The organism is Polaromonas sp., assembly GCF_035638815.1.
Classification (GTDB): domain Bacteria; phylum Pseudomonadota; class Gammaproteobacteria; order Burkholderiales; family Burkholderiaceae_C; genus Polaromonas.
Window position 1 is genome coordinate 173,015 of record NZ_DASQZG010000019.1, and the last position, 56,112, is coordinate 229,126.

The 56,112-nt window shown below is 59.3% G+C and carries 57 protein-coding genes and 3 tRNA genes (2 of these 60 only partly in view); 23 read left to right on the forward strand and 37 right to left on the reverse strand.

Going from position 1 to position 56,112, the window contains the following annotated elements; genetic code table 11:
• Positions 1-1,068: the 3' portion of a DUF6538 domain-containing protein gene (locus VE934_RS13495; protein WP_324888329.1), read on the forward strand. 297 nt of this gene lie to the left of the window's left edge; 1,068 of the gene's 1,365 nt are visible here — the last part of the coding sequence; its start codon lies beyond the left edge, outside the window; it ends in the stop codon at positions 1,066-1,068.
• A gap of 1,452 nt (positions 1,069-2,520) precedes the next feature.
• On the opposite strand, the gene VE934_RS13500 is transcribed toward VE934_RS13495, so the two are convergent.
• From VE934_RS13500 to VE934_RS13515, 4 genes are all read right to left on the reverse strand, one after another.
• The gene (locus VE934_RS13500) at positions 2,521-2,904 is read right to left on the reverse strand and encodes a hypothetical protein (protein WP_324888331.1); all 384 of its coding nucleotides are present in this window, start codon (positions 2,902-2,904) and stop codon (positions 2,521-2,523) included.
• 154 nt (positions 2,905-3,058) lie between these two features.
• The gene (locus VE934_RS13505; RefSeq protein WP_324888333.1) at positions 3,059-5,479 is read right to left on the reverse strand and encodes a hypothetical protein; all 2,421 of its coding nucleotides are present in this window, start codon (positions 5,477-5,479) and stop codon (positions 3,059-3,061) included.
• Positions 5,476-5,838 carry a BRO-N domain-containing protein gene (locus VE934_RS13510; protein WP_324888336.1) on the reverse strand — a complete coding sequence of 121 codons (363 nt, stop codon included), beginning with the start codon at positions 5,836-5,838 and terminating at the stop codon, positions 5,476-5,478. The genes VE934_RS13505 and VE934_RS13510 overlap by 4 nt, the downstream gene beginning before the upstream one ends.
• Positions 5,825-6,118: a hypothetical protein gene (locus tag VE934_RS13515; RefSeq protein WP_324888338.1), complete on the reverse strand. Its 294-nt coding sequence runs from the start codon at positions 6,116-6,118 to the stop codon at positions 5,825-5,827. The genes VE934_RS13510 and VE934_RS13515 overlap by 14 nt, the downstream gene beginning before the upstream one ends.
• A 497-nt stretch (positions 6,119-6,615) precedes the next feature.
• Between VE934_RS13515 and VE934_RS13520 the strand changes: the two genes are divergently transcribed.
• Complete coding sequence (locus VE934_RS13520) at positions 6,616-7,236, forward strand: recombinase family protein (protein ID WP_324888340.1); 621 nt, start codon at positions 6,616-6,618, stop codon at positions 7,234-7,236.
• 588 nt (positions 7,237-7,824) lie between these two features.
• Here VE934_RS13520 and VE934_RS13525 read toward each other — a convergent pair.
• The 6 genes from VE934_RS13525 to VE934_RS13550 form a co-directional block, all read right to left on the reverse strand.
• The gene (locus VE934_RS13525) at positions 7,825-8,013 is read right to left on the reverse strand and encodes a hypothetical protein (RefSeq protein WP_324888342.1); all 189 of its coding nucleotides are present in this window, start codon (positions 8,011-8,013) and stop codon (positions 7,825-7,827) included.
• Between the two features lie 285 nt (positions 8,014-8,298).
• Positions 8,299-8,374 (reverse strand) — tRNA-His (locus VE934_RS13530).
• Positions 8,375-8,408: 34 nt separating this feature from the next.
• Complete coding sequence (locus VE934_RS13535) at positions 8,409-10,346, reverse strand: SurA N-terminal domain-containing protein (RefSeq protein ID WP_324888344.1); 1,938 nt, start codon at positions 10,344-10,346, stop codon at positions 8,409-8,411.
• Positions 10,347-10,438: 92 nt separating this feature from the next.
• Positions 10,439-10,514 (reverse strand) — tRNA-Val (locus tag VE934_RS13540).
• Positions 10,515-10,541: 27 nt separating this feature from the next.
• Entirely contained in the window at positions 10,542-10,814 is a 273-nt protein-coding gene (locus VE934_RS13545; protein WP_007874140.1) for an HU family DNA-binding protein, read from the reverse strand.
• A 259-nt stretch (positions 10,815-11,073) separates the two neighbouring features.
• Entirely contained in the window at positions 11,074-12,180 is a 1,107-nt protein-coding gene (locus tag VE934_RS13550) for a tartrate dehydrogenase (RefSeq protein WP_324888350.1), read from the reverse strand.
• A 137-nt stretch (positions 12,181-12,317) separates the two neighbouring features.
• Between VE934_RS13550 and VE934_RS13555 the strand changes: the two genes are divergently transcribed.
• Positions 12,318-13,295: a LysR family transcriptional regulator gene (locus VE934_RS13555; RefSeq protein ID WP_324888352.1), complete on the forward strand. Its 978-nt coding sequence runs from the start codon at positions 12,318-12,320 to the stop codon at positions 13,293-13,295.
• Here the strand turns inward: VE934_RS13555 and VE934_RS13560 are convergent.
• The 3 genes from VE934_RS13560 to uvrC are packed head-to-tail and all read right to left on the reverse strand — an operon-like array spanning position 13,240 to position 16,646.
• Positions 13,240-14,151, reverse strand: a complete 912-nt coding sequence (locus tag VE934_RS13560) for a DMT family transporter (protein ID WP_324888354.1) — start codon at positions 14,149-14,151, stop codon at positions 13,240-13,242. The genes VE934_RS13555 and VE934_RS13560 overlap by 56 nt on opposite strands.
• Positions 14,148-14,717, reverse strand: a complete 570-nt coding sequence (pgsA, locus tag VE934_RS13565; protein WP_324888356.1) for a CDP-diacylglycerol--glycerol-3-phosphate 3-phosphatidyltransferase — start codon at positions 14,715-14,717, stop codon at positions 14,148-14,150. The genes VE934_RS13560 and pgsA overlap by 4 nt, the downstream gene beginning before the upstream one ends.
• A gap of 30 nt (positions 14,718-14,747) precedes the next feature.
• Positions 14,748-16,646 (reverse strand): excinuclease ABC subunit UvrC, encoded by a 1,899-nt coding sequence (uvrC, locus tag VE934_RS13570; RefSeq protein ID WP_324888358.1) that lies wholly within the window; start codon positions 16,644-16,646, stop codon positions 14,748-14,750.
• Between the two features lie 37 nt (positions 16,647-16,683).
• Between uvrC and earP the strand changes: the two genes are divergently transcribed.
• From earP to VE934_RS13590, 4 genes are all read left to right on the forward strand, one after another.
• A complete protein-coding gene (earP, locus tag VE934_RS13575; protein ID WP_324888360.1) occupies positions 16,684-17,817 on the forward strand; it encodes an elongation factor P maturation arginine rhamnosyltransferase EarP in 1,134 nt (377 codons plus the stop codon).
• A gap of 185 nt (positions 17,818-18,002) precedes the next feature.
• Positions 18,003-18,557, forward strand: a complete 555-nt coding sequence (gene efp, locus VE934_RS13580) for an elongation factor P (protein WP_324888362.1) — start codon at positions 18,003-18,005, stop codon at positions 18,555-18,557.
• 90 nt (positions 18,558-18,647) lie between these two features.
• On the forward strand, positions 18,648-19,526 hold the full coding sequence (locus tag VE934_RS13585; RefSeq protein WP_324888364.1) for an AEC family transporter: 879 nt from the start codon (positions 18,648-18,650) through the stop codon (positions 19,524-19,526).
• A gap of 18 nt (positions 19,527-19,544) precedes the next feature.
• Positions 19,545-20,408 carry a TIGR00730 family Rossman fold protein gene (locus VE934_RS13590; RefSeq protein WP_324888366.1) on the forward strand — a complete coding sequence of 288 codons (864 nt, stop codon included), beginning with the start codon at positions 19,545-19,547 and terminating at the stop codon, positions 20,406-20,408.
• Here the strand turns inward: VE934_RS13590 and VE934_RS13595 are convergent.
• The 13 genes from VE934_RS13595 to VE934_RS13655 form a co-directional block, all read right to left on the reverse strand.
• A complete protein-coding gene (locus VE934_RS13595; protein ID WP_324888368.1) occupies positions 20,386-21,573 on the reverse strand; it encodes an MFS transporter in 1,188 nt (395 codons plus the stop codon). The two genes, VE934_RS13590 and VE934_RS13595, sit on opposite strands and share 23 nt — an antisense overlap.
• Positions 21,570-22,922, reverse strand: coding sequence for a DNA recombination protein RmuC (rmuC, locus tag VE934_RS13600; RefSeq protein ID WP_324888370.1), 1,353 nt, complete (start codon positions 22,920-22,922; stop codon positions 21,570-21,572). Before rmuC ends, VE934_RS13595 begins: the two co-directional genes overlap by 4 nt.
• A gap of 9 nt (positions 22,923-22,931) precedes the next feature.
• Positions 22,932-23,918, reverse strand: coding sequence for a D-glycerate dehydrogenase (locus VE934_RS13605; protein ID WP_324888372.1), 987 nt, complete (start codon positions 23,916-23,918; stop codon positions 22,932-22,934).
• A 21-nt stretch (positions 23,919-23,939) separates the two neighbouring features.
• Entirely contained in the window at positions 23,940-25,349 is a 1,410-nt protein-coding gene (locus VE934_RS13610) for a sodium:proton antiporter (protein ID WP_324888374.1), read from the reverse strand.
• 60 nt (positions 25,350-25,409) lie between these two features.
• A complete protein-coding gene (gene pncB / locus VE934_RS13615) occupies positions 25,410-26,597 on the reverse strand; it encodes a nicotinate phosphoribosyltransferase (RefSeq protein ID WP_324888376.1) in 1,188 nt (395 codons plus the stop codon).
• A gap of 37 nt (positions 26,598-26,634) precedes the next feature.
• The gene (locus tag VE934_RS13620; RefSeq protein ID WP_324888560.1) at positions 26,635-26,982 is read right to left on the reverse strand and encodes an FKBP-type peptidyl-prolyl cis-trans isomerase; all 348 of its coding nucleotides are present in this window, start codon (positions 26,980-26,982) and stop codon (positions 26,635-26,637) included.
• 71 nt (positions 26,983-27,053) lie between these two features.
• Positions 27,054-27,710: a nitroreductase gene (locus tag VE934_RS13625; RefSeq protein ID WP_324888562.1), complete on the reverse strand. Its 657-nt coding sequence runs from the start codon at positions 27,708-27,710 to the stop codon at positions 27,054-27,056.
• A 41-nt stretch (positions 27,711-27,751) separates the two neighbouring features.
• On the reverse strand, positions 27,752-28,207 hold the full coding sequence (locus VE934_RS13630; protein ID WP_324888377.1) for a thioesterase family protein: 456 nt from the start codon (positions 28,205-28,207) through the stop codon (positions 27,752-27,754).
• Positions 28,170-29,126 (reverse strand): NAD(P)H-binding protein, encoded by a 957-nt coding sequence (locus tag VE934_RS13635; RefSeq protein WP_324888379.1) that lies wholly within the window; start codon positions 29,124-29,126, stop codon positions 28,170-28,172. The genes VE934_RS13630 and VE934_RS13635 overlap by 38 nt, the downstream gene beginning before the upstream one ends.
• Positions 29,127-29,293: 167 nt before the next feature.
• Positions 29,294-29,530 (reverse strand): hypothetical protein, encoded by a 237-nt coding sequence (locus VE934_RS13640; protein WP_324888381.1) that lies wholly within the window; start codon positions 29,528-29,530, stop codon positions 29,294-29,296.
• Positions 29,531-29,627: 97 nt separating this feature from the next.
• Positions 29,628-30,365: an acetoacetyl-CoA reductase gene (gene phbB / locus VE934_RS13645; protein WP_324888383.1), complete on the reverse strand. Its 738-nt coding sequence runs from the start codon at positions 30,363-30,365 to the stop codon at positions 29,628-29,630.
• Between the two features lie 135 nt (positions 30,366-30,500).
• A complete protein-coding gene (locus VE934_RS13650; RefSeq protein WP_324888385.1) occupies positions 30,501-31,679 on the reverse strand; it encodes an acetyl-CoA C-acetyltransferase in 1,179 nt (392 codons plus the stop codon).
• A gap of 124 nt (positions 31,680-31,803) precedes the next feature.
• Positions 31,804-33,537, reverse strand: a complete 1,734-nt coding sequence (locus tag VE934_RS13655) for a class I poly(R)-hydroxyalkanoic acid synthase (RefSeq protein ID WP_324888387.1) — start codon at positions 33,535-33,537, stop codon at positions 31,804-31,806.
• A 135-nt stretch (positions 33,538-33,672) separates the two neighbouring features.
• Here VE934_RS13655 and VE934_RS13660 point away from each other — a divergent pair, with 135 nt between their 5' ends.
• Positions 33,673-33,990, forward strand: coding sequence for a hypothetical protein (locus VE934_RS13660; RefSeq protein ID WP_324888389.1), 318 nt, complete (start codon positions 33,673-33,675; stop codon positions 33,988-33,990).
• Here the strand turns inward: VE934_RS13660 and pgeF are convergent.
• A complete protein-coding gene (gene pgeF / locus VE934_RS13665; protein WP_324888391.1) occupies positions 33,898-34,755 on the reverse strand; it encodes a peptidoglycan editing factor PgeF in 858 nt (285 codons plus the stop codon). The two genes, VE934_RS13660 and pgeF, sit on opposite strands and share 93 nt — an antisense overlap.
• Positions 34,703-35,341 carry a maleylacetoacetate isomerase gene (gene maiA / locus VE934_RS13670; RefSeq protein ID WP_324888393.1) on the reverse strand — a complete coding sequence of 213 codons (639 nt, stop codon included), beginning with the start codon at positions 35,339-35,341 and terminating at the stop codon, positions 34,703-34,705. Before maiA ends, pgeF begins: the two co-directional genes overlap by 53 nt.
• 168 nt (positions 35,342-35,509) lie before the next feature.
• On the opposite strand from maiA, the gene VE934_RS13675 reads away from it, so the two are divergent.
• Positions 35,510-36,547 (forward strand): NADP-dependent oxidoreductase, encoded by a 1,038-nt coding sequence (locus VE934_RS13675; protein ID WP_324888396.1) that lies wholly within the window; start codon positions 35,510-35,512, stop codon positions 36,545-36,547.
• A 30-nt stretch (positions 36,548-36,577) separates the two neighbouring features.
• Here VE934_RS13675 and VE934_RS13680 read toward each other — a convergent pair whose 3' ends face one another.
• The 4 genes from VE934_RS13680 to VE934_RS13695 form a co-directional block, all read right to left on the reverse strand.
• Positions 36,578-37,069: a DUF1566 domain-containing protein gene (locus VE934_RS13680; protein WP_324888397.1), complete on the reverse strand. Its 492-nt coding sequence runs from the start codon at positions 37,067-37,069 to the stop codon at positions 36,578-36,580.
• Between the two features lie 108 nt (positions 37,070-37,177).
• Positions 37,178-37,483, reverse strand: coding sequence for an AzlD family protein (locus tag VE934_RS13685; protein ID WP_324888399.1), 306 nt, complete (start codon positions 37,481-37,483; stop codon positions 37,178-37,180).
• Positions 37,473-38,159 carry an AzlC family ABC transporter permease gene (locus VE934_RS13690; protein ID WP_324888401.1) on the reverse strand — a complete coding sequence of 229 codons (687 nt, stop codon included), beginning with the start codon at positions 38,157-38,159 and terminating at the stop codon, positions 37,473-37,475. Before VE934_RS13690 ends, VE934_RS13685 begins: the two co-directional genes overlap by 11 nt.
• 2 nt (positions 38,160-38,161) lie before the next feature.
• The gene (locus VE934_RS13695) at positions 38,162-38,884 is read right to left on the reverse strand and encodes a GntR family transcriptional regulator (protein WP_324888403.1); all 723 of its coding nucleotides are present in this window, start codon (positions 38,882-38,884) and stop codon (positions 38,162-38,164) included.
• Positions 38,885-38,941: 57 nt separating this feature from the next.
• On the opposite strand from VE934_RS13695, the gene VE934_RS13700 reads away from it, so the two are divergent.
• The 4 genes from VE934_RS13700 to VE934_RS13715 are packed head-to-tail and all read left to right on the forward strand — an operon-like array spanning position 38,942 to position 42,516.
• Entirely contained in the window at positions 38,942-40,372 is a 1,431-nt protein-coding gene (locus VE934_RS13700) for a Rieske 2Fe-2S domain-containing protein (RefSeq protein ID WP_324888405.1), read from the forward strand.
• Positions 40,369-41,853, forward strand: a complete 1,485-nt coding sequence (locus tag VE934_RS13705; protein ID WP_324888407.1) for a glutamine synthetase family protein — start codon at positions 40,369-40,371, stop codon at positions 41,851-41,853. The genes VE934_RS13700 and VE934_RS13705 overlap by 4 nt, the downstream gene beginning before the upstream one ends.
• Before the next feature lie 12 nt (positions 41,854-41,865).
• Positions 41,866-42,189 carry a 2Fe-2S iron-sulfur cluster-binding protein gene (locus tag VE934_RS13710; protein WP_324888409.1) on the forward strand — a complete coding sequence of 108 codons (324 nt, stop codon included), beginning with the start codon at positions 41,866-41,868 and terminating at the stop codon, positions 42,187-42,189.
• Between the two features lie 24 nt (positions 42,190-42,213).
• The gene (locus VE934_RS13715) at positions 42,214-42,516 is read left to right on the forward strand and encodes an antibiotic biosynthesis monooxygenase (RefSeq protein ID WP_324888411.1); all 303 of its coding nucleotides are present in this window, start codon (positions 42,214-42,216) and stop codon (positions 42,514-42,516) included.
• A 3-nt stretch (positions 42,517-42,519) separates the two neighbouring features.
• Here VE934_RS13715 and VE934_RS13720 read toward each other — a convergent pair whose 3' ends face one another.
• The gene (locus tag VE934_RS13720) at positions 42,520-42,960 is read right to left on the reverse strand and encodes a MarR family winged helix-turn-helix transcriptional regulator (RefSeq protein WP_324888413.1); all 441 of its coding nucleotides are present in this window, start codon (positions 42,958-42,960) and stop codon (positions 42,520-42,522) included.
• 136 nt (positions 42,961-43,096) lie between these two features.
• Between VE934_RS13720 and VE934_RS13725 the strand changes: the two genes are divergently transcribed.
• From VE934_RS13725 to VE934_RS13770, 10 genes are all read left to right on the forward strand, one after another.
• Positions 43,097-43,408, forward strand: a complete 312-nt coding sequence (locus VE934_RS13725; protein WP_324888415.1) for a hypothetical protein — start codon at positions 43,097-43,099, stop codon at positions 43,406-43,408.
• The gene (locus VE934_RS13730; RefSeq protein ID WP_414693848.1) at positions 43,408-44,427 is read left to right on the forward strand and encodes a Bug family tripartite tricarboxylate transporter substrate binding protein; all 1,020 of its coding nucleotides are present in this window, start codon (positions 43,408-43,410) and stop codon (positions 44,425-44,427) included. The genes VE934_RS13725 and VE934_RS13730 overlap by 1 nt, the downstream gene beginning before the upstream one ends.
• Before the next feature lie 38 nt (positions 44,428-44,465).
• Positions 44,466-45,830: an FAD-dependent oxidoreductase gene (locus VE934_RS13735; RefSeq protein WP_324888418.1), complete on the forward strand. Its 1,365-nt coding sequence runs from the start codon at positions 44,466-44,468 to the stop codon at positions 45,828-45,830.
• Positions 45,808-46,914 carry a gentisate 1,2-dioxygenase gene (gene gtdA / locus VE934_RS13740; RefSeq protein WP_414693849.1) on the forward strand — a complete coding sequence of 369 codons (1,107 nt, stop codon included), beginning with the start codon at positions 45,808-45,810 and terminating at the stop codon, positions 46,912-46,914. Before VE934_RS13735 ends, gtdA begins: the two co-directional genes overlap by 23 nt.
• Positions 46,911-47,606 carry a fumarylacetoacetate hydrolase family protein gene (locus tag VE934_RS13745; protein WP_324888422.1) on the forward strand — a complete coding sequence of 232 codons (696 nt, stop codon included), beginning with the start codon at positions 46,911-46,913 and terminating at the stop codon, positions 47,604-47,606. The genes gtdA and VE934_RS13745 overlap by 4 nt, the downstream gene beginning before the upstream one ends.
• A 190-nt stretch (positions 47,607-47,796) precedes the next feature.
• On the forward strand, positions 47,797-48,285 hold the full coding sequence (locus VE934_RS13750; protein ID WP_324888424.1) for a TRAP transporter small permease: 489 nt from the start codon (positions 47,797-47,799) through the stop codon (positions 48,283-48,285).
• Positions 48,282-49,601: a TRAP transporter large permease gene (locus VE934_RS13755; protein ID WP_324888426.1), complete on the forward strand. Its 1,320-nt coding sequence runs from the start codon at positions 48,282-48,284 to the stop codon at positions 49,599-49,601. Before VE934_RS13750 ends, VE934_RS13755 begins: the two co-directional genes overlap by 4 nt.
• 71 nt (positions 49,602-49,672) lie before the next feature.
• Positions 49,673-50,725, forward strand: a complete 1,053-nt coding sequence (locus tag VE934_RS13760) for a TRAP transporter substrate-binding protein (RefSeq protein WP_324888428.1) — start codon at positions 49,673-49,675, stop codon at positions 50,723-50,725.
• A 235-nt stretch (positions 50,726-50,960) separates the two neighbouring features.
• Positions 50,961-51,506, forward strand: a complete 546-nt coding sequence (locus VE934_RS13765) for an NUDIX hydrolase (protein ID WP_324888430.1) — start codon at positions 50,961-50,963, stop codon at positions 51,504-51,506.
• A 130-nt stretch (positions 51,507-51,636) separates the two neighbouring features.
• Entirely contained in the window at positions 51,637-52,617 is a 981-nt protein-coding gene (locus tag VE934_RS13770) for a recombination-associated protein RdgC (RefSeq protein ID WP_324888432.1), read from the forward strand.
• Between the two features lie 60 nt (positions 52,618-52,677).
• Here the strand turns inward: VE934_RS13770 and VE934_RS13775 are convergent.
• The 4 genes from VE934_RS13775 to pheT all read right to left on the reverse strand — a co-directional run.
• A tRNA-Pro gene (locus tag VE934_RS13775) sits at positions 52,678-52,754 on the reverse strand.
• Between the two features lie 36 nt (positions 52,755-52,790).
• A complete protein-coding gene (locus VE934_RS13780) occupies positions 52,791-53,270 on the reverse strand; it encodes a MerR family transcriptional regulator (RefSeq protein ID WP_324888434.1) in 480 nt (159 codons plus the stop codon).
• Between the two features lie 196 nt (positions 53,271-53,466).
• Complete coding sequence (locus VE934_RS13785; RefSeq protein ID WP_324888436.1) at positions 53,467-53,793, reverse strand: integration host factor subunit alpha; 327 nt, start codon at positions 53,791-53,793, stop codon at positions 53,467-53,469.
• A gap of 54 nt (positions 53,794-53,847) precedes the next feature.
• Positions 53,848-56,112, reverse strand: the 3' portion of a protein-coding gene (gene pheT / locus VE934_RS13790; RefSeq protein ID WP_324888438.1) for a phenylalanine--tRNA ligase subunit beta. The gene runs 162 nt beyond the window's last position; the window shows 2,265 of its 2,427 coding nt (coding positions 163-2,427); the start codon falls outside the window, past its right edge; the stop codon is at positions 53,848-53,850.

Consider the following 56,112-nt stretch of genomic DNA (forward strand, 5'->3'; position numbering starts at 1 on the left):
GATGAAAATCTTCACGGAACGATTCAGGACCTTGTGATTGATAAGGCGGAACAACTTGAACGGCTTTACGGCACGGACAAGGCCAAACGCTGGTACAAGGCCGCAACCGCCACCACTGACACGCTCCGCGAACTCATGGAGAAATGGTTGGAGGTGAGCGACTACAAAGCCTCCACAAAATCAGGACATCGAAAAGCCCTTTCTGAGGTTCTGGAATTCATGGGGAACGACCACGCTACGCCCTCCGATGTCACCCGCAAAGTTGCCCTCTCGTACATTGATACGACGCTGACACAGCGAGGGCTGGCGCATACGACACTCAGGGACAAGCTGGTCTCCCTGGGGGGCTTCTGGGCGTGGATGGCTTCGCGTGAGGCCGTGCCCCCCGGTGTCAACCCTTGGACGGGCCACAAGCTCAGCAAACAGCAGAACAAGGGCACACGCCCGCCCAAGCGTTCTTACACAGACGATGAGCTATTAAAACTGCTTGCTGGCAATGACAAGGTTAAGGGCTGGCCTACCTACTCCTACCTACCGGACTTGATGATCCTGGGGCTTTTCACAGGTGCCCGTGAGGAGGAGCTTTGTAGCCTCACAGCACAGGCTGTAGAGGTGACCCGTGGGGTCTGTGTTCTCGACATCACGGACTCAAAGACCAAGGCTGGCATCCGCCCCGTGGGGGTCACACACGCGGCCCCCCGTGCCGTACTCAAGCGGCGTCTAAAGGGTCTTTCGGGTACGGACAGGTTGTTCCCTGAGTTGTCCCCTGGGGGTCTGGATGAAAAGTTCTCCGCCTCCGCAGTGAAAGCCTATGGCCGCTATCGTCGCGCCTGTGGTGTACCAGATGGGACCGACTTTCACTCATACCGCCGCAATGTCATTACAGTTCTTGAAGCGGCGGGGGTGGGTCAGGTGCCGATCCATAGATTCGTAGGGCACAAGGTCGGGACACTTGCGGGGGACACATACTCGCAAGGTGGCAGCAGGGCGAACGCCATTGAAACAGCCAGAAAGGTACGCCATGGCGCAAAGGTGGAAGCTGCGGCCCTACTTCTTGCGAACCGCTGAGTTATGGCCGTGCCTAACCCACCGTTACTGCCTGCTTGCGGGGGAATACTTAGACTCCTCGACCCCCCTTGAATACGCTTCACGCGGATGCTGTAATTCAATTCATCAGAGTCTCAACGGAACAATAGATGAAAAAAGAAGAGTCACATCCCATCCGAAACAGCGTTATTGCTGCCCTAATTGCTGCTGCGGTTCTTGCAGTCTTGACAGAGATAGCGCCCATCATCAAAAACGTCCCGTTGTGGTTCTGGGACAAAACGCTATGGGGCCTGGGCTTCTTCGTTGATGGCTACAAAACGCCCGGGTGGCTGCTATTGATCCTGGGCCTATGCTTCATTGCGGTTTGTGGGAGATTTCTGACCCTTTTTCTGGGTCGGGGGGATTCTTCACAGCCCTACATAACGGACATGGTTAACGGGGCGGTTTGGCGCTGGCACTGGATAGGCGGAGAGATAAGCGGCCTCTGGTGCTACTGCCCCGCGTGTGATGCAGAACTTGTATATGACGATAGTTCGTGCAACTGGACATCCTCCCATTTGGGCGAGACCCGGAAAACTGACTTCGTATGTGAACACTGCCGTAAGTCCGTCATCGCAAGTGTGGAAGGCGGAGACAAGGACTACGCTATCAAGTTCGTAAAAAGGGAACTGAGGCGTCGTATGCGAGTTCAACAAGCCAAAGCGGCTAGCGCCCCACCAGCCGTGCTGTAAATGTCGGAGACCCGCCCAATACAGATGCCCGCAGGGAGGAGACCACAGAGTATTCCCCCTCATTGGTCATCCTCCCCCGTGAACCTTTTCCCACACATCACGGACCTACGGCGGCACCTCCCGGTTAACCGTAGGGTTCATCGTTATGGCTCCCCTTATAGTGGGTTGATAAGGAATCAGTGTGTGAAGTCTTCCGACTCAAGCCCGCCACAGATGTTCGGGTAGTCTGACTCTCCCTCAACCGCCCGATAGGTCACCTCCAGTTCCGCTGCCGGGTCCCCTGAGGGCACATAGCGGCTATTTGGCTGGTACACAAAGACCGTACCACTGTGACCGTGCCCCTGGTACCGGGTCTCCCTGTGGAGCATTCCTGCCGCCTCAAGCTGCGCCTGAAGGGTCCTGAGGGTTTGGCGTGGGCCGAAGGCTCCTTTTCTCTGTGAGATTGTGGCCTCCCGCTGTTCACGTTCTGCCCTTGCCATGCGGCCCATGACCCCGCTTAAGGTGGTCAGGTAGTGGCCGCTCAGGCGTCGTGCCTTCAGAGTGTCGATTGCGTATGCAGTGAGGAGGAGCGCCTTAACGGGGCTGAGTGGGACGGGTGTGCCGGAGCCCCATGGGCGGGGCGACTCAAAAGGATAGAGCGTGTCAAGCCGCGTGAAGAATTCCGCCTCAATCGCGGGCGTCCAGTGCGGGTCTGGTGTCGGTGCGTATTCGTGGGGGGCTGAAGAATGATTAGGTCTGGGTGTCATCCGCCCGCCCGCAACTGGGGGAGGCCGGTCTTAATGAACCACTCGTAAAGAGCAACCGCCTTCTCATCGCTCACGCTGAGCATGTAGCGGAGTCCCGCCTCGTTTGTGGCTTGGATCATGGCCCCGCCACCGCCAGCAGGAGTTGCAGCGTTAGGGACCCATGCGAGAACCGGCAGGATGTCCTGCGGGTCCTGGATACGTCTCCTCAGGAGCCATGTCTTCCGCTTTTCAAGAGCCCGGAAGATGTCCGCAAGGACCACCCACGGGGTGCCGTCAGGAGTGACGTGTGCGCGGATTTCATAACCCTGATAACGCAGGCTGATAGAGGCCTTTGGGCGGGCCGCGTAGCGTTCACGCCATCCCTGCCTTGGCTCAGTCATTGGGGTGCTTGGTGAGCCCTTAGCGAGCTCCGCAGGGGCGCTCGGGGAAGTTACTTTGTCTAGTGTCATTTGGAAAAGAAAAAGGAGGCAGTTAGCCCCCTTCCTTTTGGTTAAGTTGATAAAGAATGAACTGGCAGGGCTGACTACAGCGCCATCAATTAGCCCGATTCAGGGACGATGGGAACGCCCCGGCCTGTGGTGTAGCGGCCTTGGTTTGACGTGTGCTCATCTCCCCCACGAAGGCCTCCTTCTGTGGGTCATGAGGTGCCCCAAGGGTTGCGCCCTGTTGTGCCTTGCGGGAGACCTCCGCCCCCTTCGCGGCCCCTTCGATCAAGTCGATGTGTGCTTGGGTCGAATACCACTGTTGAATCTGGCCCTTGTGCCAAGCCATGATCCCGCCGCCTGCATCGGTGAGAGGAACACCAGCGACAAAGGCCCGGTAAATACGCGACCGTTCGTCATACTCCAGCCGCACGGCCTCCCCGGGGAACTTCAGGTCCTTCGCCCGTGCCTTCGGGACGGCATCTATGAACCGCTCAAGCCATTCGCCCTGTGTCCTGCTGGCATTGGGTGAAGCGGGCAGCTCAGAGCGCAGGTAGAGCGTTCCGTTGACCTGGGTGGAGACCTCCGGCCTGCGGATGTAGTCAACCGCAACCCTGAGGGCCTCCGTGGCGTCCCCCACTTGCCCGCTGTGGGCCAGGAGGGTGGCGTAACGCTTCACCAGCCCATGCACCTGGGAGGTGTTGGGTGTCGTGCCGCGCATTGCCGTGTTGGCCTTGGTGGGTTTGAGCCATGCCGCAGCGTCCTCCATGCCTGGGACCTCACCCAATACGCCGCTTGCGAAGGCGCGGGCATACGTTCTGGGGTTGTTGTTCACCACGAAGTCAGAAACGTGGTCCCGCGTGTTCGCTAGCCAGTCCAGCCAGGGGGTGTCTGTCAGCTTCCCGACCTCCGAGGCCACTTGCTTGGCTATCTTGTCCCCAGAGCCCCCGCTGATAGCCCCTGAGGCCACGTTAGAAGCAATGCTTGCGGCATCCGCAGGAGCCCTGCCCAGGTGCGTCAGGAAAGCAATATCCGAGAACCGCTTGTACGCCGTGTCACCGGCTACCTGCTTGGCATAGTCCGGGTTGGTGCCGTCAAGCTGCTTGAACAGTTCAATGGCTTTCGTTCCGGCCTCATTCAGTTCCCCGGTGGGCTTCCCTTTGGAATCCACGCCGATGCTGCTGAGGTTAAACAGTCCAGCCTTCATCTGGTTCTCCCAATCGGGATTCGCCAGGCCGTTCATGGCCCAGGCGGATACCTGCTGGTCGAAGGGCATCCCCTGGGTACGGCGGGTGAGGGAATCCTCCGCGTACTTCTTGACGTTGAAGTCCTTAGTGTCCCCTGAGGTGGTCAGTACGGTGGGGTTAGCGGTTCCCTGTACGGTCCAGAGGGTGCCGTTGGTCATCGCTGCGTCCACACGCTTCATGGCCTCATGCTCAGACGCCAGCACAGCACCCTGAATCTGCGCCTTCTGGAGTTCCTTGTACTGCTGTGCCTGTGCGGCCATGTTCGCCCGTGTGATGGAGTGAATCATGGAAGCACTGGTGTACTTCTTGTTCGCATCAGACTGAGCCCATGCCATGAACTTGTCCACGTTCAAGGTGCCACTGTCGGACTGCTGCATGAAGGGGAGAACCTCCTCATCAATACGCTGTCGCTGGCCTTGGTCAAACTGAGACCCCGCCTGTGCCGTCAGGGTTGCCGCTTTGGTTTCCCCGAGGAAGCTCCGCACGGTGCCCACAGCGGGTAGTTCGGTGTCCAGAAGGGATGCCAGAAGGCCCGTCTTCCCAGAGGCGGCAGCACGGGTAATGACCTCAGTGAGGGCAGCTTTCCCGCCAGCATCGGGCATGACCTTGGTGCGCCGCAGGACATCGTAGTGGGCTAGGAGGGCACCAGCGGCTTCCTGAGGGGTTCCCTTGAAGTCACCTGAGGTCACCTCAAGGAGCTTGTTGCTGAGGCTGTCCGAGGCCTCGTTGACAGCCCGCTCCACGATGGCCTTGTCATTGACCTTCGCCACGTTGGCCATCAGGTTTGTGCGCAGGTTGGCATAACCCTTGTCGAAGCCCGCACTGGCGTACTGGCTCTGGCCGGACAGGACCGTGTTGCGGTTCTCCGTGAGGTAGTTGTCGATTTCCGTGGGGTCCTTGAACTTCAGTTCGCCCGTGGTCACCTTGGTCATCACGTCCCGCTCGATAGCCGCCTGGGAGTTCTGCCCCCAGATGTGCTGCACGGTGGCAGCGAACACAGGGGACTCCGAGGCCAGCATGTCGCCAGCCTTGATGCGCTTCCCGAGTTCATCCACGGTCATCGAGTTGGCGTACTTGGAGGCACGCTCCTTGTCCTGCGCTTCGTGCATGGCGCGGTTGTTCTCGTTGACCATCTCAGCACCCGCGAAGACATTGGCCAGGCCGCGCCACTTGTCCTCAGCGAGGGGTGGAGGTGCCGCTTGGGTGACCGTGGTGGTGGCGATAGGGCGGGCCTGGGTTTGCAGGCGTTCGTTCCCGAAGTTGTCGCTGATCTGGAGGCGGGTCATTGCGTGGCCCCCTTCCGTGAAGAACGGGCCAGGGTGCGCAGCGTCGGGGAGATGTGACTCAAAAGCCGCCCCTTCAGAGCCTTCGCGCCAGGCTTGCGGCTGGTGATGGTGAGGTCATACACCCCCTGTTCACTTACCGTGATGGTGTGTTTGTGCAGGCCGTAGGGGTTGCCGGTGCCCGTCGATGCTTTGTCGTGATCCTCAAGGCGGGTCAGCGCCTGTTGTGTGCCGCTGATGTCCAGCAATGCAAAGACATCCCGAGCGATGAACCAGAAGGTGCCCGCTTGGTCGCTGTAGCACCGCAGGGGGGCCGTGCCGGTCTCAGTAAAGACACAGCAGACGGTGTTAGATGGCAGCATGGGAGGCCCCTTCAGGAGTCGGCTTGGTCACCACAAGATGGCCCAGGGCCAGTGCGGTGCAGAGTTCGCTGACTTGCATGCCCTGGAACACCGCGACCATGCCGAGGTTGTAGTGGTCCTGAAGGATGCGGGTAAGGGCTTCGCTGTTGGTGACGATGTGGTCACCCCCGGCGAGGTCCGCCTGATGCTGATAAATACGCTGATTGCCCTTGAGATGGTCAAAGGCAATGACGGGGAGTGTGTAGGCCCGAATGACGCGGGCGTTCTTAATTTGACTCATACAGTCTCGATTGGTTAATGGTGGGGTGTTGAGAACTGGCGGCTGAGGTGCTGCCAGAAGGGGCCGATTGATGGCCGTGGGGGGCTGTTTGGTGTGCCCCATTGGGTGCCTGAGGGACAGGCTGGATGTCCTACTAGGGGGCTTCCCTAATGTCGGACTATTATTCGGACGCTCCCCTAGTGAAGGGGGTAATGCCGCAGGACTTCCCTAATGTGGGCCTTATATCCGCTGAAGGTTGCGACCTTCCTAATGTGTGACTTTTACCCCGGCCTTTGGGTGCTTTCCTAGTGTGCAGGTTTAACCCATGCCAGAGGTTGACCTTGGGGGCTTCCTAATGTGGGGGGTATATGGACGACGCCCTCCAGACCATACCGAAACCCCCTCAGAAAAACCGCCTGTTTGCCCCTCTGACAGCATCGTCCAAATCAACTATACGGAAAACAGTTGCTTTCCGTATGGATTACACGCATCATCGGGGCATTCAACAAAGGAAGCCCATGACCAAGCCCGCCCGCCCCCTTCGTGCCGCCCTCTATGCCCGCGTGTCCACCGACAAGCAAAGCACGGAGAACCAATTGCGTGAGCTACGCCAGGCCGCTGAGCGCCTAGGATGGGAAGTGGTCTCTGAGTTTGTGGACAAGGGGATCAGTGGAGCGAAGGGACGCAAGGACCGGCCACAGTTGGATGCGCTGCTAAAGGGCGTGGCCCGCAAGGACTTCGACGTGGTGGCGTCCTGGTCGGTTGACCGCTTGGGACGCTCCTTGATTGACCTGGTGAACATGCTGCAAGAGTTGCACTCCACAGGTGTTGACCTCTACTTGCACCAGCAGGGCATCAACACCACCACGCCAGCGGGTAAGGCCCTGTTCGGGATGATGGGCGTGTTTGCTGAGTTTGAGAGGGGCATGATTCAGGAACGGGTCAAGGCAGGCATGGCACGGGCGAAAGCCCACCCAAAGAAAGGTAAGTTACCCATTGGCCGTCCTAGCGTCGGAGAGGCAGTCGAAGAACGCATTCGGGGGCTACGTGCAGAGGGTCTCGGGATGCTGAAGATTGCCAAGCAGTTGGAGTGCGGCGTATCGACGGTGCAGCGGGTGCTAGCGAGTCCGGTACTATGACCCTACGGCGTCCCGTGGTGGCGCTGAGGGGGTCCCGCTATGCGCATTGAAGGCTTTGACACAGCAGCAGCACTGGAGGCCGCTACGTGCCCCCGCTGTCACGCCGTGGGACTGGTGGAGATTGACTATGACACCTACGCGGCGACTGCCACAGCCGACAAGCATCAAGCGGCCTATCTCATAGACCCGAGCGTCCCCGCTAGGTGCCCCGCTTGCGCTCTCGTAATGGAGTGGCACGGGTGCCTTGACGATTGAAGGCTACTTCTTCGGGGGAAAGCCGAACGACAGAAGAAACCCCCAAGAAGCAACGACACACAAAGGGGCACCAATTCCCAGGTGCTTTTGTTTCAGTAGCACTATGCTGACTGCCAGTAGGACGCCCCAAAGGATGGTCCAGCGGGTCATGGTTGCGCCCTAGCAGTCCGACGCGGTGCCCACAGCCTGAGCCTTAGCGGTGCGAGAAAAAGAGCATCAGGCGCAACACCCGAAAAATCCCTAGGGGGAGAACTGACCCCCGGCATGGGGGAACTTTCACCGCCCGATTGCCTTGAGGGACCTCTCAGATTTTTGCGCCAAAAACCCCGCACCTCACAGCGGGTTAACAACGGCATACAGACCTAAGCCCCAGACCTCCCAAGCGGACCCCTCACGGCGGCTAGAGAGAAACCGCAGGGGCTGGCCTGCCTCACGCTTGATGAAAACCTCACGGCCCCCGATGCGGGCGTAAAGGTGGCTAAGCGATACCTCGAAGGTAGAGCGGGAAAACGTGAGCGTCATGCGTGGTCCTGGAGAGTGTTGCCAACATCGGCAAAACGGATCATGCAACAGGGAGAAAAATAAAAAAACCCCAAACCCTGAGACCTTCTCACAAGTGGAAGCACTCCCTTAGACCGCGATAAGCACCAAAAGGAGCCCCTCAAGGTGTCCCGAAGGGTGACCCCGTTAACGCCAATCCCCAATGAAAAAGGCCCCGAGGATTGCTCCTAGAGACCTTGAATCTTTGCACCCACACCATGCACCCACATACCGCGGGAACCCGCATGGATACTGGGTCTCAAATACTGGGGTGGCTGATGGGGCTCGAACCCACGACAACAGGAATCACAATCCTGGACTCTACCAACTGAGCTACAGCCACCGCAAGCTTGAATTATAACGAAGAACTTCGCGCCTTAGCCGCGGCCAGCGCTTTCCGCGGCTCCTTTAGGCTCGGGCTTGGGCGCCTTGATCTCCACTTTGAACCGCGCTTGCAGGGCTTTGTAGTACGCCAGGCTCTCAGCGGAAGTCCACCACTGGGTGTATTGGTCCAACTCCTGCTTAGCCATTGCTTGAGCCTCGGCGGCAGCAGGCACCTCGCGCGGCAAGACCTTAAGCACTTTGACGATGGCGTATCCCTGCGCACCAAGTTCCACGCCAGCCAAAGCCGGCAATGCACTGCTGTCGGCACTCAGAGCAGCGTTGACCACCGCAGTCGGCAGCTGCTGGGTCTGGTCGCGCGAGATGACCATCGCTGCGGGCAGCGCCGCAGCCGCAGGGTTCGCTTTCCAGGCCGCGAGCTTTTCCGCGCCTTCTTTACGCGCGAGCTCAGCGCCACGCTGCTGCTGCAACTGCGCGCGCACACGGTCCTTCACTTCGGCAAGAGGCAAGGCTCTGGCCGGTGCGTATTGCGTCAGCCGACCGGACACCAGTTGATTGGCGCCGACCTCAATGGCTTCCGTGTTCCGCTTTTTTTCCACCGCGTCAGGCGCAAACAAGGCAGCCAGAAACTTCGGGTTGGCCAGCACACCCGTCGCGCCGGGGGCGGGATTTCGCGTCAACTGTGTGGCAGTTTTCACTTCGAGCTTCAGGCGATCCGCAATGGGGCGCAGGCTGTCGGCTTGCTCGTACACAGCGTTGCTGAAAGCCTCAGCCGTTTCCGCAAACTTCTTTTGTGCAAGCTGTTGCCTCAGCTCGGCCTCCAGTGCAGGTTTCGCCTCCTCGAAGGTTTTCTGTTTCGGAACCTTGATGTCGGTGAGCTTGATGATGTGGTAGCCGAACTCCGTCTCAACGATCTCGCTGGTGTCACCCTTTTTCATTGAAAAAACAGCGTCCGCGAAAGGTTTGACCATGGCGTCGCGTACAAAGAAATCCAGATCGCCACCCGACGCTGCAGACCCCGCGTCCTGCGAGTTTTTACGCGCCACGTCGGCAAAGGAAGCCGGCGTTTTCTTGACAGCCGAAAGGAGCTGCTCTGCCTTCTCCTTGGCCTTCTGGCGGTCTGCGGCGGGGGCTGCAGCCGGCGCATCGATCAGGATGTGGCTTGCGCGGCGCTCTTCGCCAGTAGCGGGTTGCTGAGCATTTTTCTCGAAGTAGGTTTTGAGCTCCTGCTCGTCGACGGTGATGCTTTTCTTGAGGGCATCCAGATCGAGCAGCACGTATTCGATGCTGCCCTGCTCAGGCGCCTGGAACAAGGACTGCTGCTCCTTGTAAAACTGCTCGAGCTCGGCGTCGGTGGGGTTGACCCTGGCCGCATAGTCGGCCGTGCTGAAACGGGCCACCTGCGCCTGCCGTTTCTCAAAAAAAGCATTAAGGGAGATGTCTGCCGTCGATTTGGTTGAGAAGCCACTGCCTGCGACACCCGTCATCACCTGACGGGTTGCGAGCTCAGACTTGAGACCAGCTTCGTAGGCTTCTGGCGTCATGCCGATTCTTGCGACAAAACCTGCGCGATCAAATTTGCCGTCGGGCTGCCTGAATGCCGCAATCGATTTGTCTTCGGCATACAGGCGCTGCAATTTCTGGTCAGGCACCACGAGGCCGCTTTTGACAGCTGCAGCTGCAAGCACCCTGTCACGAACGAGACGCTCCAGCGTTCCGTACTTCGCTTCGGGCGTGTCCAGCAGCTTCGCGTCGAGCGTGGGCATGGAAGCCCTGATACGGTTGACTTCATTTTGATGCGCGAGGTCCCACTCGGATTGCGTGATGTCCTGGCCATCCACACGCGCGACCACGGTACTGTTCTCCTGGTTCCGGCTATAGCCGTCCAGACCAAACAGCACAAACGAGGGAACGATCAGCAAGAACAGCAAGCCCATGGTGACTTTGGTGTGCTTGCGAATGAAGTCAAACATGTCGAATTCCTGTGTGGCCTTTGAAGGCACGTTAAACCTATACGCGTCAATAAAAAAAAGGCGAACCTTCTGTTCGCCTTTTGTTCAGTATCTGGTGGGTGCTGACGGGCTCGAACCGCCGACCTACGCCGTGTAAGGGCGCTGCTCTACCAACTGAGCTAAGCACCCCACCTCAACTCTCAAATCATGTGTGTATCAGTTCAGTGCGTCCTTGAGCGCTTTGCCGGGACGGAACTTTGGCACTTTGGCTGCCTTGATTTTAATCGCATCCCCGGTACGCGGGTTGCGCCCTGTGCGCGCGGCGCGTTTGCCCACTGCAAAAGTACCAAAACCCACCAGAGACACAGAGCCTCCTTTTTTCAGGGTTGTTTTCACAGCACCAATGGTTGACTCCAGCGCACGCGTTGCAGCGGCCTTGGAAATGTCAGCATGTTTGGCAATGTGCTCAATTAGTTCGGTCTTGTTCACAAGGAGCCCCTCGTTGATAAAGTTAATCTGTTGTCTCTTGAATGATCTCCCCGCATATATGTAGAAGAGTACGGCGGGGAGGCGGCATGGTGCAGATCTTCTGCTGATGCCAATTAGAGCCATGGACTCCCATCGTGTCAATACAACATCAGATTTTTACAACGTGCGGTGGCGGATTCTAGTCTTTTTTTTCACGCTTTCCGCCCATATTGCCAAGCACCCCGTCCGTTTGAGGCCTGCACGATAAAACCAGAGCAGGTCAAAGTGATTCCAGAGCATGCGCAATCGCCTTGCCCACATCCTGGCATGTTGCAGTGCCGCCCAGGTCTGGGGTACGTGGCGCACCGCTCTGGGGACTGAGTACCTTTTCAATAGCCGAAAGCACCGCATCGTGCGCTTGCTTGTGCCCCAAAAACTCCAGCATCATCGCGCCGCACCAGATTTGCCCAATGGGGTTGGCAATGTTGCGGCCAGCAATGTCCGGGGCCGATCCGTGTACCGGCTCAAACAGCGACGGGAACTTGCGCTCGGGGTTGAGATTGGCACTCGGCGCAATGCCGATGGTTCCTGTGCAGGCGGGACCCAGGTCGCTCAGAATGTCTCCAAACAAATTGCTGGCGACCACCACATCGAAGAAGTCAGGTCGCTGCACAAAATGCGCCGTCAGAATGTCGATGTGAAACTTGTCGAGCTTGATATCCGGATAGCCCTTGGCCATCTCCACCACCCGCTCGTCCCAATAAGGCATGGAAATCGAAATGCCGTTGGACTTGGTCGCACTGGTCAAGTGCTTTTTGGGGCGTGACTGGGCAAGTTCAAACGCGAACTTGAGCACGCGGTCCACACCGATGCGCGTGAAAACCGATTCCTGCAACACAAACTCCCGATCGGTACCCGGGAACGCCCTGCCCCCTATGGTGGAGTACTCGCCCTCCGTGTTTTCACGCACGATGTAAAAGTCAATCTCTCCTGCCACGCGAGCAGAGCCGTCGCGGCGCACCACGGGGGCAATGATGCCCGGCATCAGACGCGCGGGGCGAAGGTTGATGTATTGATCAAACTCACGCCGGAACATCAAGAGGGATCCCCACAGTGAAACATGATCAGCGATTTTGTCGGGCCAGCCTACCGCACCGAAATAAATGGCGTCGTGTCCGCCGATCTGGTCCTTCCAGTTGTCGGGCAACATCTGGCCGTGCTTGTCAAAATAGTCCCAGCTTGAAAAATCGAAATGGTCAAACTGCAGGTCAATGCCGAATTTGACGGCCGCCGCCTCCATTACCCGAATGCCTTCGGGCATGACTTCCTTGCCGATGCCGTCGCCGGCGATCACAGCGATTCTTTTTTTTCCGGTACTTGCGTTCAAGATGGTTTCCTCGGGTTCAGGTTTTAAAACCGCAGCGCAGTGGGGCCCTTGCATTGGCATGTGGGGTTGATTTTGCTGAAAGCAGTCAGACAACTCAAGCAATAATCAGGCAATTGATTATTTCTTTTGAGGCATCAATGGAACGCAGCGATCTGGAGCTCGTGTTGGCAATACGTGATGCCGGCAGCTTGAATGGTGCCGCACTCAGTCTTGATGTTGCGCCCCCGGTGGTAACCAAGCGGCTGGCCGCACTGGAGGCCCGGCTTGGCCAGCGCCTTTTTCAGCGCACGACGCGGCGGGTCAGCCCCACTGCAGAGGGAGAAACCGTCTGTGAGCGTGCCATGGTCCTGTTGCAGGGCTTTTGCGCGCTGGAGGCCGAACTACAGGAACGCAAGTCAGAACCCACCGGGCTGATCCGGCTGGCAGCAACCTTTGGTTTTGGGCGCCTGTGGCTGGGGCCGGCGCTGGCCGCGTTTCAGGAGCGCTACCCGCGTATCAATGTCCAGGTGCACCTCACGGAGCAGTTGCCTGACCTCGCCGCCGATGGATTTGACGGCGCCATCTGGCTTTGGGCGGCTCAGGGCAAGCAGGCCGCGCAATGGGTGACGCGCCGCCTGGCGCGTAATCAGCGCGTGCTGGTGGCTTCTCCCCGTTACATCGCTCAACACGGCACACCCCTGACTATTGAAGCCTTGCAGGAGCACAGCTGCCTGATCGTGCGGGAAAACGGCAACGCCACCGCTCAGCGTTTTGATGTGTGGCCACTTCAACGCGACCGTGAAAAAACAGCTACCCGCGTCCGCGTCCATGGGCCGTTGTCCAGCAACTCGGGGGAACTGGTGCGTGACTGGTGCGTGGCTGGCCGCGGCATCATGCTGCGCAGCCTGTGGGATATTTCACCGCAGCTGGCTTCCGGTGAGTTGGTGCGCGTCTTGCCGGCTTATGCCATGCCTGACGCGGACATCCACTGGCTTGCGCCGTACCGTGCGGATTCGCCGCGCCGCATCCGCCTGCTGATTGATTTTTTGCTCAACCAGTTTCAGGATGCGCCGTGGAAAGTCAGTGCTGCGGGGGCCTCGCGGGCCGCACCACGAGGCTTACGCCCAACGCGGTAAGCGCGGTACCTGCCACCGTCACAAGCGTGATGGCCTCGCCAAACAACAGCCAGGCCATCAATGCCGTGGTCGGTGGCACCAGATACAACAGGCTGGTAACGGCCGTGGCCGCGCCACGCTGAATCAGCATGTAAAGCAGCGAACTGCCTCCCAGTGTCAATGCCAGTACAGACCAGGCCAGCGCACCCATGAAGCCCGGCGTCCATTGCACGGCTTCGGTTTCCAGCCAGGCCAGAGGGAGGGTCACCAGCAAGGCCGCGCCCAGTTGAATGGCATTGGCGCTGCGCACATCAGCCGGCAGCACAAAGCGTTTTTGGTAAAGCGTGCCAGCTGTGATGCTCAGCAAGGCGAAGACGGCGCAGCCCAAGGTGAAAAAGGTGGCCTCATTACCCGCGCCAAATTTGCGCGAAACCACCAGCAGCAAGCCCGCCAGCCCCAGCACCAAACCCAGCCACTGCCTGGCACTCACGCGGTTTTCGCTGCGGCTGCTGTCACCCATCTGGGTCACCCACACCGCCGTCAATACCGGCTGCAACCCGACAACGAGTGCCGACAGTCCGGAACCCATGCCGCCTTTGATGGCCGACCAGACGCCGCCGAGGTAACCCGCATGGATCAGGATACCGGTCACACCAAGATGCAGCCATTGCGAACGGCTGGCTGGCCAGGCCACACGCGCAAGTGCTATCCAGGCGAAAAAGCAAAGCAGGGAAAGCAGGTACCGGATGGCGAGAAAGCTCATCGGTGGGGCATAAGGCAGCCCGTATTTGGCGACGATGAAGCCGGTGCTCCAGATCAGCACAAACACGGCCGGCATGGCCTTGATCATGGCCGCGTTTGACGCAGGCGAACTCATTTGGCTCGTGCGCGGATTTCCGGAATGGCTTTTTGGAGGTAGTAAATCATGGACCAGACCGTCAGGATGGCAGATAGCCAGATCAGCCAGGTACCCCACAGGTTGGTGTCAATCATGCCAAACAAAACCGAGTCATACAGCAGGAAGGGGATGGCTACCATCTGCACCACCGTTTTGACCTTGCCCAGCATGTGCACCGCGACGCTTTTGGTGGCGCCTATCAATGCCATCCATTCGCGCAGCGCCGAGATGGCAATCTCGCGGCCAATGATGATGAGTGCGACGAACACATCGATGCGGGCCAGATGCACCAGAACGAGCAGCGACGCACAAACCAGAAACTTGTCAGCGACGGGGTCGAGGAAGGCCCCAAATGCAGAGGTCTGGTTGAGCTTGCGGGCCAGATAGCCGTCAAGCCAGTCGGTGGCGGCAAAAACCACAAACATCACGGTGGCGATGAGGTTGGCTTTTTCCGGCGCGATATTGATATAAAAAATACCGACGATCAACGGAATCGCAACAATGCGGGTCCAGGTCATCACGGTCGGTATGGTCCAAAACTTCATGACTCATTTTGGCATGGATTTTTTTCCGGATTAATGCAGCGCGCGGTAGATTTCTTCGGCAAGGTCACGGGAAATACCTTCTACCGTGGCAATGTCCTCGGCGCTGGCAGACGCCACGCCGCGAATTCCTCCGAAACGCTGCAGCAAACTGGCGCGACGCTTGGGGCCAATACCGGCGATGTCCTCCAGGCCACTTGCGCCCACGCGCACCTTGGCGCGTTTGGCGCGCATGCCGGTGATGGCAAAGCGGTGGGCCTCGTCCCGAATCTGCGCAATCAGCATCAGTGCGGCCGAGTCCCGGCCCAGATAAACCTTCTCACGGCCGTCGGCAAACACCAGCTCTTCCAGGCCGACCTTGCGTCCTTCACCTTTTTCGACGCCGGCAATCAGGCCAAGGTCAAGTCCCAGTTCTTCAAACACCTCACGCGCCATGCTCACCTGCCCCTTACCACCGTCGATGAGCACCAGATCCGGTAGCCTGGCCGTGTTGTTGCGTGCGGCTTCCGCCAGTTTGCTGTAGCGACGCATCAACACCTGGCGCATGGCAGCGTAGTCATCTCCGGGCGTGATGCCCTCGATGTTGTAGCGGCGGTATTCTGAACTCTGCATCTTGTGCGTGTGAAACACCACACAGGAAGCTTGCGTCGACTCACCTGCGGTGTGAGAGATGTCAAAACATTCAATGCGCAAAGCCTCCAGCTTGTCGAGAGACAGATCCAGCGCCTCTGCCAGCGCGCGGGTACGGGCCTGCTGCGACCCCTGCTCGGCCAGCAAGCGGGCCAGTTGCAAGTCAGCGTTTTTCTGCGCCATCTCCAGCCAGACGCGACGCTGTTCCCGGGGCTGATGAATGGCAGCAATTTTGTTGCCTGTTTGCATGATGAGCGCCCCAATCAGGTCCTTGTCCACCGGCTCGCTGCAAACCAGCACGGGCGGCACCGCCACGCCCGCGTAATGCTGGGCAATAAAGGCCTCCAGCACCAATGCCTCCAGGCTCTTGACCTGACCCTCCTCCACCTGCACGTCGTCATCCAGGCTCGCCATGTCCGCGGCGTTCTCCACGTGCGTCGGAAAATAGGGTCTGTCACCCAGATGCCTGCCGCCCCGCACCATGGCCAGATTGACGCAGGCCTTGCCGCCATGGACCTTGACCGCAAGAATGTCCACATCCTTGTCGCCACCTGTCTCCATCGACTGCTGGTGCAAGACCTTGGACAAGGCCGACATCTGGTTGCGTAACTCGGCAGCTTTCTCAAACTCCAGCCTCTCTGCGTGCGCCTGCATCTGCTGTTCAAGTTCGGTCAATATTTCCTGGGTTTGCCCTTGCAAAAAGCGTTTGGCGTTGTCCACATCCTGGGTGTACTGATCCACCGAAACATGGCCCACACACGGTGCAGAGCAGCGCTTGATCTGGTACAGCAGGCAGGGACGGGTGCGGTTGTTAAAAACCGTGTCTTCGCAGGTTCGCAGCTTGAATACTTTTTGCAGCAGCAAAATGCTTTCCTTGACTGCCCAAGCGCTGGGATAAGGGCCGAAGTAGCTGTGCTTTTTTTCAACGGCGCCCCGGTAATAAGCCACGCGCGGAAACTCGTGCGAGGCCAGCTTGAGGTAGGGGTAACTTTTGTCGTCCCGAAACAGAATGTTGAAGCGCGGATTCAACGTCTTGATCAGGTTGTTCTCCAGCAGCAGGGCCTCCGCCTCTGAGCGCACCACCGTGGTTTCCATGCGCACAATTTTGGTCACCATGTGGCCGATGCGTGTGCCGCCGTGGTTTTTCTGGAAGTAGGTGGAGACCCGCTTTTTCAGATCACGAGCCTTGCCTACATACAGCACTGCGCCTTCCGCGTCGAAATAGCGGTACACGCCGGGCATCGCCGGCAAGGCCGCGACCTCGCTGAGCAGTTGGGGGTCAAATTCGTGAGGGAGGGTCATGATGGTGTTTGGCTACCGTATTGTGGACAATCCCGGAATGGATCGCGCGCTGCAATGGGACATTTTTTGCAAAGTCATCGACAACCATGGTGACCTGGGCGTCTGCTGGCGGCTGTGCGCGGACCTGGCGTCACGCGGGCAGCAGGTGCGCTTGTGGGTAGACGACGCGTCGGCATTGAGCTGGATGGCCCCTGTCGACCGCGAGGGGCTCACGGTTTTGCCGTGGACCGAACCGCTGGGCATCAACCTCTTGCGCCTGGACGCCAGGCCATGCGACGTGCTGATAGAAGCTTTCGGCTGCGACATCGCGCCGGAATTTCTGGCGGAGTGCGTGAGGCAAGAAGATGCGGGGCAGCCCAGACCGGTCTGGATCAACCTCGAATACCTGTCGGCCGAACCCTATGTGGAGCGCTGCCATGGCCTGCCGTCGCGTGTCTACAGTGGGCCCGCGTCTGGCTGGACCAAATGGTTTTTCTATCCTGGCTTCACCCCTTCAACCGGTGGTTTGTTGCGTGAGGAGGGTCTGCTGGAGAAACAGGCGGGCTTTGATCGCAAGTCCTGGCTGGACGCCCAGGGCATTGAATGGTCGGGCGAAAAACTGGTTTCGATGTTTTGCTACGAACCACCTGCGCTGGCTGCGCTGCTCCCTCAACTGGCGCAACATGGATGGTACGGCCAGCCGGTGCGCCTGCTGGTTGCGGCCGGACGGGCTGGAAACGCCGTTAAAGCCGTTGTTAACGATCAAATTGGCCTTTTCTCCAGTCAGGACGGCCATAGTTTGCTATCAATTTCATACTTGCCCTTGATCAGCCAGCTGGAGTTTGATCACCTGCTGTGGACCTGTGACCTTAACTTCGTGCGTGGGGAAGACTCCGTGGTGCGCGCCTTGTGGGCCGGCAAACCATTGGTGTGGCAGATTTACCCTCAGGAGGACAATGCGCACCTGCGCAAACTCCAGGCCTTTCTGGCCATGCTGGAGGCGCCCTCATCGCTGCAGCTATTCCATGCCGCCTGGAACGGCCGGGATGGGGAGATGTCCCCTCTTGACCCCGACGCCTGGGCCGCGTGTGTGGAGTCGGCGAGCATGCGCTTGCAAAAACAGGACGACTTGACAACCCAGCTTCTGCGTTTTGAGTCCCAGGCCCGGGACACGGCTAACCAGCATCAATGAGCGGGCATCGCTCTGGATGGCCAGGCACAGGCGCAGCGTGCTCCCGGGGACATGCCCGGGTTGGTGACCAAAAAACCGCTAAAATCAAAGGCTTTGCAAACCAGCCCGGCTGGCATTTGCACAACCCGCTGCAGAACCGGCATCACCTCAGCCAGATGTTCGGCGGCATATCCATAGAACTTGTTATGAAAATCGCTCAAGAAATACGCGCTGGCAACGTCATCATGCACGGCAAAGACCCGATGGTGGTGCTCAAGACCGAATACAGCCGCGGTGGGCGCAACTCCGCGACCGTGCGCATGAAACTCAAAAGCCTGATCGGCAGCTTCGGCACCGAGCAGGTATTCAAAGCCGACGACAAGGTCGACCAGGTCATTCTGGACAAGAAGGATTGCACCTACTCCTACTTCGCCGACCCGATGTACATCTGCATGGACTCCGAGTACAACCAGTACGAAGTCGAAGCCGAAAACATGGGCGACTCGCTGAACTACCTGCAGGACGGCATGGAGCTTGAGGTTGTGTTTTACGACGGCAAGGCCATCTCGGTCGAATTGCCCACCAGCGTGAACCGCGAAATCACCTGGACCGAGCCAGCCGTCAAGGGCGACACATCAGGCAAGGTTCTCAAGCCCGCCAAACTGGCAACGGGTTTTGAAATCGGAGTGCCCATTTTTGTAGCGCAGGGCGACGTGGTCGAAATCGACACCCGCACCGGCGAATACCGCAAACGCGTTTAATCGGCACGGCGGCGCCAAACTTTCCCGATACAAGGCTCCCCCGTGGAGCCTTTTTTACGTTTCCACCCTTCTTCTTCCTGATCCGGACCCATGGAACTTCTGCAGCGCATTGCCCAGGTCATCATTCCGGTCTTTTTCATTGTTGGAATCGGCTACTTTTACGGCCGCCGCCACGCGCCCGACATGTCGGTGTTCAGCCGGATAGCCCTGGATGTGCTGGCGCCCATGCTGGTTTATTCAGCGCTGGCCTCACGCGACTTTCACCTCATGGACCATTTACCGCTGCTGCTGGGCGGCGCCATCCTGATCGTGGGTGGCGGCCTGATCGCCTGGCCGCTGGCACGCCTCTTCGGCGCCCAGCCGCGCACCCTGGTGCCGGTGGTGATGTTCAACAACTGCGGCAACATGGGCCTACCCCTGGCCCTGCTGGCCTTTGGGCCGGAATACCTGGGAGCCGCCGTCGCACTTTTTTCCATCAGCAATCTGCTGCACTTTTCCGTCGGCGCGCGCATCACCAGCAGCCACGCACAAACGCGCGACCTGCTTCTCAGCCCGTTGATGCTGGCCACAGCACTTGGCTTTGCCAGCGCGCTGACTGAAATTCGCCCTCCCGAGGTATTGCTCTCAGGCATGCGCCTGCTGGGCGATGCCATGCTCCCCCTTATGTTGTTCTCCCTGGGTGTGCGGCTGACCGCGCTGACACGCTCCGGCGTCGCTATCGGCATGCTGGGCGCACTGGCCCGGCCGATTCTGGGCCTGATGATCGGCCTGCCGCTGGCCTGGGCCATGGGTATGGAAGGCGTGGTCAAGGGTCAGGTTCTGCTGTTCGCGGCCCTGCCTCCGGCCGTCATGCAGTACATGCTGGCCGAGCGTTACAACCAGGAGCCCGAAAAGGTGGCCGCCATGATTCTGCTGGGCAATGTGTTGTCCGTCATTTTCGTTCCCCTGGCACTCGTGATGGCCCAGTAGTTCGTTCACAATCAACACATGCAAAGCACCCAAGATATCAGCGTTAATCGCCTGGCCGACGCCTGGGCCGAACTGCAGTCACATGCCAACAATGGCAATCCGCTAGAAGCCAATGCCTACAGGCTTGCGTTTGCCGATCCTGAATTTTTGCTCCGCCGGGAGACGCGAGGCATCCGCTTTCAGCTGGAAATGCTCAAGCCGGATGTTGAGCAGCAAGAACAGGGCATCGAAAACACCATTGTGGTGTTTGGCAGCGCACGTTTCCCGGCGCCTGAACAGGCGCAGGAAGCCCTGAAGCTGGCGCAGGCTTCAGGGGACGCAACGGCGCTGGCACTGGCCGAGCGCCATGTGCGCAATGCGGTCTATTACGAGCACGCCAGACAGTTCGGGCGGATGGTGGCCACCTACAGCAATCCCCGCGAGCCCGCCGAGCAACTGTTCATTTGCACTGGCGGAGGCCCCGGCATCATGGAGGCCGCCAATCGGGGCGCGCAGGAAATGGGCGCCCTCAACGTCGGGCTGAACATCGCGCTGCCGCACGAGCAGTCGTCCAACCCGTATGTATCACCCTCACTAAGTTTCAAATTCCACTACTTTGCCCTGCGCAAGATGCACTTCATGATGCGGGCCAAGGCTCTGGTGGCTTTTCCCGGGGGGTTTGGCACGCTGGATGAATTGTTCGAAGTTATTACGCTGGTGCAAACCCGCAAGGCCAAACCGGTGCCCATCATCCTGTTTGGTTCGGCTTACTGGAAAAAACTGTTCAACTTTGAGGTGTTGCTGGAAGAAGGCGCCATCTCTCCAGAAGACCTGAAGCTGTTTCAGTATGTGGACGATCCCAAAGATGCCTGGGACGCCATCAAGACGTTTTATCAGCTTTAGGCTGTTCCGGCCGTAGCAGCCACGCGGCGCGGCTGCCGGCGCCCACCACAGCGCCCGTAGCCCAAAAGACGCCCGCAATGCCGATCACTGCGCCCAGGGTCCCGAAAACAACCGGCATCACCACGCTGGCAGCACTGATAACCATCATGCGCAGCCCGAGCGCCTCGCCGTGCCGGTGCTCCGGCGTCATCTGGTGCAACATGCTCATCACCATGGGCTGCACGGTCCCCAGTGCAAAGCCGAGCAGAACCGAACACACCCCCATGCCCAAGGCAGTTCCCATCAAGGGATAAATACCGAACAACACGGCAGTCGTCACCATCGCGCAGACGATGACCAGCCATTCCCGCAGATGCGCAGCGAGGGCCGGCATAACCATGCGGATGGCTGCGGCGGCTATGGCGAAGGCGCCGAGGATGGTGCCGATCACCGATGCGCTGATCCCTTTTTCAAATCCCAGCACAGGCACCACAAACGTGTGCACATCCCAGCAGGACGAAAGAAACCAGTTCACCAGCATCAGACGACGAAAACCGGGCTCTCGCAATAAGCCCCATGCACTGGAAGGTACGGCGCCCAGCGTTGCGACGACGGGTGGGAGATCCCGTGTTGGCCGCACCAGAAACCAGCTTGCCAGGGGCAGCACGGCCATCAGGAAGAAAGCCGCGCGATAGCCTTCAGTGCTGTTGGGTGTGGCGCCCACATGGTCAATCAGCAGGCCAGCAGCAAAGGGGCCGATGAAGTTGGACAGCGCCGGGCCGATGGAAAGCCAGCTGAACACCTTGCGCAACTGCAACGCCCCCTCCGCAGCCCGGCCCACATGGCGTTGCAGCGAAATCACAGCCGCACCGGTTGCACCCCCCGTGAGCAATGCCGCCAGGCACAGCACAGGAAACACCGGGAAAGCCACCGCCAGGCCCGCCCCCGCAACCGCCGCGGCCACACTGAGCCCCATCGGACGCTTGAGCCCGTGCCGGTCGGCAAAACGCCCGGCGGGAAGCGACAGAAAAACCTGGGTCAACGCAAACAGTGCAAGCAACACGCCGACCGCAGCCGGGCTGTAGCCTTCGCGCAGCGCCAGGAGCGGCGCCGCCATTCGTGTGCCTGCCATGCAGGCATGCAGACATATCTGCGCAAGAATCAGGCGGGCAAGTTCGGGCGTCAACTATCCTCCGCGTCCCGGGCCGGGTCCATGGGAATCAACTTCGCCGACTCCGCCTCGGGCAAAGCCTCGACATTGCGAAGGGCCTTGCCCATCACGCGGCTACGCTGCTCGGCATTGCTCAGGGTATTGAGCACGGTCTCGGTTTGCGATTTGACCTTGGCGAGCACGTCACCGAACTTGCCAAACTCCGTTTTAACGGCCCCCAGCACCTGCCACACTTCACTTGAGCGTTTTTCCAGCGCAAGCGTGCGAAACCCCATTTGCAACGAGTTGAGCATTGCCAGCAAAGTCGTAGGCCCGGCCAGTGTGACCCGATAGTCACGCTGCAGTACTTCCATCAGGCCAGGCCGGCGAAGGACTTCGGCATACAGGCCCTCGGTTGGCAAAAACAAGATGGCAAAGTCCGTGGTGTACGGCGGCTCAATGTATTTCTCAGACATGGACTTGGCCTCCTGCCGGATACGCACCTCAAGGGCCTTGCCCGCCACCTCAGCGCCCAGCACGTCGGCGCGCTGCTGTGCATCCAGCAGGCGCTCGTAGTCTTCATTGGGGAACTTGGCATCGATCGGCAGCCAAACCGGGTCACCACTGTCTGAGCGCCCAGGCAGCCGGATCGCAAAGTCGACCGGGTTTTTGCCGCCGCGGCGGGTAATGACCTGAGCCGCATACTGGTCCACAGAAAAAACCTGCTCCAGCAAGGCCGAAAGCTGCGCCTCGCCAAAAATGCCGCGCGCCTTGACGTTGGTGAGCAGATGCTTGAGGTCCCCTACCCCCTGGGCCAGAGTCTGCATCTCTCCAAGCCCCTTGTGCACCTGTTCCAGCCGGTCGGCAACCTGCTTGAAGCTTTCACCCAGGCGCGCTTCCAGCGTGGTTTGCAGCTTTTCGTCGACCGTCTGGCGCATTTCATCGAGCTTGGCCGAGTTGGTCTGCTGCAGATGAGCCAGTTGTTTTTCCAGCGTTTCACGCACCTCACCCATGCGCCGCGCGTTGGACTCGCTAACGGATTGCAGCTGTGTGGTCAGCGTATCGGAGAGCGTTTTTTGCAGCAGGGTGAGCTGCTGCGCAAATGCGTCAATTTGAGTATTCTGCGTGCGCGTGGCCTCGGCGCTTTGCTTGACCAGCGTTTGCTGAAAGGTCGCAAACGCGGTGGCAAGTTCTTCTCGGCTTGCACGGGCACTGTCGTTGATCTCGCGTCTTACCTCGCGCTCAACTTTGTCATGGCCTGCGGTCATGACAGCCAACAGCTCGGCGCGGCCGCTGTCGGCGGGCTTGCGCAAAACCAGCCAGACCAGCAACAGCAGATTGACCAGCAGCAAAATCACCGCCAGCCAGAGTTGTAAAGCGTTCATGTGTGCTGTCTATTTTGCGGCAAGTGCTGCAGGATTCAGGGGCGTCAGCGCCTTGTTGTCTTTAAAGAACGCAATCAGGTTGTCTGCGGCCAGATGCGCCATGGCCTTACGCGTTGGCACCGAGGCACTTGCAATGTGCGGCGTCAACACCACGTTTGGCACCGTCAGCAAATCAGCATGGACTCTCGGCTCGCCTTCAAACACGTCCAGCCCCGCAGCCGCAATACGTCTGTCACGCAGTGCCTGTGCAAGGGCTGCATCGTCCACGATGCCTCCACGTGCAATATTGATCAGCGTAGCCGTAGGCTTCATCAACGCCAGCTCGGTCGCGCCTATGCTGTGGTGTGAGGCGGGTGAGTACGGCAGCACCAGCACCAGATGGTCGGCGCTCCTGAGCAGCTCTTCCTTGCTGACATAACTTGCCTTGCACTCAGCCTCTTGCGCTGCATCAAGGCGGGAACGGTTGTGATAAATGACTTTCATGCCAAAGCCGAGCGCACCGCGTTTGGCAATGCCCTGCCCGATGCGCCCCATGCCCAGAATACCCAGGGTGCTGCCATGGATGTCCGAGCCGGCAAACATGTCAAAGCTCCATTTGCCCCACTTGCCCGCGCGCAAAAAGTGTTCACTTTCGGTAATTCGGCGTGCCGTCGCCATCAAAAGCGCGAATCCGAAATCTGCAGTGGTCTCGGTGAGCACGTCCGGGGTGTTGGTTGCGAGCACACCCGCAGCTGTCATTGCGTCGAGGTCAAAGTTGTTGTACCCCACGGCCATGTTGGCGCACACCTTGAGGCTACTGCACGCTGCAAGCACCTCGGCGTCAATCCGGTCGCCTCCCGTGGTCAACGCCGCGCTCTTGCCTTGCAGCTTCTGGATCAACTGCGTTCCGGAGAAAGGCTCGTCGGGCTGGTTGGTCTCCACTTCAAAGTATTGCTCCAGTTTTTGAATGACCTCCGGGAAAATGGCGCGGGCTATCAGTAATTTTGGCTTGCTCATGAATGTCTTTCAACCCAAAAGTTAGCGGAACCAGATCACTGTCATCAAGATAAACAATGGGATCAAGACCGCGCCCGACCACGCCATATAACCAAAGAAGCTCGGCATCTTGACACCCCGGTCTTCAGCAATGGCCTTGACCATCAGGTTGGGGGCGTTGCCAATGTAAGTGTTGGCGCCCATGAACACTGCTCCGGCCGAAATCGCGGCCAGTGTGGGCGCCAGCGTGGTCATCAGTACCTGGGGATCGCCACCGGCGGTGTTGAAAAACACCAGGTAGGTCGGCGCGTTATCCAGGAACGAGCTCAGGATACCGGCCGCCCAGAAATACATGGCGGGGTCGGGCTGCCCATCGGGGCGCGTCACAGCCGAAACCACGGCGCCAAATGGCCCGCTGGTACCGGCTTTCAGCATGGCAATGACCGGGATGATGGTGAGAAAAATTCCGGCGAACAACTTGGCCACCTCCACCATCGGCCCCCAAGAAAACTGGTTGTCTTCATGCACCTTCCTGGCCGTCAGTTTGAGCGACAGAAAAGTGATGGCGATCAGACCGGCATCGCGCACCAGACCCGGCAGTCCCACCTCGGTGCCGTAGACATTGAAGACCACTGGCGACTTCCAGAAGCCGCTGAGCAAAACCAGTCCTGCCACCGCAGCCAGGAGCCCAAAATTGAAGACGCCGTCAAAGCCGACACGTTCTGTATCTGGCGTCGGGTCAACCGGCTGCACGCCCTCGTTGCGGTAATACCAGCTGTCCAGCAGATAAAAAATCACCAACAGGCTGCCAATCAGATACAGGGTTTCGGGAAAGATGTGTTTGACGGTCCAGAAAAAATCAACGCCTTTGAGAAAACCCAAAAACAGCGGCGGATCGCCGAGCGGTGTCAGCGAACCGCCTGCATTGGAAACAATGAAGATGAAGAACACCACAATATGCGCCGCATGTTTGCGGTTGTCGTTGGCGCGAATCAGGGGCCGGATCATCAGCATGGAGGCCCCAGTGGTACCCATGAAACTGGCCAGCACCGCCCCGATAAGCAACAACCCCGCGTTGAGGCCGGGGCTGCCATGCAGATTGCCCCGGATAAAGATGCCGCCCGCGACAGTGAACAGCGCTGTCAGCAAAATAATGAAAGGAATGTACTCGGCCACCAGCGCGTGCACCAGGCTGACCCCGGCCACTGCCGAGCCAAAAATCAGTGCAAACGGGATAAAAAACGCCAGGGTCCAGGCCGCCGACACCTTGCCGAAATGGTGATGCCAAAACGCTGGCACCAGCAAGGGCATCAGCGCTATGGACAACAGGAGCCCGGCAAAGGGAATGCCCCAGACCGGCGACAGCTGGCTGCCGTCAAAGTCAGCCGCCAGTGCCCAGCCAGGGCAGAGAAAAAGCAGGGCCGCGAGCGAGCTCCAGCGCAGTGATTTCATGGTTTTTCCTTCATGTGTGGTGACGGGCCGCGCTCCGGGCCGCAGCATCCTATTGTCCTGTCAGGCAATGTCAAAAACCTGACGAAGATAGGCCAGATACTTCTCATCGTCGCACATGTTTTTGGACGGTGTATCCGAGAGTTTGGCTACCGGCTGGCCATTGCAACGCACCATCTTCATAACGATCTGCAGGGGCTCGTACCCCAGGTCGTTGGTCAGGTTGGTTCCTATCCCGAAGGCCAGCTGACAGCGCCCGCGAAACTGCTGGTAAAGCTCGATGGTACGCGGCACCGTCAAGCCGTCGCTGAAGATCAGGGTCTTCGTCTTCGGATCCACCCGGTTTTTGACGTAATGGGCGAGCATGCGCTCACCCCACTGAAACGGGTCTCCGCTGTCATGGCGCGCGCCGTCAAAAAGCTTGCAGAAGTACAGGTCAAAGTCGCGCAAAAACGCGCTCATGCCGTACACGTCCGACAGTGCAATGCCGAGGTCGCCGCGGTACTCCTTGGCCCAGGATTCAAAGGCAAACACCTGGCTGTCGCGCAGCCGTGGCCCTAGTGCCTGGCAGGCTTGCAGGTATTCATGCGCCATGGTGCCCAGCGGGATGAGGCCCAGCCGCATGGCAAACAGCACATTGCTGGTGCCGGCAAACTGGCCAGTCGGGCCGGTGCCCAGCCGTGCAATCAGGGTGCGCAGCACTTCCTCATGCCAGGCCCGGCCAAACCGGCGTCGGGTTCCGTAGTCGGCAATTTTCAACTCCCCAAGGCCATCGGTTTGCAATTGCCCGATCTTGGTGTCCAGCCGTTTGCGCCCTTCCATGACATCGGCAAGTTTTTGCGTGTTGCGGAAGTAAACCTCGTTGATGATGGCCAGCACCGGGATCTCAAAGAGGATGGTGTGAAGCCACGGCCCCTCGATCACTACCTCAATGTCACCAGACGCCAGCGCAGTGACACTCACATACTTTTCGTTGAGCCTGAAGAGCGCCAGAAAATCAACAAAGTCGCTTTTGATGAAGCGCAGGCCCCGCAGGTAGGCCAGCTCCTGCTCCTGAAATGGCAGACTGCACAAGGAGCGAATTTCCGCGCGGATCTCGTCGACATACGGCGCCAGTTTCCCAATGCCAGGGCTGCTGGCATTGCGGCACTGAAAACGGTACTCAGCCTGCGCCCCTGGAAACTGGTGCAACACCACCTGCATCATCGTGAACTTGTACAAGTCCGTGTCGAGCAGGCTCGTAATGATCATAAAAAGTGGTGACTCACGGGTGGGTCGATGCGGGAATTCAGGTGCCCAGAAAGTCCACTTCAAACAGCAGCGTAGCGTTCGGCGGGATCACACCACCCGCGCCGCGTGCGCCGTAGCCCAAAGACGCAGGAATGACCAGGCGGCGGGTTCCACCCACGGACATGCCTTGCACGCCCTCGTCCCAGCCCTTGATGACCTGGCCGCCACCCAGCGAGAACTCAAACGGGTCGCCGCGGTCTTTGCTGGAGTCAAATTTGGCACCCTGCACGCCGTCGTTGTACAGCCAGCCGGTGTAGTGCACCCGGACGTGCTGCCCAGACTTGGCAATGGCGCCCGTGCCCAGCACGGTGTCTTCGTATTGCAGGCCGGAGGGGGTTGTGGTCATGGTCATGTTCAGCTCTTTCTAAAAAAATAAATGCGCTGTTTTGCGCGAATCTCTGACTTTACCCGCAACGCTCAGCCGAGCCAGGTTGTGAAGGACTCCGCACTCACGCGCGGCGTGTGAAAGGTGTTAACCAGTGCAGTCTCATCGGCATACCCAAGCGACATGCCGCAAACCAGCATCTCGTCATTCCCCGCGCCTATGTGCGGAAGGATGATGTTCGCAAACCCATTCCACGCAGCTTGCGGGCAGGTGTGCAGGCCATGGCCGCGCGCGGCCACCATGATGTTTTGCATGAACATGCCGTAGTCCACCAGACTACCGCGCCCCATCACCCGATCGAGCGTAAACATCAGGCCAACGGGGGCGTCGAAGAAGCGGTAGTTGCGCTGGTGCTGGGCATGCATTTTGTCCTTGTCGCCCTTGCCTATGCCAAGCAGCCCGTACAGGCCCCAGCCGTTCTCGCGGCGCCTGTCGATATAGGGGGACACCCATTTCTCAGGGTAATAGTCGTACTCTTCCTTGCACTGCGCCGCCAGCTCCGGGTTGGCGCGAATCGCATCGTGCGCCGCACATACTTTATCGGCCAGACTGTCCTTCACAGCACCCTGCAGCACATACACCTTCCACGGCTGCGTATTGGTGCCTGATGGCGCCCGGCTGGCCAGGTCCAGCAGATGTTGCAGCGTCTCACGCGGCACAGGTTTGGGCAAAAATGCGCGGGCAGACATGCGGCTGCGGATGGCGTCATCCACCGGGTTCAAGGTTTGGCTCACTTCAGGGTCTCCAGTACGGTCAAAAGTTGGGATGGCAAAGGCACGGGGCGGCGGGTTTGCCTGTCGACATAAACGTGAATGAAGTGGCCTTTGGCGGCAGTCAGTTCTGCTGCCGCATCACTCTCACGGCCAGAAAAGAGCCCCACTTCATAACGTACGCTGGACGAACCCACATGCGTGACACGAATCCCGGCGAGCACCGGGTCTGGAAAGGCCAGCGGTGAAAAATAATTGCACTGGGTTTCGATCACCAGACCGATCACGCCGCCGTGGTGAATGTCTATCGCCCCGGTCTCGATCAGGTAGCCATTGACGGCTGTGTCGAACCAACTGTAATAAACGACGTTGTTGACATGGCCGTACACATCGTTGTCTGACCAGCGGGTGCCGATGGGGCGGAAAACTTTGTAGGCGCTACGGGCTTCGGCTTGGGGGCGGGTTGGCGATGTCATGAGCAAGCATTTTGCCAGCGTGTGCATCGCTGCGCTCAGCCTCACCTACCGCGCGAATCGGCTGCGGTTCCCGTCCCAGCAACTCCGGCAAGCGGTTGGGACTCGGAATATTGTCTCGCTGCAGCAAGATCCAGTGGCCAAACGAAAACGGCGAAAAATGCAGGACATCACACAGATGCGCCCCTGTACGGGCGGCCCAGTTGGGCACAGGTATTTGCAGTGCCCGCGTCGCGGTGTAGTTGCTGCGCAGGGTACGCAGGTACTCTGCATAGTTGTAGTGGCGAGAGCCACCAAGCTCCACATCCCGATGATTTTCAAGCGTCGCAAAGGTGACCAATGCAGCAAAGGCCTGGCCGAGGTCCGTCGCTGTCATGGCCGCAATCCCGCCGCGTGCACCGCGCGGAATGAACTGCACCGGCGAACGTGAGAGGCCACGCAACCAGCTCGCACCAAATCCGCCTTCGCCGTCCAGCAAAGCTGGCCGAACGATGCAGTAATCCGCACCAGACGCGCGAATGGCAAGCTCACCCAGCAATTTACTCGATAAAAACCGGCTCTTGGCACCCTCGTGCAAGCCAAGTGCCGAGGTGTGAATGAGTCGCTTGCCCGCCTGCGCACAAGCCAGCGCCAGCGCTGCGGGAGCGCGGTGGTGCACATCGTCATAAGACTCCTGGGGCCGCTGGCGCAGGATGCCCACACAATTCACCACGACATCAACATCAGTCAGCAAAGATGCCCATGCATCCGGCTGCAGCAGCTGCTCAAATCGCACCGGCCGAAAGGCGGCGTAAGAATAAGCGGCCTCATGCCGCGCGGGGTGGCGGCTGCCTATCGTCACCTGGACGCCAGACGCATGCAGGGCAGCGGACGCGTGGCGACCGATGAAGCCGGTGCCACCCAACACCAAAACACGGGTCATGCGGGCGCCTTCAACACTACAACAACAGGCAAATAGCTATTTTTCATACCGCTCAATTATTGGTGCATTCGTTTTCGGATCCTCAAAAACCTGCCGGACCAATTCTTCATTTCTCCTAGGTCCTTTCAAGCACCCGTCGTGACCCGATTTTAAAAATCGACAGCACGCTAGCGCTTAACCACCCACCGTTTTAAAAAGAAATATGCGCCTATGGAAGACAACGGCACGCCAGCACACGCAATGATGAATAAAAGTCCAATCGCAGCCGCTCCACCAAAGCCTGAATCGTCAACCACGTATGGCAAAGAGTGAAGAAAAGCGCTCACCGAGCCAATCGCAACAACCACCGTCAAAAGAACGCCCACCAACAGTGCCGCGAGCAGATGCAGAATATTCCGTTTCATTCCTTCCTCCCAGTCAGTCCGAATTGAAGAGGCCAATACTTCTCAAACGTATAAAAAAACCCGCCGAAGCGGGTTTTTTGAAGTCGATGCCGGCGCATCACCCCATGTGCAAACCACCATTGAGCGAGAAGTCCGCACCGGTAGCGTAGCCGCCCTCATCAGACGCAATCCACGAAATGATGGATGCGATTTCTTCTGGGGTGCCCAGGCGTTTGGCGGGCACGCCAGAGACGATTTTTTCCAGCACGTCGGGGCGGATGGCTTTGACCATGTCGGTGCCGATGTAGCCAGGGCTCACGGTGTTGACTGTCACGCCTTTGCTGGCCACCTCTTGCGCCAGCGCCATGGTGAAGCCGTGGAGGCCGGCCTTGGCTGTCGAGTAATTGACCTGGCCGAACTGGCCCTTTTGACCGTTGACGGATGAGATGTTGATGATGCGTCCGTAGCCGCCTTCGATCATGCCTTCGATCACTTGTTTGGTGACGTTGAACATGCTGTCGAGGTTGGTGGAAATGACAGCATCCCAATCAGCCTTGCTCATCTTGCGGAACTGGCCGTCGCGTGTGATGCCGGCGTTGTTGACCAACACGCTGACCGGTCCGTGGTCCGCTTTGACCTTGTCAAAGGCGGCTACTGTGGAGTCCCAGTCGCCGACGTTGCCGACCGATGTGTAGAAGGTGTAGCCGAGGGCTTTTTGCTCGTCAATCCACTTGGTGAAGTCGCGTGTAGGGCCGCAGCCGGCCACCACCGTGAAGCCGTCTTTGTGCAGACGCTGACAGATGGCGGTTCCGATGCCGCCCATGCCGCCGGTGACGTACGCTACTCTTTTTGCCATGTTTTTGCTCCTGAATTTTGAGTTTTGATTGGGTGTAGAGAAATTTATGCCCTGTTGAATGGCGCGCAGATTGCTATCAAATAAATAGCTGACTGCGCCCGAAATAAAAGGGCCAGAGGCTGTTTTAACCGATATTCAGCGTTCCAGTGTGAGGGCAACCCCCATACCGCCGCCAATACACAGGCTTGCAATGCCTTTTTTGGCATCGCGGCGGACCATCTCGTGGATCAGCGTGACCAGGATGCGGCAGCCGGATGCACCAATGGGGTGACCAATCGCAATCGCGCCGCCGTTAACGTTGACCTTGCTGGTGTCCCAGCCCATCTCTTTGTTGACGGCGCAGGCCTGTGCGGCAAAAGCTTCGTTGATCTCGAGCAGGTCCAGGTCTTGTGCTTTCCAGCCGGCGCGCTGCAGCGCCTTGGTGGAAGCAGGAACAGGACCCATGCCCATGAAGGCCGGGTCCAAGCCGCTGGTGGCGTAGCTGGCGATGCGTGCGAGCGGCGTGAGACCAAGCGCAGCAGCCTTCTTGGCGGTCATCACCATGACGGCGGCAGCGCCGTCGTTGATACCCGACGCATTCCCCGCAGTCACACCGCCAGCTTTGTCAAAAGCGGGGCGCAGTCCAGCCAGGCCGTCGGCGCTGGTTTTGCGGTTGATGAATTCATCCGCCGCAAAAACGATTGGGTCGCCTTTTTTCTGCGCGATCGAGAAAGGAATGATTTCGTCCTTGAACTTGCCGGCGTCCTGCGCAGCCATGGCCTTGGTCTGGCTGGCTAGGGCCAGTGCGTCCTGCATCTCGCGGGTGACGCCGTATTTTTTGGCGACGTTTTCAGCGGTGATGCCCATGTGGTACTGGTTGTACACATCCCACAGACCGTCGACGATCATGGTGTCGACCATCTTCCAGTCGCCCATGCGCTGGCCGTCGCGCGAGCCGTTGAGCACGTGCGGCGAAGCGCTCATGTTTTCCTGACCGCCGGCGATGACGATTTCGCTGTCGCCAGTGGCCACAGCCTGTGCGGCCAGCATCACGGCTTTAAGGCCAGAGCCGCAGACGGCGTTGATGGTGAGGCCTGGGATGGCGTGCGGAAAGCCCGCTTTCACTACGCTTTGACGTGCAGGGTTCTGCCCTGCCCCGGCGGTGAGCACCTGCCCCATGATGACCTCACCCAGCAAATCGGTGGACAGGCCCACACGCTCGGCCACGGCTTTGATAACGGCGGCGCCGAGCTCTGGGGCGGGGGTTTTGGCAAGGCTGCCACCAAATTTGCCGACGCCGGTGCGTGCGGCTGAAACGATAACGATGTCTTCCATTTAGTCTCTCTCCAGTAAAAATCTCAGCTGTCTGTCATTGCCGGCTTGACCCACAATCCATGTCGATGAGCTGTTTCATCGGGGCATGGATCCCGGGTTAGTCCCGGGATGACAACTTTTTCTTTCAGGCCTTCGCCTTGACATAGCGCCCGGGTGCAGGCTCGATGGCTTTGTACTTGCGACTGCCGAAGACTTTGGGTGCAGCAATTTCCTTGCCTGCGTGGCCTTTGAGCCAGTCGGCCCAGTCAGTCCACCAGCTGCCGGGATGCTCTTTCGCGGTTTTAAGCCATTCCGCTTGCGACGCCGGCAGCTTGGCGTTGACAGGGCCGCCCGATGTCCAGTACGAGCGCTTCTTTTTAGCCGGTGGATTGATGACGCCTGCAATGTGGCCCGATGCGCCCATGACAAAACGTTTCTTGCCTGGCAGCACCTGTGTTGAGGCATAAGCGCCACCCACGGGAACGATGTGGTCCTCACGCGAGCCGTAGATGTAGACCGGCATGTCGACCTTGCCGAGATCAATCTTCTGGCCACACACGGTCAGCGCGCCGGGTTTTGAAAGCTTGTTTTCAAAGTAGGTGTTGCGCAGGTACCAGGCGTAAAACGGGCCGGGCAGATTGGTGGAGTCGCTGTTCCAGTACAGCAGGTCAAACGGCGGCGGTGTCTCGCCCTTGAGGTAGTTGCCCACCACGTAATTCCACACCAGGTCGTTGGGACGCAAAAAGCTGAAGGTGGAGGCCAAATCCTGACCCTTGAGCAAGCCGCCCTGCCCCATTTGCTTTTCGCGAAACTGGACGGACTGCTCGTCGATGAAGATGTCCAAAATACCGGTGTCGCTGAAGTCGAGCAGCGATGTCAAAAACGTGGCGCTGGCCACCGGCTTTTCACCCCGCGCGGCCAGCACAGCCAAAGCCGTGGCCAGGATGGTGCCGCCTACACAAAAGCCCAGCGCATTGATGGTTTTGGCGCCGGCGATTTCCTGCGTGACTTCGATCGCCTTGATGGCGGCATGCTCGATGTAGTCGTCCCAGGTTTTTTCAGCCATGGACTCGTCGGGATTGCGCCAGCTGACCACAAAGGTGCGGTTGCCCTGGGCAACGGCGTAACGGATCAGTGAATTCTCAGGCTGCAAATCAAGGATGTAGTACTTGTTGATGCAGGGCGGCACCATCAAAAACGGGCGCTCATGAACCTTGGCAGTGAGCGGCTTGTATTCAATAAGCTGGAAAAACTCGTTTTCAAACACCACGGCGCCTTCGGTGGTGGCAACGTTTTTGCCGATCTCGAAAACGCTCTCGTCCGTCATGGAGACATGGCCCTGCTTCATGTCGTGCAGCAGATTGGTCAGGCCCTGCGCAATGCTTTCGCCTTTGGAGTCGATGGCCTTCTTCTGGGCATCGGCATTCAGTGCCAGAAAATTACTGGGTGCCGCGGCGGCCATGGCCTGCTCCACTGCAAAACGAACACGCGCCTTTGTTTTTTCGTCGCCTTGCACGGCTTCAGCAAGCCCCATCAGGGTGCGGGCATTGAGCAAGTAGCTGGAGGCCGAAAACTGCGCTATCGGGTTGTGATGCCAGGCGTCTGCGGCGAAGCGCTTGTCACCCGTGAGCCCATCGGGGGTGCCTGCCTGCAATCCGCTGTTCCAGAGTGCGGTGACTTCCTTGAGGTAACTTTGCTGAACCTCAAGCAACTTTGCTGGGTCAAACTGCAATTGTGGGAGTGTGCCGCCGCCCATGTCTGGCATGCCTGCCTGCGGCAAGCCGGCGCTGCTCATGGCGCTCATGGCTTGCTTCATCGTCTCACCAAAGGTCTCTTGCATTTGGTGGACCGTTGGGCCGCGGGATGGGTCAGAATTCATGCTTGTCTCCCCGGTTTGGAACCGGTCTTGTAATGCGCCCCTTGGGGCTTTTTCTACCCGGAGCGGGCTATCTGGCGTCGTTCAACTAGTATGGCGTAAATTTCTTGCAAGCTTATGACGTTTAGTACGTAGTTTATGTATTTGATTGTGATCGCCTGGATATATGTCGTGCTCATGATGAGCGTGGCTGAAGCTACCCACCCGACGGGCACTCTGCTTGGCGCCGTGGTCACCTTTGTGCTGTATGGGGTGGGTCCTGTCGCCCTGGTGGTCTACCTGATGCGCACCCCCGACCGTCGGCGGTCCATCAAGGCGCGTGAGGCTGCGGAGGCTGAAAGCCTCCGCGCAGCGCAAGCCGGATCAAGCGATCCAGATGCAGGCAGCCATGCGCCCGGTGGTGTTGAGCCCATTGCCGGTGACGCCGGCGTCCCGCCGGTGCGAAAAGAACTTTGAGGCGTTGCGCACGGTACACCAGGCTCCACTGCTGTCATTGCCGTAAATCTGTGTGATGCCCAGGGCGTGCAAACGCAGGCGCGCAAGACCAGGCAAATCGGCCAGAAACTTGCCGGGGCCGTGCGGCGCAAAGCACAAGTCCGCCCGGGGGTCCGTGGCAACAAAGGCAGCCCGTACCTCGGGGCCTACTTCAAACGCCGTCGGGCCAATGCAGGGGCCCAACCACGCTATTGTATTGATAGCACACTCTTCCCGCGAATAAAGGGCAAAGTCGATAAAACGTTCATAAGTTTTCTCCAGAAGGCCCTTCCCGGGCCCACCTGCCAGACCGCGCCAGCCCGCATGGGCCGCAGCCACGACCGCGCCGTCGGTGGTGCTCAGCAAAACTGGCAGGCAGTCGGCCACCATGACGGTGCAGGCCACTCCGCTCTGCCGGGTGATGGCGGCGTCCGCCGACTGGCCGTGTGGCGTCACGCCGTCCACAGCCAGAACCTGCGTGCCATGCACCTGCTGCAAAAACACTGGCCGCGCGCCAAGGGCCTGTTCGAGCGTGAGCCGGTTAGCTGCCACCTGTGCAGCCGCATCACCCACGTGGTCCCCCAGATTGAGACTGTCCCAGGGAGCAGACGAGCAGCCACCCTGCCGGCTGGTGAACACAGCGCGCACCCTGGCGGGCGCGGGCCACTCTGGAATGAGCCAGTCGGGATGCAAGTCAACCCTCTGAGTCAGGGCAGGCTGAAGGCTGGGCTTTTTGAAAAGCCTCATGCGTCATGCAGGCTTCAAAAGCGGCCATGGTGCGGCTGAGCCCGTCAAAGTTCACATCAAAACGCTGGGCATTGAAGATCTGCGGCACGAGGCAGCAATCTGCCAGCGTCGGCGTGTTGCCATAGCAATATTTACCCGCTGGGAGCTGGTTCAATTGACGCTCAAAAGCCTCCAGCCCCTCGCGGCACCAGTGGCGGTACCAGGTGTTTTTAGCTTCGTCGCCCAGCTTCAGCTCGCGCACCAGGTACTTGAGAACGCGCAGGTTGTTCAACGGATGAATCTCGCACGCAATCGACTGGGCCAGCGCACGCACCCTGGCCCGGCCCAGTGCATCAGCAGGCAGCAGAGGCGGCGTTGGGTGGGTTTCGTCCAGGTATTCGATGATGGCCATGGACTGCGACAGGTGCTCACCTTCGGTCTCCAGCAAGGGGACCAGCATGTCGGCTGAAACTGCTGCGTACCCCGTCTCTTTATGCTCGCCCTTGACCAGGTGCACCGGGATGTAGTCGTAACTCAGACCCTTGAGTTGCAGCGCGATACGCACGCGAAAAGACGCCGAGGACCGGAAGTAGTTGTAGAGCTTCATGATCAAAGCATAAACCGAATCGCCTGCGCGACTGACGGCAGGGTTGCCGGCCGCTACCATGCCATCTTCCAAGTCTTATACCGTTCGCACTGAGCCTGTCGAAGTGCTCGTGCGCGCTACAGAAGGCTTCGACAAGCTCAGCCCGAACGGATATCCAGGAGAATATTGATGACTATCACCACCCTCACCAACCACCAGGTCCGCCTGGCAGCTCGCCCTGTGGGCAGCCCAACCCGCGACAACTGGAAGTTCACGACAGAACCGGTCGCCGAGCCTGGCCCGGGCGATGTGCTGGTCAAAAACCTGTACCTGTCGCTGGACCCGGCCATGCGGGGCTGGATGAACGAAGGCAAGAGTTACATCCCACCCGTGGAAATTGGCGCAGTGATGCGTGCCGGCGGCGTGGGCAAAGTCATTGCTTCGCAAAACCCGGCTTTTGCCGTGGGCGACTATGTCAACGCCGGGCTTGATGTGCAGGAGTACTGCCTGATCCCCGAGGCGCAGGTCAAGCGCAGTGGCATGTTCAAGGTTGACCCACGCATGGGTCTGACGTCGTGGCTCAACGTATTGGGTATGCCTGGTATGACTGGCTACTTTGGCCTGCTCGATGTCGGGCAACCCAAAGCCGGCGAAACCGTGGTTGTGTCGGGCGCCGCCGGCGCCGTTGGGCAAACCGTTGGGCAGATCGCCAAGCTCAGAGGCTGCCGCGTCGTGGGTATCGCGGGCGGCAAGGCCAAGTGCGACTGGGTAGTGAACGAACTCGGTTTTGACGCCTGTATTGACTACAAGGCCGGGGACATCAAGGCCGGCCTGAAAGAACATTGCCCGAAAGGCGTAGACATCTATTTCGACAATGTTGGCGGCGAAATTCTCGACACCGTGCTGACCCGTATCACTCGCGGCGCACGCATCATTATTTGCGGCGCGATCAGCCAGTACAACAACACCACACCGGTCAAGGGCCCGGCCAATTACCTGTCCCTGCTGGTGAACCGTGCACGCATGGAAGGCATTGTGGTGTTTGACTACGCTGACCGCTACCCGCAAGCGGTTGCCGAAATGGCCGGCTATCTGAAGGCCGGCACCATGAAAAGCAAGGAAGACGTTGTTGTGGGCCTGGACACCTTCCCGGAAACGCTGCTCAAACTTTTTAATGGCGAGAACTTCGGCAAGCTTGTTTTGCAAGTCGCCGAAGACCGGGCCTAAAAAATCCTGCAGGCCTTTGAGCCTCCAGCCCTACTTCGCGTCGCGGACCAGGCGAACAGCCCCGGGGGAATTGCGCGCACCCTCGCCGGCGCTTCCCTCGACAAATCCCACAAACATGAAATAGCCCGTTCCGGCGCTGGTAGACGTCCAGAAGCGCGCCACCGGCGTTGCCGGAAACGCTGCCGGATCGATCGCGGCCTTGTTTTCATCGGCCTCTCGCATATTCACAAGGCCGGACAGCTCTTTCATGGTGGGCAGGCGCCACGGCTTACCGTCGGCCGCCGCAGTGCTCTTTGCGCGAGACGCCGCGTCCGCCTGATTGGAAAAGAATGGCTTGCCGGTGCAGCTGCGCGCCTTCCAGGTCATGCCTTCTGCGCAGCGCAGCCAGATAAGGCCGGTTTTGTGATCGGTGATTTCCTGCCCGTCGGCAGACGGAGCGAAACGCTGCTGGGCGTGGCCGATGCCAACGCCAATGCACAACGACAGGGCCAGTGCAGACAGTGACACAACGAAGAGATTCATGGCCGCCTCCGGGTGATTGCATGTCGGTTTGACACTTCAGATGCTAGGCCTGCGCCCCAGCCATCCCTACTGGGTAATTACCTAGCCACGCGCCACCGGGATAACTACTCAAGCCAATAGCCAGCGCGCAACACCCACAGTGGCGGCCCCTGCAACAGCGGCGGTCAGATCGTTACGCAGCAGTTTCATCACCAGGGCTACTGCGCACAACGCCAGCAATTCCGGCAGTTTGCCCGCCGATGCAGCCGGCGTGACGATGCCGATCATGACAGCCAGCGGCACAGCCTTGAGGGCGGCTTCCACACGCGGCGTGATGCGCACATAACCCATCAGCAGATAACCCGCCAGCCGGCAAGCGTAAGACGCCAGTGCCATACCGCCGAGTGCCAGAAGAAAACCGGTTTCAACGGCCATGGCGCCATGCTCCCATCAGCCCGCCAGCCAGCCCCGCCCCGACGATGTACCAGCCACCGGGCAACAAGCGGTGCAACACGAGCGCCGTGAGCGCGGCCGCAGCTGCGGGCCACAAGTCAGACTTGCCGCGCCACATCGCCATGCCAATGGCCGCTGCAAAAGCCACCAGCATGAAGTCCAGCCCAAAAGCCGCAGGATCCGGCACGCTGCGCGCCAGCAAATGGCCGGCCAGTGTTCCCAGGACCCAGGGGGCAAACATGGCAACGCCAGAACCCAGAATAAAGCCGGCATCACGGTAACCAGCGTCGTACTCGCGCATGGACAAAGCCCAGTTGCCATCACCCAGAAAAAACAGACTGCCCAATGCCTGTGCACGGGTGCTGTGGCGCAGCCAGGGCTGAATGGCCGCGCTATACAACACATAACGAGCGTTCATCACCAGAATCGTGGCGATCAGCGGCAGGATCAGACCAGACGAGGTCCAGCCCTGCAGCGCCGCAAGCTGCGCACTGCCTGAATAAACGAAGGCGCTCATCATGATGGCCTGCAGGGCGGACAAACCCCGCTCGCTGGCCAGCACGCCAAACACCATGCCATACAGCAGCACGCCCGGCGCCATAGGCTGACCCACCACGAAGCCGCGCCGCACACCTGCGGCGGTGAACGACGCCTCCACAGTCAACGCCCCACCACCAGCCGGATCGCGGGCATGACGCGCTCGGTTTCGGTCCGGCGTTCAAGTGCCATGCGCATGTTCATTTGCGCAACTTCCGTGTGCTCTGCAGCCAGAGCTTGCGCGCGCGCGCCCTCGCCCGCTTTGAGCGCGGCCACCAGCATGTGGTGCTGACGATGCGCATACAGCATCCAGTCACGGTCCTGCGCCACAGTGCCCTGCATGGGCAGCATGGCGGAGGCAGAGGCAAACGGGAGCTTGTCGTTGATTGCCACAGCGCGCTGCAGAGCGCGGTTGCCGCTGGCCTCCAGAAGCAGTGCATGGAAGCGGTCATTCATGCGGGCATAGGCCGCGTAACTCTCATAGGACAACGGGTTGTTTGCCAATGCTGCGTCGCCTTCGTCAAGACAGGCTTGCAGGTCCCCCTGCAACTGCCGCGACACACCATGCTCGGCCACCAGCCGCGCGGCCATGCCTTCAAGGTGCCCGCGCACCGCAATAGCGTCGGCCACCTCGCGCGGGGTGAACTGGCGCACCAGAAATTTGCCCGTGTCGTTGGCCTCGACCAAACCCTCCTGCTCCAGCGTCACCAGCGCCGCGCGCACGGGTGTACGTGAGGCCCCCAGGCGCTCGGCCAACTGCTGCTCGGCCAGTCGCTGGCCAGGCTCAAATTCGCCGCGCAAAATCAGGTCCCGCAGCTGGATCAACACCGTCTCTTGCAAGTTCATAAACGGAACTGTACACTGAATTTTAATTTCGGTATACCGTTTGCAAAGGCCGCGTACATGAATGCAGAACAGAACGAGCTAATCACCCGCGTCGGGCCCGGTACCCCTTGCGGCGCCTTGCTGCGCAGCTATTGGCAGCCCGCGGCGCTGGTCGATGAATTCAACGCAGAGCTGGACCCACGCATGAAGGACCGGCCAGCCAAGCCGGTACGCCTGCTGGGACAAGACCTGGTGCTGTTCAGGGACGCCAGCGGTGCCTGGGGTCTGCTGGACAGGGCTTGCCCACACCGTGGCGCCGATCTGGCCTTCGGCCGGGCCGAGGGCGACGGCCTGCGCTGCCCTTTTCACGGATGGAAATTTGACGTGCATGGCCAATGCCTGGAAACCCCGGCAGAGCCCGCAGGCAGCAAGCTCTGCGAACGGGTACGCCAGCGCAGCTACCCGGTACTAGAAAAATGCGGCGTTGTATTCGCCTGGCTGGGCCCTGAAGGATCGGTGCCACCGCCCTTCCCCGCCTTTGACTGCTTTACAGCGCCGGCGACACATACTTTTGCCTTCAAGGGCTTGTGGAATGCCAACTGGCTGCAGGCTTTTGAGGTGGGTATTGATCCGGCACACCCGTCCTTTTTGCATCGCTTTCTGCAGGACGAAGCGCTGGAGGCCATAGGCGACAACTCGGCAGGCAAACAATTTCGCAGCCCGAGCGCCGGCGACATGGACGGCCAGCAGTGGCCCATGACGCGCATCATGCGCGAGTTTGCGCAACCCGAAATCAGCTTTGACACCAAGCCCTGGGGCATGCAGCTCACCACGCTGCGGCCCATGAACGACAAACTGACCCACGTGCGTGTGACGCAATCCGTTTTTCCCGCAACCTTTGTGATTCCGCTGTCCGAAACCATGACCATCACCCAGATGCATCTGCCGGTGGACGACACCCACACGTATTGGTATTCGTTTTTCACCAGCTTTGCCGGGCCACTGGACAAAGAAGCCATGCGCGCGCAGCGCCAGCAGTTCATCACCCTGCCCGACTACGTACCCAAGGCTGGCCAGCACAACCACTGGGGATTCAACGCGCGCGAACAGCTGACCACCACCTACCTCGGCATGGGCGAGGAGGACATCAATGTCCACGACCAGTGGGCGGTGGAAAGCATGGGCGCCATCCAGGACCGCACGAAGGAGCATTTGGGCACGAGCGACAAAGTCATCATGGCCAACCGGCGAGAGTTGATCAAGGCGATTGCCGCCGTGCAGGCGGGCGGCGTAGCGCCTGGTATTGCAGATGCGGCGCAGGTTGAGCTGATGCGTGGACCTGACACGGTGGACGGTATTGCGCCGGCCGGCGAGTGGTCCGATTGGTGGCAGGAACAGGCGCGTGCCAAGCGCGGTGGCGCGCCCTGGATCGCAAACTCCGTTCGCACTGAGCATGTCGACGTGCTACCAACGGCTTCGACAAGCTCAGCCCGAACGGAAATCAAATGAATCATTTCGCCGCGCAATGCGGCGTTCATGATGAGGCCCGCCAGCGCGGGCTGATTCACACTGAGAAATTGATCGCCGCGAGCGGTGTCGAACTGGTGCGCTTTGCATGGTGTGACCTGCACGGCAACCTTCGCGGCAAAACACTGGTCGCCTCAGCCGCCGCCAATGCCATGCTGGACGGCGTGGGGCTGGTCAGCACCTTGCTGCTTAAAGACACATCGGATCGCACAGCCTTTAAGGTTTTCGAGGCGGGCGGTACGCCAGACCTCCCCGGCTTTGAGTTCGCCAGCAACCTGATGCTGCTGGCCGACCCCGCAAGCTACAGGCAGTTGCCGTGGGCACGGGCCACGGGCTGGGTACAAGGTCAAACCTGGACGCAGGATGGCGGCGCTGTCGAGCTGGATACGCGGCGCATCTTGCAAGCCGCACTTGCAAAGCTCGCACAAGCAGGCTTTGGCATGAAGTGTGGTCTGGAAATTGAATTTCACATCTATCGCATCACGGGTGATGGCGCTGCAGACGCGCTTGACCCCGAACAGGCTGACTGGCCCGGGCCTGCGCCCAAGGTGGTCATGATTCACCCGGGCTACCAGTTGCTGTCAGAGACATGGGCCGACATGGCCGAAGAGCCGTTGCGCATTGTGCAGCACACTGCGCAGGCGCTGGGGCTGCCCTTGCATTCGCTAGAGATCGAATTTGGCCCCAGCCAGGTTGAGGCTGTTTTTGAAGCGACCGATGCGCTCACGGCTGCCGACAACATGGTGCTGTTTCGCAGCGCGGTCAAGCAGGCGCTGCGCCGCGCCGGCTACCACGCCAGTTTTATGTGCCGGCCACCGTTTCCCAACATCATGTCCAGCGGCTGGCATTTGCACCAGTCGCTGGTCGATTTGCAAACGGGCGCCAACCTGTTTATGCGGGACACACCGGCGCCCGGCTCGCAGCCCTCTGACGCTCAATACACGCTGTCCGCACTGGGCGAGCATTTTTTGGCCGGCCTGCTGGCGCATGCCGAGGGCATGACCGTGTTTTGCACCCCCACCATTAACGGCTTTGGTCGCTTCCAGCCCAACGCTCTGGCGCCGCAGTCGGTTCTGTGGGGGCGCGATAACCGGGGCGCCATGCTGCGCGTGGTGGGCCAGTGCCAGGACAAGGCCACACGTATTGAAAACCGCATCGGGGAGCCCGCTGCCAATCCCTATCTGTATCTTGCATCGCAAATTTATGCCGGGCTGGACGGTCTTCAACGTGAATTAACAGCGCCCAAAGCCACAGATGCGCCCTATGGCGATGCAGGTGTCAAAATCCCGTCAAACCTGGGCGATGCGCTGCGCGCCTTGCAGGCCGACCAGACGCTCGTCAACGCTTTCGGCAGCACGTTTATCAACTACCTCTCACGCATCAAACAGTCTGAACTTACCCGCTACGAGCAGGCTGCCGACCAACATGAGTGGCAGCGCCGCGAATATTTCAGCCGCCTTTAACTGGTGAACCAGATGATTACTATCAATTTCATAGCTGCCAACGGCGACGTACAAAGGGCAGAAGGCAGAATCGGCAAAAGCTTGATGGAAGCAGCCGTGGCCAGTGGCATTGAAGGCATTGCTGCAGACTGTGGCGGCCTGATGACCTGCGCCACCTGCCATGTGTTTGTACGCGAGCCCTTTTCCAGCCTGCTGCCACCGGCCGATGGCGAGGAGCAAAGCATGCTGGCCTTTACCGCAACGCCCAAATCGCCGAGCAGCCGGTTAAGCTGCCAGATCAAATTGAGTACGGCTCTTGATGGTTTGACGGTAGAGTTACCCGCCAGCCAGTACTGAAAATCCCTCTCCGAAAGACACCTCATGATTCTCGAACTAGCGGATATTCGCATCCCTCCCGGCCAGCAGGCCGCTTTTGAAGAAGCCATCGAACGCGGCCTCGCCACCGTCATCGCCAACTCCAAAGGGTTTCAGGGCTTCAAGGTCAACAAGGGCGTGGAAAACCCCGAGCGCTACATCCTGCAGATCTTCTGGGAAACGCTGGAGGACCACACGGTTGGTTTTCGGGAGTCCCCCGCTTTTGCGCAGTGGCGCGCCATCGTGGGACCATTTTTCGCGAGCCCGCCGGTGGTGGAGCACTTCACCCTCGTGGCCAAATCGCCCTGAGGCCTATCCAGCGTCTTCGTGCCCCGAAATCAGCTTGCCCAGCAATGCGGCGAGCTGCTTCCGCTCACTGGCTTCAAGAGGCGCCAGCAGGCGTGACTGCACCTTGCTGACAGAGCGCTTCATTTGCAGGGCAACTGCCTCGCCCTCGGCGGTCACCCACAACAGCTTGCGCCGCTTGTCCTGAGGGTCGGCCTCGCGCCGTACCCAGCCCTTCGCTTCGAGCCGACCAATCACCGAACCCGACGTTGCGGCATCAAATGCCACCCGCCCTGCCAGCGTGATCTGGTCCTCGCCCGGGTCGTCCATGAGCGCGTTGAGAATGGCAAACTGCACCGGCGTGACGTCAAAACCCGCTGTCTCGTCCATGAAGATGGCCACGGCCAGCTGGTGCGCCCGGCGGATCTGGTGCCCGGGGGCGTCAACAAAGTTATAACTTTTTGCCATGGCGGGAGTTTAGAGCCTGCCCACCGCTCGGGGTATCTACCATGCGGACCGAAAGATGGGGGTGCTCTGCGACCGCGAACCCGTCAAAAACTAGACTGACCGGCGCGTCACGCTGCTGGGAGACGCCGCCCACCCGATGGTGCAATACCTGGCCCAAGGCTCGGGACAGGCCATAGAAGATGCCGTGGTGCTGCGCGAAGCTTTGCGCCATACGCACGGTGATGTGGCAGCGGCATTTCAAAAATACCAGCAAGCCCGCTACCTGCGTACCGCGAGGGTGCAACTAACCTCGCGCTTTTACGGCGACATCTACCATGCTGCGGGCGTGCAGCGGGAGTTGCGTAACCAGCTGTTCTGGAGCGGCAACGAAGCCCCGGCTTTACCGGTTTGCAGTGGGTGTACGACGGAATCGAACCTTCAAAACTGTTCAAATAGGGTTTTGAAATAATGGAGATCCGGATGAAAGCCCTCGCTTACGCTACGCTTTTCATAGCAAGCCTCGCCCTGCCCACCCTGGGAAGTGCTCAAAATTCCCCAAAAAAATCCTCAAAAGACGAAGCCGCCCCTGCCTCTGCGGCGTGGCCGACTCGCGCCGTCAAAATTCTGGTGGGTTTTCCGGGCGGCTCAACGCCCGATATGGCTGCACGCACACTGGCTGAGCCCTTGTCCCGCGTGCTGGGCCAGCCGGTGATTATTGAAAACAGGCCCGGAGCCTCCGGCAACATTGCGGCAGATCTGGTGGCCAAGGCCACGGACGACCACACCCTGGGCGTGGTGATCAATGGCAACCTCACTTCGGCAAAACTTCTTTACTCCAAGCTTCCTTACGACCCCGCCAAGGACTTCACACCCATCTCCCTGTTGACCACGGCACCCCTGGTGCTGGTCGCCCCTGCGAACCAGCCCTCAGGCAGTGACTTTTTTGTGGCTGCCCGCAATGGTGGCGACAAATGGAACTACGGCTCGGTGGGCAACGGTTCCGTCGGCCATCTGGGTATGGAACTGCTGAAGACAACTGCCGGCAAGCTGGAAGCCGTGCACGTTCCTTATCAGGGCAATCCGCAAGTGGTGACCGCCTTACTCGGCGGCCAGATCCAGATGGCGTTGGTGCCCCCGGGCATTGCTCTCCCCCAGGTTCGCGCGGGCAAACTCAAAGCCATCGGATTAACCAGCGGGCGCAGCGCCCTGGCCACAGAAATCGCCCCGCTTGCTGATGCAGGCATTCGCGATTTCAACCTCGAAGTGTGGACCGCGCTCGTAGGCCCCGCCTCCTTGTCCAAAGCAGCACAAGCGCGTTTGAGCCAGGAAGTCTCGAAAATTATTCGCGAGGCCGATACCCGGCAAAAACTGTTCAACCAGGGATGGCAGGCTGTGGGCACTTCCCCCGAAGGCCTGTTGAGCCGCATCCGGACCGAAACCGCTGCCATGGCCAGCATCATCGCCATGCGTGGCATCAAGGTGGAATGACTGCAAAAGAGCTCACCGCGCCTCCCTGACCCACCCTAATGGCCGCCCCTTCCAGCATGGACACCATCACCGAGCCGGCGCGCACACTGCCCGTTTACGGCGAGTTCGACGTGGTGGTGGTGGGCGGTGGGCCTGCCGGACTGGCGGCCAGCGTGAGTGCGGTCAGACGCGGCGCACGAACCCTGCTGGTGGAGCGTTACGGCTTTCTGGGCGGCATGGGGACCGCAGGCGGCGTCACCAACTTTGCCGGCTTGTACGGGCGAAGGAACGGCGAGATGCGGCAAGTGGTGCACGGGGTGGTGGATGACCTGCTGGACCGGATTGATGCGCTGGGTGGGCTGAACGATCCGCAAGACGGCATGCAGGGACGCATACGGGTTCGCTCGTATGACGTTTCTGCCTACAAATGCGCTGCGGACCAGTTGCTGCTCGCCAGCGGCGTGCAGATGCTGTTTCATGCCTGGGCCGCGGCAGTGGTGATGGAAGGTCCTCGCATTGCCGCCCTCGTGGTTGAAACCAAATCCGGAAGACAGGCGATACGGGCGGATAAATTCATCGACTGTTCGGGCGATGCTGACGTGGCGCATTTTGCCGGCGTGCCGTTTGAGCTGGGCGATGGTCACGGCAGCGCATTGTTTCCGACGACGATGTTTCGTGTGGGCCATGTAGAGGCCGCTCGGGCAATGGCGGCAGTGGGCGAGTTTTCAGCCATCAACAAGCTGATGGACGAAACCCAGGCGCAGCATCCCGGCCGCTACAACTTTCCGCGCAAGGGCGCGATTGTCAGGCCGCAAAAAAACCCCAGTGAATGGCGTGTCAACGTCACGCAGATCCGCAATACGCAGGGACAAGCGATGGATGCGACCGATGCACGCCAGCTCAGCGAAGGTGAGCAGGAGGGACGCAGGCAAATCGGCGAATACTTTCGTTTTTTGAAAAACGAAGTCCCCGGATTTGAGCAGGCTGCCATTGTTGACATTGCCGCGCAGGTTGGCATTCGTGAAACGCGCCGCATTTGCGGCGCCTACAGCTTGAGCGGAGAGGACATCTTGTCGTCCGCACGCTTTGAGGACGTGATCGGCATCAACGCCTGGCCCATGGAGATGCATGTCGACGGTGAGATCGTCTGGCGCTTTCCGCGTGACGATGCCCGGGCTTTCAACGACCTGCCCTGGCGCATGCTGGTGGCCAAAGAAGTCGACAACCTTTTGGTGGCTGGCCGCTGCGCTTCGATGTCGCACGAAGGCCAGTCAGCGGCTCGCGCCAGCGGCGGCTGTTTTGTCATGGGCCAGGCTGCCGGTACCGCCGCCGCATTGCTGGACGCCGGCGCTGCTTTTTCCGCCACAGACGTTGACCGCTTGCAACAATGCCTGAAGCAGGATGGAGCTTGTTTTGAGCGCTGACAATTCCATCAAGTCGAAAGGCACGCCGCCGTCATCCGACGGCGAACGCAAGGCCTTTTATGAGGCGATTCGCAAGCAGCACATGACGCCTTTGTGGGAAGTGCTGCACGCGCTGGTACCGCAGCAACCTGCCACGCCTTGCGTCGCTGCCTTGTGGCGATATGCCGATGTACGCCCCTACCTCATGCAATCGGGTGAGCTGATTAGCGCTGAAGAAGCGGTACGGCGGGTGTTGATCCTGGAGAACCCCGCCCTGCCCGGTCAGTCCTGCATCACACAATCTTTGTATGCCGGGCTGCAGTTAATTCTGCCGGGCGAAATCGCGCCCAGCCACCGGCACACCCAAACCGCCTTGCGGTTTGTTGTGGAGGGACGCGGCGCCTATACGGCAGTTGATGGTGAACGCGCTGTAATGTCGCCAGGCGACTTCATCATCACCCCCAGTTGGACCTGGCATGACCACGGCCATCAATGCGCGCTGGAGAACGCCGAACCGGTGGTGTGGCTCGACGGCCTGGATATTCCCATGCTCCGCTTTTTTGATGCGGGTTTTGCGGAAAACCACAGCGAGCGGGTTCAGCCCATCATGCGGACTGAAGGCACCAGTTACCAACGCTACGGTGCCAACATGCTGCCGGTTCGCTACAACGCTCCGTTTGGACAGACCTCGCCCATCTTCAGCTACCCCTACGACAGAACACGTGAGGCCTTACATGTGCTTGAACGCCAGGCGCCTGTTGACGAATGGGATGGCGTCAAGCTGAAGTATGTGAACCCTGCCACCGGCGGCTCACCCATGCCCACCATGGCCACATTCATGCAGAGGCTGCCCGCCGGTTTTTCGGGCCGTCCCTGGCGTCAGACCGATGGGGCTGTTTACAGCGTGGTTGAAGGCACCGGCAGCGTTGTCATCACCCGTGCTGGGCAGGAACAGGTTCTTGAGTTTGGCCCGCGAGACCATTTTGTTGTTCCGTCATGGCACACAGCGCGCTTGCTTTCAACGCAAGGATGTGTGTTGTTCAGTTTTTCAGATCGCCCGGTGCATCAGGCCCTGGGCATACACAAAGAAGAGAGATTGTCATGAGCTTTGTATTTCCACCGCCTGCCACGGTGTCCGTTCCCGTTGTTGGAAAGGCAGAACGATTTCCGGTGCACCGTGTCTATTGCGTGGGCCGCAACTATGAGGAGCACGCGAAAGAGATGGGCTTTACCGGCCGCGAGCCACCGTTCTTCTTTCTCAAACCTGCCGACGCTGTGGTGGTGGTTGAAGCCGGCCAGACAGGAAGCATCCTGTACCCCAGCCTGACCAAAAACCTGCACCATGAGATTGAACTCGTCGTTGCCATCGGTACTGGCGGCAAAAACATCAAGGCGGCAGACGCACACAAACACATTTACGGTTATGCCGTTGGCCTGGACATGACGCGACGCGACCTGCAGGGTGAAATGAAAAAGCAGGGCCGCCCCTGGTGCATTGGCAAGGCTTTTGACCAATCTGCCCCCATCGGACCCATCACACCAGCCGCGAATGCAGGAGACATTGCCAATGCAGAGCTGTACCTGCAAGTGGGCGGGCAAGATCGCCAGCGCAGCAATGTTGCCAAACTAATCTGGAACATTGCCGAAACCATTGAGCACCTGTCCGCTGCCTGGGAGCTGCAACCCGGCGACTTGATCTACACCGGAACACCTGAAGGTGTAGGGGCAGTCGTCGCTGGCGACACCATGGTTGGCGAGGTCAAAGGGCTGGGAACACTGACCGTCAGGGTGGTCTGACGCCTCTGGGTGTTTGCACGTTTTGCGCACACCCGCTCCGATAATCGCGCAAATACCCTTTCAGCTCCGGGTAAGCCGCCTGCACGCGCGTCAGGGGCACCCGGATAATCGGCCGCAAGCTGTCAACCTGCCGGCTTGATTTTGCTACACCGTGGGGCCATGACGTTGCCACTTTTTCCGGAGACGCTGCTTGAAAATCCTTGAGAACCTGGCAAAACTTTGCGCCATCATTGCTGGCGTACTGTTGACCGTTATCACCCTGATGACCTGTGCCAGCCTGATAGGCAGAAACACCACTGGCGACTCCATCGTCGGCGCTTTCGAGCTGACGGGCGTCGCGGCCGGCGCGGCCATTGCACTGTTCATGCCTCTGTGCCAGGTACGCCGTGGCAACATCATTGTTGACTTCTTCACCGCCAGAATGAGCGCCGCAATCAACGACAAACTGGACCGCTTCGGCACGCTGTTGCTGGTAGTCATCTTCGGCTTGCTGGCCTGGCGAACCACCCTGGGTGGGCTCAACGTTTATTCCGCCAACTCTGAAACCCAGATCATGGGTTTTCCGGAGTGGGTGGTTTATGCGGCGATGGTGCCGCCGTTTGTGCTGACCGGGCTGATCGCCTTGCATCAAACCGTTTTTGGTTTTGCCGCTCCTGAAGCCGGAGAAGCCGCCATATGAGCTCACTGAGTTTGACGCTGCTGATCTTCGGCAGCATGTTGGCCCTGATGGCCTTGCGGGTGCCCATTGCGGTGAGCATGTTTGCTGCGGGCAGCATTGGTTATGTCACGCAAACCGGGTGGCCACCGTTTGCCAGCTTTCTCAACACGCAGGCCTTCGCCCGTTTTGCCGGCTACGACCTGTCGGTGATTCCGCTGTTTATCCTGATGGGTCACTTCGCCACCAAAGGCGGCATCAGCAAATCGCTGTTCGAATTTGCTGCCGGTGTCATGGGTCGCTTTCGTGGCGGGCTCGCCATGGCGTCGCTGCTTGCCTGCGCCGCTTTTGGCGCCATCAGTGGCTCGTCGGTGGCGACCGCCGCCACCATCACGGGCGTCGCCTTGCCCGAAATGCAGCGTCATGGCTACTCGGGGCGCCTGGCCACCGGGACGCTTGCCGCTGGTGGCACATTGGGCATCCAGTTGCCACCGTCCATTGTGCTGGTCATCTACGCCATTTTGACCGAGCAAAACATCAGCAAGCTGTTTGCGGCGGCCATCATTCCCGGCATCATCGCCATGTGCGGCTACATGATTGCCGTGGCGATTTATGTGCGTGTGGTGCCCGGCCATGCGCCTGAGGTCGAAGAGCACCGCGAAGGCCTGACCCTGCGTTCCATCGCCGGTGTTGCGCCCATCGTTGTTATTTTTGGGTTGGTGTTTGGCGGCATTTATGGCGGATTTTTCACCCCCACCGAAGGCGCCGCCGTCGGAGCTGCATCGACTTTTCTGACCGCCCTGCTCAAGGGAGAGATGACCCTGGCAAAGTTCAAGGCGTGCTTCTATGGGACGGCGGTGAGCGCTGCCATGATTTTTCTGATTTTTATTGGCGCTGACCTGATGAACTCCGCGCTCGCCCTGACGCAGGTTCCCAATCAGTTGGCAGCGGTGGTCGGCAGTTGGGGGCTTTCCCCACTGGTTGTGGTGGTCGCCATTCTGCTGTTTTACGTGCTTTTAGGTGCGGTCATGGATGAGCTCTCCATGCTGCTGCTGACCATCCCGATCTTCTTCCCGATGGTGATGTCGCTTGACTTCGGCATGGCCAAAGAGTCTGTCGCTATCTGGTTCGGCATCATGGTGCTCATGACTGTGGGGTTTGGGCTGATTGCGCCTCCCGTTGGGCTGAACGTTTACATCGTCAATGGTTTGGCGAAAAACGTGCCCATGGGCGAAACCTACCGGGGTGTGATGCCCTTTTTGATCAGCGACGTTTTCCGGACCCTGCTTTTCCTGTTTTTCCCCATCATCCCCTTGTGGCTGGTGGGCTTTATCAAGTAGGTCTTCGGGTAAGCACTGAAAACCGCAAGCCGCCTTTACCGTTACCTTCAATACACAGGAGACTTTTCACCATGATCCAACGTCGCACAATTCTGAAATCTGGCGCCGCAGTCGCGCTGGGCGCCCCTGCCCTCAGCGGGCTCGCGCAACAAGCAGTCACCCTCAAGTTCCACACCTTCATGTCGCCCCAGTCCAATGTCTGGCTGTCCATGCACAAGCCCTGGATGGACAAGGTTGAAAAAGAGTCCGGTGGCCGCATCAAGTTCGAAGGTTATCCGGCGATGCAATTGGGCGGCACACCCGTGCAACTCTACGACCAGGCAAAGGACGGCGTGGTCGACATGGTCTGGACCCTCCCCGGCAACACGGCGGGCCGTTTCCCGCGGGTTGAAGTGTTTGAGCTCCCCTTCATGATGTCCAACGCCGAAGCCACCTCCAAAGCCTATTGGGAGTACGTGCAGACCATGGCACCGGACGAGTTCAAGGACACGCAGGTCATTGCTCTGCAGGTGCACGGACCGGGGGTGATCCACACCGTGGACAAGCCCATCAAGTCCATCGCCGACATGCGCGGCCTCAAGTTGCGCGGCCCAACCCGTCAGGTCACCAAACTGATGGGCGTGCTGGGCGCCACGCCAGTCGGCATGCCACTGCCACAAATCCCTGATGCGCTCAGCAAGGGCACGATCAATGGTTGCGTCATCCCCTGGGAAGTGGTGCCGTCAGTCAAGGTCAACGAGCTCACCAAATTCCACGCGGAGTTTGATCCCGCCGGTGGCAGCCTGTACACCACCACATTTGTGATGGCGATGAACAAAGCCAAGTACAACTCACTTGCGCCCGACCTGAAAAAAGTCATTGACAACAACTCCGGCATGGCGACATCCGCCTGGCTCGGAAAAACGCAACAGGGCAACGACGGCATTGGCCGCAAATCTGCCAGCGACCGCGGCAACACGATCTACACGGTCAGCCCCGTCGAGGCGCAGGAATTCCGCCGGAAATCCCGAGCGGTCGAGGTGGAGTGGGTCGAAGACATGAACAAAAAAGGCTTCGACGGCAAAAAGCTGCTGGACACCGCCCGGAGCCTGATCGAGAAACACAGCAAGACCACCAAAGCCTGACCTCGCTCCAGCGCGCGAACCAAGCACCAAACCGGGCTCTGGCCCGGTTTTTTTATGGAGAAACGGCATGCTGTCCAGAAAGGACGGGGGAAGTCAGCTATGAATTTGATAGCAGCGTGCGCTGTCATGCCAAACCGCAGCGCACAGTGTTTCATGGTGGAGAGCAAGGGTGCAAAGGTGATTCCCGGGGGCCATGGAAAGAGGCCCTTTTTTTATTTCAATTTACACTTGGTCCATGCACCGCAGCCCGATCAAACACTGCAAGAACTGCGGCACCGCTGTCGCTTACAAAGTCCCTGACGATGGCGACACGAAGGAGCGGGCAGTCTGCCCGGCCTGCAACACCATCCACTACGAAAATCCGCTGAATGTGGTCGGCACCGTACCGCACTGGGGGGATCGCGTTTTGCTTTGCAAACGCAACATTGAACCGCGCTGGGGCAAATGGACCTTGCCTGCGGGCTTCATGGAACTCGACGAAACCACATTGCAGGGTGCTGCACGCGAGACTGACGAAGAAGCCGGCGCCCAGTTTGAGATGCAGGAGCTTTTCAGTTTGCTCAATGTGGAACGTGTGGGCCAAGTCCACCTGTTTTACCGTGCCCGCCTGCTCAGCGACCAGTTCAAGCCGGGCCATGAAACGATTGAGGCCAGACTTTTCACCGAGGCCGAAATCCCCTGGGATGAGCTGGCCTTCAAGACGGTAAAGGAGACGCTGAGCTGCTACTTTGCGGACCGCCGCAAGGGCACTTACGGCGTTCATGTGATGGACATCACGTGAGCTGATTGCGAGCGCGCCTTCTCCTTCTGTTTCCGGCGCCATCACCCTTGACCAGCGGGCGCTTAACCCGCCACCCTTGCGCGGCGTTGTTTACGCCCGCGCTTCCAACACATCACTCACCAAGGATTTCATGTTCAAAGCCGCCTCCTTTTTTCGCATTGCCGACGACTTCACCCTTCCCCCGCTTGAGGCCCTGGAAGAGGCGCTCCAGGCCAGCCAGTTCCTGCCCTGTGGCGCCACCCAGCCAGAGTCCAGCGGCTGGGTACCGCCACGCGGCAACAAGAGTACGGTGCTGGCCGAAAAAGTAGGCGGACAACTGATCGTGCGGCTCTGCACCGAACGCCGCCCCCTGCCCGCCTCGGCCATCAAGGACGCAGTCGAGCAGCGTATTGAGCAATACAAAAAGGAAACCGGTCACGAGCGCGTAGGGGCAAAAATCAAGAAGGAGTTCAAGGAGGAGGCCATCCACAGCCTGCTCCCCCGTGCCTTCACCAAACGCTCGTCCACCACCGTGTGGATTGACCCGGTCAACAAGTTTCTGGTCGTCGACTCGGGTAGTCTCACCGGCGCCGACAAAGTGGTGAGCCAGCTGCTGGAGGTACTCAGCCAAGTCCCCGGCACAGCGCCCGGGCTGATGGCCAGACCGGTGCAAACCACGATGTCGGCCGCCACGGCGATGGCGCACTGGCTGGCCAGCCGGGAAGCACCGGTGGGCTTCACGATAGACCGCGACTGTGAACTCAAGATGCCCGACGACCTAAAGTCCACGGTCCGTTATTCACGTCACACGCTTGAGATCAACGAAGTGGCAGAACATATTGCAGCGGGCAAGGTGCCCACGCAATTGGCCATGACCTGGAATGACCGGGTGTCATTTGTGCTCACCGACACGGCACAGGTCAGAAAACTCAAGTTGCTTGATGTGGTGCTTGACGGCGTTCAGGACAAAGGCAAGGACGACGATGGTTTCGACGCAGATGCTGCGATTTTGACAGGCGAACTTGCGGCACTGATTCCGGACTTGCTGGAGGCCCTGGGGGGTGAGCTTTCCGCTGAGCGGGCAGCGCCTTCTCTGGAATCCGAAAAGCCGGCCGAACTTGCCGACGCATAACAAAGAAGCAAAAAAAACGGCCTAGATACCGAAGTCTCTAAGCCGTTGATCATATTTTCCTGGTCGGTGTGAAAGGATTCGAACCTTCGACCCCTTGCACCCCATGCAAGTGCGCTACCAGGCTGCGCCACACACCGTCAGCTTCAAATTATAACGTGCTTCGTCGAGGGCAATCAGTACGCTGCGCTTAGCAAATCACGAATTTCAAAGAGCTCGCGGCGCAGCAGCTGCAGTCTTTGCTGGGCGGCGCTACCTTCGGGGATATGTGCGATATCCGGCACGCTATCTTCAAAATCTTCCGAGTCACCGAAATCGTCCAGGCTGGAGTCCCCCGCTTCAACAACGTCGACACCTTCAAGCATCACCTCGCCGTTGCGACGCTTATCGCGCTCCAGCTGCACGATCTCCTGAAGCTTGTTGCGCGCACCGCTGATCGTGAAACCCTGGTCATAGAGCAAGTCACGGATTCTGCGGATCATCAACACCTCATGGTGCTGGTAATAGCGGCGGTTGCCGCGCCTTTTCATCGGGCGCAGCTGCGTAAACTCTTGCTCCCAATAACGGAGCACGTGAGGTTTGACGCCGCATAAATCACTGACTTCGCCGATGGTGAAGTAGCGTTTTGCCGGGATGGGTGGGAGAGTTTTCTCCAATTAAATCAATGCGCTAAGAGGTGAAGCTACAAATCTACTCTAAGTACAAACATAGCGCAAACAGTTACAAACAATATTTTGAATGTGTTGTTTGCCAGCAAGTGAAGGTAAAAAAGTAACTTGCCACCCACGCCGCAAGGCAGGTGCAAACCCCTAGGCAGGTGGTGTATGCCCTGGCGTTGCCCGCGCGGCAGATTCAAGCTGGCGCAGTCAAACCCTGAATCTGTTCCTTGAGCTTGTGACTTGCATGAAAAGTCACCACGCGGCGGGCGCGGATGGGAATGGCTTCCCCGGTTCGCGGGTTACGGCCGGGACGCGGCGCCTTGGTGCGGATCTGGAAGTTGCCAAACCCGGAGATTTTCACGTCGCCGCCCTCCACGAGGCTGTCGGAGATCAGATCGAAAAATGCATCGATCATGTCTTTGGACTCTCGCTTGTTCAAACCAATCTGCTCAAACAGCAACTCTGCAAGATGCGCTTTTGTAAGAGCCGGGCTTTCAAGACTTTCTACGGAAAATTCCACAGTGCGCTCCTCGTCGATGGCTGTTGTTGTTATAGAAAATGCCGGTGCAGCCGTCTATGCCCGCAGACGCCCTTGCACTCTGCTGCTCAGACTTTCCAGCACCGCCTTGACGGCTGACTCTATCTGCTCGTCGGTCAGTGTAGCGTCCTCACTGCCAAGCACCAAGCGCACTGCCAGGCTTTTTTCACCGAGTTGCATGCTGGCATTGGCCTGTTGTGGCCGGTAAATGTCAAACAAGTTGGCTGACTTGAGCAAGTCGCGCGTGTCCGCACCATGAATGGCAGCCATCACTGCCGCATGGGTGACCCCTTCGGCCACGATGACGGCGATGTCGCGCTCAACTGGTTGAAGCTTGCTGACGGACTTGAAGGCCGGCACTGGCCGCGTTAACACGGCATCCAGCGCCAGCTCAAACAGCACAGGCGCATGTGGCAACTCATAAGACTGACGCCAGCGGGGGTGCAACTCCCCTACGAAGCCGACGTCCACCCCACCGATGGTCACACTGGCGCAGCGGCCAGGGTGCATGGCCGGGTGTGTGGCGGGCGAGAAGACGGCCTGCAACGGAGCCAGCAGGGACTGGACGTCGCCTTTGACATCAAAGAAGTCAACGCCTGCATCTGACTGGCCCCATTGCAATGCCGCGCGCGGCCCGTAGGCAAGGCCTGCCACTCGCATGGGCTGGTTGAACCCGGCGACGGTGGTGTCTGTGTTCTGGCTGCTAGCGTCGCGCAGATACACGCGTCCCAGTTCAAACACATTGACTCGGCTGGCTTTGCGATCGAGATTGAATTTGAGTACCTGTAGCAAGGAGCCCAGCAATGACGAACGCATCACGCTCATCTGGCTGGCGATGGGGTTGAGCAGCTTGATCGGGTTCGGGTTGCCCGCCAGCTCGTGCTCCCAGCGCTCTTCTACAAAGCTGAAGTTGATGGTTTCCTGGTAGCCCAGCGATGCCAGCGCACGGCGTACGGCAAAGGGCCCGCGCTCGGCTTCCGCACGAATGCTGGCGGTGATGGGGGCCAAAGGCGGTATCTGAGGCAGGTGGTCGTAGCCCACCATGCGAACCACTTCTTCAATCAGGTCTTCTTCAATTTGCAGGTCAAAACGGTAGCTTGGCGGCATCACGGTCAACGTGCCCTCGCCTTGCGTCACAGGCAAGCCCAGGCGCTGCAGGGCATCCAGACATTGCGCCTGCGTGAGCGGCATGCCGATCACCTTGGCAGCGCGCGCTACGCGCAGGGTGACGGGTGCTGGCTTGGGCAAGTTGACTTGCTGATCATCCATGGGGCCGCACACGGTGTCTGCTGTGCCGCAGATGTCGATGATCAATTGCGTGATGCGCTCAATGTGCTCAACGGTCAGACCGGGATCCACACCACGTTCAAACCGGTGGCCCGCGTCGGTAGAAAAGTTATAACGGCGTGATCGGCCCGCGATCGATTTGGGCCACCAGAAAGCAGCTTCAACGTAAACGTTTTGGGTGTCATCAGACACTGCAGTTGCATCACCGCCCATGATGCCGGCCAGCGATTCAACCTGCACGTCATCCGCAATCACGCCCACTTTTTCATCGACGGCCACGGTGTTGCCGTTGAGCAGCTTGAGGGTCTCTCCGGCCTTGCCCCATCGGACATCGAGCCCGCCACGAATTTTGTCGAGGTCAAAAATATGTGATGGGCGACCCAGCTCGAACATCACGTAGTTGGAAATATCCACGAGCGCCGTCACGCTACGCTGGCCGCAACGCGCAAGCCGGTCCACCATCCATGCAGGCGTTGCTGCCTTGGTGTTGACATTGCGAACCACACGGCCGGAAAAACGGCCGCACAAATCAGGCGCGCTGATACGCACCGGTAATCGGGTCTGGTCACCCACAGGCACAGCGGTAATAGCGGGAGTCTTGAGAGGTGATCCCGTCAATGCAGCAACTTCCCGCGCCACACCGTACACACTCAGGCAATGGGCCAGGTTGGGGGTCAGCTTGAGTGTGAACAAGGCGTCGTCCAGCTGCAAATGCTCGCGGATATTCTGGCCGATGCTTGCGTCCGCACCGAGCTCCAGAAGGCCGCCGTGGTCTTCAAACAATTTGAGTTCGCGCGCCGAGCAAAGCATGCCCTGGCTTTCCACACCGCGCAGCTTGCCCACCTTAATCAGAAATGGCTTGCCATCCTCGCCAGGAGGCAGTTCGGCACCAACCAGCGCGCACGGCACCTTGATGCCGACACGTGCATTGGGCGCGCCACAAACGATATTGAGCAGACTGCCCTGCCCGACATCCACTTGGCAGATGCGCAAGCGGTCAGCATCAGGGTGTTG

Coding starts and splice junctions, on each gene's coding strand:
- VE934_RS13500 (WP_324888331.1), bottom strand. CDS start 2,904: ATGACTGAGCCAAGGCAGGGATGGCGTGAACGCTACGCGGCCCGCCCA.
- VE934_RS13505 (WP_324888333.1), bottom strand. CDS start 5,479: ATGACCCGCCTCCAGATCAGCGACAACTTCGGGAACGAACGCCTGCAA.
- VE934_RS13510 (WP_324888336.1), bottom strand. CDS start 5,838: ATGCTGCCATCTAACACCGTCTGCTGTGTCTTTACTGAGACCGGCACG.
- VE934_RS13515 (WP_324888338.1), bottom strand. CDS start 6,118: ATGAGTCAAATTAAGAACGCCCGCGTCATTCGGGCCTACACACTCCCC.
- VE934_RS13520 (WP_324888340.1), top strand. CDS start 6,616: ATGACCAAGCCCGCCCGCCCCCTTCGTGCCGCCCTCTATGCCCGCGTG.
- VE934_RS13525 (WP_324888342.1), bottom strand. CDS start 8,013: ATGACGCTCACGTTTTCCCGCTCTACCTTCGAGGTATCGCTTAGCCAC.
- VE934_RS13535 (WP_324888344.1), bottom strand. CDS start 10,346: ATGTTTGACTTCATTCGCAAGCACACCAAAGTCACCATGGGCTTGCTG.
- VE934_RS13555 (WP_324888352.1), top strand. CDS start 12,318: ATGGAACGCAGCGATCTGGAGCTCGTGTTGGCAATACGTGATGCCGGC.
- VE934_RS13560 (WP_324888354.1), bottom strand. CDS start 14,151: ATGAGTTCGCCTGCGTCAAACGCGGCCATGATCAAGGCCATGCCGGCC.
- pgsA (WP_324888356.1), bottom strand. CDS start 14,717: ATGAAGTTTTGGACCATACCGACCGTGATGACCTGGACCCGCATTGTT.
- uvrC (WP_324888358.1), bottom strand. CDS start 16,646: ATGACCCTCCCTCACGAATTTGACCCCCAACTGCTCAGCGAGGTCGCG.
- earP (WP_324888360.1), top strand. CDS start 16,684: ATGGATCGCGCGCTGCAATGGGACATTTTTTGCAAAGTCATCGACAAC.
- efp (WP_324888362.1), top strand. CDS start 18,003: ATGAAAATCGCTCAAGAAATACGCGCTGGCAACGTCATCATGCACGGC.
- VE934_RS13585 (WP_324888364.1), top strand. CDS start 18,648: ATGGAACTTCTGCAGCGCATTGCCCAGGTCATCATTCCGGTCTTTTTC.
- VE934_RS13590 (WP_324888366.1), top strand. CDS start 19,545: ATGCAAAGCACCCAAGATATCAGCGTTAATCGCCTGGCCGACGCCTGG.
- rmuC (WP_324888370.1), bottom strand. CDS start 22,922: ATGAACGCTTTACAACTCTGGCTGGCGGTGATTTTGCTGCTGGTCAAT.
- VE934_RS13605 (WP_324888372.1), bottom strand. CDS start 23,918: ATGAGCAAGCCAAAATTACTGATAGCCCGCGCCATTTTCCCGGAGGTC.
- VE934_RS13610 (WP_324888374.1), bottom strand. CDS start 25,349: ATGAAATCACTGCGCTGGAGCTCGCTCGCGGCCCTGCTTTTTCTCTGC.
- pncB (WP_324888376.1), bottom strand. CDS start 26,597: ATGATCATTACGAGCCTGCTCGACACGGACTTGTACAAGTTCACGATG.
- VE934_RS13620 (WP_324888560.1), bottom strand. CDS start 26,982: ATGACCACAACCCCCTCCGGCCTGCAATACGAAGACACCGTGCTGGGC.
- VE934_RS13625 (WP_324888562.1), bottom strand. CDS start 27,710: ATGTCTGCCCGCGCATTTTTGCCCAAACCTGTGCCGCGTGAGACGCTG.
- VE934_RS13630 (WP_324888377.1), bottom strand. CDS start 28,207: ATGACATCGCCAACCCGCCCCCAAGCCGAAGCCCGTAGCGCCTACAAA.
- VE934_RS13635 (WP_324888379.1), bottom strand. CDS start 29,126: ATGACCCGTGTTTTGGTGTTGGGTGGCACCGGCTTCATCGGTCGCCAC.
- VE934_RS13640 (WP_324888381.1), bottom strand. CDS start 29,530: ATGAAACGGAATATTCTGCATCTGCTCGCGGCACTGTTGGTGGGCGTT.
- phbB (WP_324888383.1), bottom strand. CDS start 30,365: ATGGCAAAAAGAGTAGCGTACGTCACCGGCGGCATGGGCGGCATCGGA.
- VE934_RS13650 (WP_324888385.1), bottom strand. CDS start 31,679: ATGGAAGACATCGTTATCGTTTCAGCCGCACGCACCGGCGTCGGCAAA.
- VE934_RS13655 (WP_324888387.1), bottom strand. CDS start 33,537: ATGAATTCTGACCCATCCCGCGGCCCAACGGTCCACCAAATGCAAGAG.
- VE934_RS13660 (WP_324888389.1), top strand. CDS start 33,673: ATGTATTTGATTGTGATCGCCTGGATATATGTCGTGCTCATGATGAGC.
- pgeF (WP_324888391.1), bottom strand. CDS start 34,755: ATGAGGCTTTTCAAAAAGCCCAGCCTTCAGCCTGCCCTGACTCAGAGG.
- maiA (WP_324888393.1), bottom strand. CDS start 35,341: ATGAAGCTCTACAACTACTTCCGGTCCTCGGCGTCTTTTCGCGTGCGT.
- VE934_RS13675 (WP_324888396.1), top strand. CDS start 35,510: ATGACTATCACCACCCTCACCAACCACCAGGTCCGCCTGGCAGCTCGC.
- VE934_RS13680 (WP_324888397.1), bottom strand. CDS start 37,069: ATGAATCTCTTCGTTGTGTCACTGTCTGCACTGGCCCTGTCGTTGTGC.
- VE934_RS13685 (WP_324888399.1), bottom strand. CDS start 37,483: ATGGCCGTTGAAACCGGTTTTCTTCTGGCACTCGGCGGTATGGCACTG.
- VE934_RS13695 (WP_324888403.1), bottom strand. CDS start 38,884: ATGAACTTGCAAGAGACGGTGTTGATCCAGCTGCGGGACCTGATTTTG.
- VE934_RS13700 (WP_324888405.1), top strand. CDS start 38,942: ATGAATGCAGAACAGAACGAGCTAATCACCCGCGTCGGGCCCGGTACC.
- VE934_RS13705 (WP_324888407.1), top strand. CDS start 40,369: ATGAATCATTTCGCCGCGCAATGCGGCGTTCATGATGAGGCCCGCCAG.
- VE934_RS13710 (WP_324888409.1), top strand. CDS start 41,866: ATGATTACTATCAATTTCATAGCTGCCAACGGCGACGTACAAAGGGCA.
- VE934_RS13715 (WP_324888411.1), top strand. CDS start 42,214: ATGATTCTCGAACTAGCGGATATTCGCATCCCTCCCGGCCAGCAGGCC.
- VE934_RS13720 (WP_324888413.1), bottom strand. CDS start 42,960: ATGGCAAAAAGTTATAACTTTGTTGACGCCCCCGGGCACCAGATCCGC.
- VE934_RS13725 (WP_324888415.1), top strand. CDS start 43,097: ATGGTGCAATACCTGGCCCAAGGCTCGGGACAGGCCATAGAAGATGCC.
- VE934_RS13730 (WP_414693848.1), top strand. CDS start 43,408: ATGGAGATCCGGATGAAAGCCCTCGCTTACGCTACGCTTTTCATAGCA.
- VE934_RS13735 (WP_324888418.1), top strand. CDS start 44,466: ATGGCCGCCCCTTCCAGCATGGACACCATCACCGAGCCGGCGCGCACA.
- gtdA (WP_414693849.1), top strand. CDS start 45,808: ATGGAGCTTGTTTTGAGCGCTGACAATTCCATCAAGTCGAAAGGCACG.
- VE934_RS13745 (WP_324888422.1), top strand. CDS start 46,911: ATGAGCTTTGTATTTCCACCGCCTGCCACGGTGTCCGTTCCCGTTGTT.
- VE934_RS13755 (WP_324888426.1), top strand. CDS start 48,282: ATGAGCTCACTGAGTTTGACGCTGCTGATCTTCGGCAGCATGTTGGCC.
- VE934_RS13760 (WP_324888428.1), top strand. CDS start 49,673: ATGATCCAACGTCGCACAATTCTGAAATCTGGCGCCGCAGTCGCGCTG.
- VE934_RS13765 (WP_324888430.1), top strand. CDS start 50,961: ATGCACCGCAGCCCGATCAAACACTGCAAGAACTGCGGCACCGCTGTC.
- VE934_RS13770 (WP_324888432.1), top strand. CDS start 51,637: ATGTTCAAAGCCGCCTCCTTTTTTCGCATTGCCGACGACTTCACCCTT.